Source organism: Paenibacillus sp. 01T443, assembly GCF_056398325.1.
In genome coordinates, this window is sequence record NZ_JBFTPE010000007.1 from 1 (window position 1) to 57,671 (window position 57,671).

The 57,671-nt window shown below is 49.1% G+C and carries 41 protein-coding genes and 1 riboswitch (1 of these 42 running past the window's edge); of the genes, 12 read left to right on the plus strand and 29 right to left on the minus strand.

The features are described from left to right. On the minus strand, window positions 1-486 hold a 486-nt coding region (locus AC1DLI_RS12335), incomplete at its 3' end, for an ABC transporter substrate-binding protein (RefSeq protein WP_477602926.1). Between the two features lie 409 nt (window positions 487-895). On the opposite strand from AC1DLI_RS12335, the gene AC1DLI_RS12340 reads away from it, so the two are divergent. After that, the gene (locus AC1DLI_RS12340; RefSeq protein WP_477602928.1) at window positions 896-2,941 is read left to right on the plus strand and encodes an RICIN domain-containing protein; all 2,046 of its coding nucleotides are present in this window, start codon (window positions 896-898) and stop codon (window positions 2,939-2,941) included. A gap of 95 nt (window positions 2,942-3,036) precedes the next feature. Here the strand turns inward: AC1DLI_RS12340 and AC1DLI_RS12345 are convergent, their stop codons facing one another. Beyond that, window positions 3,037-3,789, minus strand: a complete 753-nt coding sequence (locus AC1DLI_RS12345) for an SDR family NAD(P)-dependent oxidoreductase (protein ID WP_477602930.1) — start codon at window positions 3,787-3,789, stop codon at window positions 3,037-3,039. Window positions 3,790-3,937: 148 nt separating this feature from the next. Here AC1DLI_RS12345 and AC1DLI_RS12350 point away from each other — a divergent pair, with 148 nt between their 5' ends. Then, window positions 3,938-4,633 (plus strand): HAD family hydrolase, encoded by a 696-nt coding sequence (locus tag AC1DLI_RS12350; protein WP_477602932.1) that lies wholly within the window; start codon window positions 3,938-3,940, stop codon window positions 4,631-4,633. A 338-nt stretch (window positions 4,634-4,971) separates the two neighbouring features. Continuing rightward, window positions 4,972-6,300 (plus strand): FAD-dependent oxidoreductase, encoded by a 1,329-nt coding sequence (locus AC1DLI_RS12355; protein ID WP_477603402.1) that lies wholly within the window; start codon window positions 4,972-4,974, stop codon window positions 6,298-6,300. 218 nt (window positions 6,301-6,518) lie between these two features. Here AC1DLI_RS12355 and AC1DLI_RS12360 read toward each other — a convergent pair whose 3' ends face one another. Beyond that, the gene (locus tag AC1DLI_RS12360) at window positions 6,519-7,490 is read right to left on the minus strand and encodes a glycoside hydrolase family 43 protein (protein ID WP_477602934.1); all 972 of its coding nucleotides are present in this window, start codon (window positions 7,488-7,490) and stop codon (window positions 6,519-6,521) included. Window positions 7,491-7,792: 302 nt separating this feature from the next. Here AC1DLI_RS12360 and AC1DLI_RS12365 point away from each other — a divergent pair, with 302 nt between their 5' ends. Next, a complete protein-coding gene (locus AC1DLI_RS12365) occupies window positions 7,793-8,707 on the plus strand; it encodes an ArsR/SmtB family transcription factor (protein ID WP_477602936.1) in 915 nt (304 codons plus the stop codon). Window positions 8,708-9,116: 409 nt separating this feature from the next. Here the strand turns inward: AC1DLI_RS12365 and AC1DLI_RS12370 are convergent, their stop codons facing one another. From AC1DLI_RS12370 to AC1DLI_RS12430, 13 genes are all read right to left on the minus strand, one after another. Next, on the minus strand, window positions 9,117-10,097 hold the full coding sequence (locus AC1DLI_RS12370; RefSeq protein ID WP_477602938.1) for a carbohydrate ABC transporter permease: 981 nt from the start codon (window positions 10,095-10,097) through the stop codon (window positions 9,117-9,119). 5 nt (window positions 10,098-10,102) lie between these two features. Next, complete coding sequence (locus tag AC1DLI_RS12375) at window positions 10,103-10,981, minus strand: carbohydrate ABC transporter permease (protein ID WP_308996016.1); 879 nt, start codon at window positions 10,979-10,981, stop codon at window positions 10,103-10,105. Between the two features lie 2 nt (window positions 10,982-10,983). Further along, the gene (locus AC1DLI_RS12380) at window positions 10,984-13,341 is read right to left on the minus strand and encodes a DUF5696 domain-containing protein (protein WP_477602940.1); all 2,358 of its coding nucleotides are present in this window, start codon (window positions 13,339-13,341) and stop codon (window positions 10,984-10,986) included. A 9-nt stretch (window positions 13,342-13,350) separates the two neighbouring features. Beyond that, entirely contained in the window at window positions 13,351-13,968 is a 618-nt protein-coding gene (locus tag AC1DLI_RS12385; protein ID WP_364145861.1) for a YIP1 family protein, read from the minus strand. Beyond that, the gene (locus AC1DLI_RS12390; RefSeq protein WP_477602943.1) at window positions 13,952-15,451 is read right to left on the minus strand and encodes a hypothetical protein; all 1,500 of its coding nucleotides are present in this window, start codon (window positions 15,449-15,451) and stop codon (window positions 13,952-13,954) included. Before AC1DLI_RS12390 ends, AC1DLI_RS12385 begins: the two co-directional genes overlap by 17 nt. Window positions 15,452-15,464: 13 nt before the next feature. Beyond that, window positions 15,465-16,325 (minus strand): carbohydrate ABC transporter permease, encoded by an 861-nt coding sequence (locus AC1DLI_RS12395; RefSeq protein WP_364145858.1) that lies wholly within the window; start codon window positions 16,323-16,325, stop codon window positions 15,465-15,467. Between the two features lie 6 nt (window positions 16,326-16,331). Next, a complete protein-coding gene (locus AC1DLI_RS12400) occupies window positions 16,332-17,294 on the minus strand; it encodes a carbohydrate ABC transporter permease (RefSeq protein WP_308996071.1) in 963 nt (320 codons plus the stop codon). Between the two features lie 2 nt (window positions 17,295-17,296). Then, window positions 17,297-20,296 (minus strand): extracellular solute-binding protein, encoded by a 3,000-nt coding sequence (locus AC1DLI_RS12405; protein WP_477602945.1) that lies wholly within the window; start codon window positions 20,294-20,296, stop codon window positions 17,297-17,299. 167 nt (window positions 20,297-20,463) lie between these two features. Beyond that, complete coding sequence (locus AC1DLI_RS12410; protein WP_477602947.1) at window positions 20,464-21,885, minus strand: ABC transporter substrate-binding protein; 1,422 nt, start codon at window positions 21,883-21,885, stop codon at window positions 20,464-20,466. Window positions 21,886-22,531: 646 nt separating this feature from the next. Beyond that, window positions 22,532-23,479 carry a hypothetical protein gene (locus AC1DLI_RS12415; protein ID WP_477602949.1) on the minus strand — a complete coding sequence of 316 codons (948 nt, stop codon included), beginning with the start codon at window positions 23,477-23,479 and terminating at the stop codon, window positions 22,532-22,534. A gap of 6 nt (window positions 23,480-23,485) precedes the next feature. Beyond that, window positions 23,486-25,699, minus strand: coding sequence for a heavy metal translocating P-type ATPase (locus tag AC1DLI_RS12420; protein ID WP_477602951.1), 2,214 nt, complete (start codon window positions 25,697-25,699; stop codon window positions 23,486-23,488). A 110-nt stretch (window positions 25,700-25,809) separates the two neighbouring features. Then, the gene (locus tag AC1DLI_RS12425) at window positions 25,810-26,010 is read right to left on the minus strand and encodes a copper ion binding protein (protein WP_477602953.1); all 201 of its coding nucleotides are present in this window, start codon (window positions 26,008-26,010) and stop codon (window positions 25,810-25,812) included. A gap of 20 nt (window positions 26,011-26,030) precedes the next feature. Further along, window positions 26,031-26,378 (minus strand): metal-sensitive transcriptional regulator, encoded by a 348-nt coding sequence (locus AC1DLI_RS12430; RefSeq protein WP_308996044.1) that lies wholly within the window; start codon window positions 26,376-26,378, stop codon window positions 26,031-26,033. 281 nt (window positions 26,379-26,659) lie between these two features. On the opposite strand from AC1DLI_RS12430, the gene AC1DLI_RS12435 reads away from it, so the two are divergent. Genes AC1DLI_RS12435 through AC1DLI_RS12445 form a run of 3 tightly spaced genes read left to right on the plus strand, consistent with a single transcriptional unit; the run spans window position 26,660 to window position 29,575 of the window. Next, window positions 26,660-27,604 carry a DoxX family membrane protein gene (locus AC1DLI_RS12435; RefSeq protein ID WP_477602955.1) on the plus strand — a complete coding sequence of 315 codons (945 nt, stop codon included), beginning with the start codon at window positions 26,660-26,662 and terminating at the stop codon, window positions 27,602-27,604. 25 nt (window positions 27,605-27,629) lie between these two features. Next, complete coding sequence (locus tag AC1DLI_RS12440; RefSeq protein ID WP_477603405.1) at window positions 27,630-28,376, plus strand: glycerophosphodiester phosphodiesterase; 747 nt, start codon at window positions 27,630-27,632, stop codon at window positions 28,374-28,376. Continuing rightward, entirely contained in the window at window positions 28,373-29,575 is a 1,203-nt protein-coding gene (locus tag AC1DLI_RS12445) for an SLC45 family MFS transporter (protein WP_477602957.1), read from the plus strand. Before AC1DLI_RS12440 ends, AC1DLI_RS12445 begins: the two co-directional genes overlap by 4 nt. Before the next feature lie 92 nt (window positions 29,576-29,667). Here the strand turns inward: AC1DLI_RS12445 and AC1DLI_RS12450 are convergent, their stop codons facing one another. Next, window positions 29,668-30,534: a YitT family protein gene (locus tag AC1DLI_RS12450; RefSeq protein WP_477602959.1), complete on the minus strand. Its 867-nt coding sequence runs from the start codon at window positions 30,532-30,534 to the stop codon at window positions 29,668-29,670. Window positions 30,535-30,697: 163 nt separating this feature from the next. Here AC1DLI_RS12450 and AC1DLI_RS12455 point away from each other — a divergent pair, with 163 nt between their 5' ends. Continuing rightward, window positions 30,698-30,991 carry a YczF family membrane protein gene (locus AC1DLI_RS12455; RefSeq protein ID WP_477602961.1) on the plus strand — a complete coding sequence of 98 codons (294 nt, stop codon included), beginning with the start codon at window positions 30,698-30,700 and terminating at the stop codon, window positions 30,989-30,991. Here the strand turns inward: AC1DLI_RS12455 and AC1DLI_RS12460 are convergent. The 6 genes from AC1DLI_RS12460 to AC1DLI_RS12485 form a co-directional block, all read right to left on the minus strand. Then, window positions 30,897-31,997, minus strand: coding sequence for a GerAB/ArcD/ProY family transporter (locus tag AC1DLI_RS12460; RefSeq protein WP_477602963.1), 1,101 nt, complete (start codon window positions 31,995-31,997; stop codon window positions 30,897-30,899). The two genes, AC1DLI_RS12455 and AC1DLI_RS12460, sit on opposite strands and share 95 nt — an antisense overlap. Before the next feature lie 19 nt (window positions 31,998-32,016). After that, the gene (locus AC1DLI_RS12465; protein ID WP_477602965.1) at window positions 32,017-33,228 is read right to left on the minus strand and encodes a Ger(x)C family spore germination protein; all 1,212 of its coding nucleotides are present in this window, start codon (window positions 33,226-33,228) and stop codon (window positions 32,017-32,019) included. Beyond that, window positions 33,225-34,652, minus strand: a complete 1,428-nt coding sequence (locus tag AC1DLI_RS12470) for a spore germination protein (protein WP_477602967.1) — start codon at window positions 34,650-34,652, stop codon at window positions 33,225-33,227. The genes AC1DLI_RS12465 and AC1DLI_RS12470 overlap by 4 nt, the downstream gene beginning before the upstream one ends. A 176-nt stretch (window positions 34,653-34,828) precedes the next feature. Then, entirely contained in the window at window positions 34,829-35,107 is a 279-nt protein-coding gene (locus tag AC1DLI_RS12475) for a hypothetical protein (protein WP_477602969.1), read from the minus strand. A 72-nt stretch (window positions 35,108-35,179) separates the two neighbouring features. Then, complete coding sequence (locus tag AC1DLI_RS12480) at window positions 35,180-36,919, minus strand: ABC transporter ATP-binding protein (protein ID WP_477602971.1); 1,740 nt, start codon at window positions 36,917-36,919, stop codon at window positions 35,180-35,182. 4 nt (window positions 36,920-36,923) lie between these two features. Then, the gene (locus AC1DLI_RS12485) at window positions 36,924-38,630 is read right to left on the minus strand and encodes an ABC transporter ATP-binding protein (protein ID WP_477602973.1); all 1,707 of its coding nucleotides are present in this window, start codon (window positions 38,628-38,630) and stop codon (window positions 36,924-36,926) included. A 203-nt stretch (window positions 38,631-38,833) separates the two neighbouring features. Then, window positions 38,834-38,912: riboswitch (ZMP/ZTP riboswitch) on the plus strand. Between the two features lie 62 nt (window positions 38,913-38,974). Here AC1DLI_RS12485 and AC1DLI_RS12490 point away from each other — a divergent pair. Then, on the plus strand, window positions 38,975-39,820 hold the full coding sequence (locus AC1DLI_RS12490) for a bifunctional 5,10-methylenetetrahydrofolate dehydrogenase/5,10-methenyltetrahydrofolate cyclohydrolase (protein ID WP_477602975.1): 846 nt from the start codon (window positions 38,975-38,977) through the stop codon (window positions 39,818-39,820). Window positions 39,821-41,176: 1,356 nt separating this feature from the next. Here the strand turns inward: AC1DLI_RS12490 and AC1DLI_RS12495 are convergent. From AC1DLI_RS12495 to AC1DLI_RS12520, 6 genes are all read right to left on the minus strand, one after another. Then, the gene (locus AC1DLI_RS12495; RefSeq protein WP_477602977.1) at window positions 41,177-42,133 is read right to left on the minus strand and encodes a sugar-binding transcriptional regulator; all 957 of its coding nucleotides are present in this window, start codon (window positions 42,131-42,133) and stop codon (window positions 41,177-41,179) included. A gap of 165 nt (window positions 42,134-42,298) precedes the next feature. Further along, the gene (locus AC1DLI_RS12500) at window positions 42,299-47,947 is read right to left on the minus strand and encodes a 5'-nucleotidase C-terminal domain-containing protein (RefSeq protein ID WP_477602979.1); all 5,649 of its coding nucleotides are present in this window, start codon (window positions 47,945-47,947) and stop codon (window positions 42,299-42,301) included. Window positions 47,948-48,361: 414 nt separating this feature from the next. Next, window positions 48,362-50,134 carry an ABC transporter ATP-binding protein gene (locus AC1DLI_RS12505; RefSeq protein WP_477602981.1) on the minus strand — a complete coding sequence of 591 codons (1,773 nt, stop codon included), beginning with the start codon at window positions 50,132-50,134 and terminating at the stop codon, window positions 48,362-48,364. Window positions 50,135-50,146: 12 nt separating this feature from the next. Beyond that, complete coding sequence (locus AC1DLI_RS12510; RefSeq protein WP_477602983.1) at window positions 50,147-51,889, minus strand: ABC transporter ATP-binding protein; 1,743 nt, start codon at window positions 51,887-51,889, stop codon at window positions 50,147-50,149. Window positions 51,890-52,386: 497 nt separating this feature from the next. Next, window positions 52,387-53,430, minus strand: a complete 1,044-nt coding sequence (locus AC1DLI_RS12515) for an anthranilate phosphoribosyltransferase (RefSeq protein WP_477603407.1) — start codon at window positions 53,428-53,430, stop codon at window positions 52,387-52,389. A 15-nt stretch (window positions 53,431-53,445) separates the two neighbouring features. Continuing rightward, window positions 53,446-54,063 carry an ANTAR domain-containing response regulator gene (locus AC1DLI_RS12520; RefSeq protein ID WP_477602985.1) on the minus strand — a complete coding sequence of 206 codons (618 nt, stop codon included), beginning with the start codon at window positions 54,061-54,063 and terminating at the stop codon, window positions 53,446-53,448. A 320-nt stretch (window positions 54,064-54,383) separates the two neighbouring features. On the opposite strand from AC1DLI_RS12520, the gene nirB reads away from it, so the two are divergent. The 3 genes from nirB to cobA form a co-directional block, all read left to right on the plus strand. Next, complete coding sequence (nirB, locus tag AC1DLI_RS12525; RefSeq protein WP_477602987.1) at window positions 54,384-56,825, plus strand: nitrite reductase large subunit NirB; 2,442 nt, start codon at window positions 54,384-54,386, stop codon at window positions 56,823-56,825. Between the two features lie 92 nt (window positions 56,826-56,917). Then, window positions 56,918-57,232, plus strand: coding sequence for a nitrite reductase small subunit NirD (nirD, locus tag AC1DLI_RS12530; protein ID WP_477602989.1), 315 nt, complete (start codon window positions 56,918-56,920; stop codon window positions 57,230-57,232). 59 nt (window positions 57,233-57,291) lie between these two features. Continuing rightward, window positions 57,292-57,671: the start of a uroporphyrinogen-III C-methyltransferase gene (cobA, locus tag AC1DLI_RS12535; RefSeq protein ID WP_477602991.1), read on the plus strand. 397 nt of this gene lie beyond the right edge of the window; 380 of the gene's 777 nt are visible here — the first part of the coding sequence; the start codon lies at window positions 57,292-57,294; the stop codon falls past the right edge of the window.

The window sequence follows — 57,671 nt, forward strand, 5'->3', positions numbered from 1 at the left end:
GAGCTGCTTGCCGTCGTAGCGGTAACGGTCGAGCGCCTGCTTCCATACATTATCCTCTTTGAATAGCTCGGTCGTTTCTAGAAACGGCTGCAGGTTCTGAATCGTGCCTGCCTCAGCGAATTTATAAAATTGCGGCCCCGATACGTAGAATACATCCGGCGTTTTGCCTGATGCGACCAGCGTGGACAGCTTTTGGTTGTACTCTGCCGGAGGTACGCTTGTATATTCAACCTTTACGTTCGGGTATTTCGTTTCATAGGACTTAATAAGCTTCGTGAATATATCCTTCTCCTGCGGGCTGCCATGGCCCATAAACGAAATCTTCACCTGCTCCTGCGGCGTATTTTCCGCTTCTGCTTCTTTGTTGCCCGTGTTGCCGTTCGTGGCCGAGCCGCTGCCATTATTGCCGGATGAGCAAGCCGACAGCAGCATCCCAAAGCATAATAGAAAAATAAGTCCAAGCCTTGCCGATTGTTTTCTCTTCATTTCGTTTGACGCCTCCCTTTTGTAAGTGCTGCATTAAACACGGTTTCGCCATCAAGGATTCTGCAATGGAAAGCTTCATGCCATGAGCCAACCCACAGCTACTTTCGACGCCCGCCTTATTTTTGCAAGCGCTTCCTTGATGAGCTTATTCTAGTTTATATTGTTATAAGTTTAAATACTGTATTTAGTATAAAAAATAAAAGTTTTTTTCCATAACCAAACCTTCGTTCTCCAATTTTGATCATTTGCTCTCTCAATTTTGTATAGATCCACCCTTCGAACCTCATTTCCACCTGTCTACTTCATTAGAAAGGCTTTTATTATACTAATTTCAGTATATATTTAAATACTAACATGCCTTATAATCCGTTTTGAAGCGCTTACATTATCATTAAGGAGATGATTTTACTTGTACTTAGCCAAAAAAATGAGCATCACTGCAAGTTTAACCGCCTTACTGCTTGTACTCACTACCCTGTTAGCCTGCCTTCAAGCTTTTGCGGCACCAGGCTTAGCTTGGCCCTCGAACACCGCTACTGTATTTACCCCATCTAACGGAGGGGTATGGTATCCGCGTTTGCTTAAGCTAAACAATAACGATATTCTTGCTTCCTTTGATACGAATGCCGGCGGCGGCAAAACAAGAATAATGATTGCCCGAAGCAAAGACGGCGGTCATAGCTGGTCTCCTGCCATACAAGCTGCGGCTGATGCGAGCGGCGATGTTGGAAACGGACAAATGCTGCAACTTGCTAACGGCGATATTTGGTTATCCTACCGGCTTGTCGTGCAATCCGGCTCCAATTACAGCACCTATCTCAAAACAAGAAAAAGCACGGACGGCGGCAATACGTGGTCGGATCTCGCAAACGGACAGATCGGCGCAACTACTGCCAGCTCCTTCAAAGGCTTATGGGAGCCCCATCTTCAAATGTTAGGCAATACCATCGCTGTTTATTATGCGGATGACGGTCCTGCGGCAGCCGGAACAACGGGTCTTCAAAAGCTCATCATGAAAACCTGGACCGGAAACGGCTGGAGCGCCGAAACGGTTGTCAGCGACGGCGTTGCCGCGGGTTCGAGAGACGGCATGCCCGTTATCACCCAAATGGCAGACGGAAAATATATACTTGTATTCGAATCGACAGATGTTGCCGGTCATCCCTTTGTCATCAAATATAAGATTTCAACTGACGGCTATAACTGGAATGTGCCCCGTCAAACCTTATATATCCCATCAAAAGCCGGTAAAAAAGCCGGCGCTCCCTTTGTCGTAAAGCTTGGAGACGGACGTCTTCTTGCATCCTTCCAAACCGATAATGACAGCATCAACACTGGCGATGCCTACTCCTCCATGTATACAATGATCAGCGCGGATAACGGAGCAACCTGGCAGTTCCGCTCTAATATTTTCCCGGTAAGCGACTCGACCAGCTCCAATTGGAATGCTTTGCTCCCTATTGACGGAACGCATGTGCTGGCTGCAACAAGCTCGGACTATCCCAGCAGCGGTGTTTATGTTCGCTTCGGCCATGCCGTCACACCCTCCAACACGAATCTGCTTACGAATTGGAGCTTCGAGACCGCAAATGTAAGCGGCTGGACCACGTTCAACGATGATTATCCTGCTCGAATTAAGGTTCATGGCACAAATGACGGCGTAGGCGTCCCGGCCGCAGATGGCAACCATTTTATCGGATTAGCCGGAACGAGCGGGCCTGCAACGGCTTATGTCGGTCAAACCATAAGCGGACTGGATAACGGCAATTATACGATGCGAGCGTATATGCGAAGCAGCGGCGGGCAAAACGCATGCGTCATGGAAGCCACAGACTTTGGCGGTACGATGCGGCAAATAAATTGTCCGGTAACGACGGCTTGGACGCCGGTTACCCTCTCCAATATTGCGGTTACGAACGGGCAAGCAACGGTTGGTTTTTTTGCCTCAAACACGCTGGCAAGCCAATGGGCCGATATTGACCGGGTTGAATTTTATCGAAATGACGCTTATAACGGAGTCGTATCCGGCGGCGTGTATAAGCTCGTAAATTCGAACAGCGGTAAAGCGCTCGAGGTCGACGGCTGGGGGACGACAAACGGAGCCAACGTGCAAATTTGGACGGAAGGCGCGAGTCAAGCGAATCAGCTCTGGCAAATCACGCATGTGGGAGACGGAGCATACAAGCTTATTAATACGAATAGCGGAAAAGCGCTTGAGGTTAACGGCTGGGGCACGGCGAACGGAGCGAACGTGCAAATCTGGGATTATGCCGGCACCCCTAATCAGCTTTGGAAGGTCGTGGATACAGGCAGCGGATATATGAAGCTTATCGACTCAAACAGCAATAAGGCATTAGACGTAGCAGGCTCAGGCACGGCGGACGGCACCAACGTTCAAATTTGGGATGATCTGAGCAGTGGCRCTCAAAGGTGGAAAGTTGTCAGGGTGAGTTAATCGAAGTTAATCGGAGTTAATCGAAGGATTCGGGGTCTCGCGAGGGTTACACCCCTTGCGATACCCCTTCTTTCTCTGATTAACCCAAACACAAGCTATTCCTCGTAAATCATCCTTCTTGTCATTCCGCCGTCCAGCGTGATGTGAGTGCCGGTCACAAAGTCATTTAGGGGATCCGTCAAATAAAGGCATGCGCGCGCAACATCCTCCGGCTTTCCGACACGCTGCGACGGATGCTGCGTATGGTCCGCTTCACGCAGCTGGCTGTAATCGCCCGTTTCAATCCAGCCAGGACATATCGCGTTGACCGTAATTCGGTCCGGACCTAAAGATACGGCCATCGCATGCGTCAGCGACAAAATCCCTCCTTTGGAGGCGGCATAAGCCTCCGAATTCGGCTCCGACATCATCGCCCGCGTTGAGGAAATGTTCACGATTGCTCCGCCGCCAGTTGTCCGCATAAGCTTCGCTGCTTCCCGCGAACAGATAAACGTCCCGCGCAAATTCGTATTGACGACGCTGTCCCACTCCTCGATCTCCAAATCATAGGGAGATTTCCATATTCCAAAGCCGGCGTTGTTAATGACAATATCCAGACGGCCAACAAGCGTTTGGATATCCTGCAGCAGCCGCGTAATCTCCTCAGGCTTGCTCATATCAGTCGTAATGGACACGGAATGATAGCCGACCTCCTCCAGCAGCAAACCCGTTTGCTCTAGCCCTTCTTCATTTTTATCCGCAATAATAGGAAGCGCTCCTTGCTCGGCGTAAGCCAGCGCAAGCGCCCGGCCGATACCTGCTCCGGCGCCTGTTATGAGTACATTTTTATCCTCGTATGTTAATTTCATTTGAATTCCTCCTTAGGCTATTCCAGCTTTACGTTAGAGTTTAAAGCAAAATATATGAAAATGGAAATTGTTAACTCATAACATTTCTATTAAAATAGAGATTCGACCGGTCTTTCCAGCCTGCGAAATCACAAAGGAGATGATTATTGTGCGTATTCAAGCTGTGTTTTTCGATTTGTTTGAAACCTTAATCACCGAGTTTGCAGACGGTCATCGTAAAACCATTCGTTCAATTGATTATTTTGAATTATTCGGTTTGCACAATGACGACTTCAAGCGTGAATGGAGAAATCGGCAGGCTCTGAGAATGACTGGCTCATTGCCCAATTATATTTCCACAATCAAGGACATTTTAGAAAGCCGAAATCTAAAAATAGATCTTCAGCTTCTAGACCGCTTATATCAGGATCGTATTAATGAAAAAAGGGTTCCCTTTCAACAGATCCATCCCGAAATCATGCGAACCTTAGATCATCTGCGAGCCATGAATGTTAAGCTCGGAATCATCAGCAATTGCACCGAGGAAGAAGTAAGATTCTGGCATGAAAGCGAGCTTGCCGGATACTTTGACGATGTTATATTCTCATACGAGGTTGGATCAGCTAAGCCTGACAAGGAGATTTACAAGCTTGCTTGCGAGAGGCTGGGTGCATCGCCCGAGCAGTCTATTTTTGTAGGTGACGGCGGCTCTAATGAACTGGAGGGTGCAAGCAAGGCCGGCTTGCAGCCTTTTCATGCTTATTGGTTCAATACTTATTTGGATAGCGCCTATAAGAAGCTGCTTAATCCCGAACAACTGCTAGCTGAGCTTTCCGTCTTAAACAACCAAGCGAGACTAGGTTGATCAAACTGCTGACCTTCGTTTCAAATACGCGTCATTATCTTTACTAGAGCAATGCTCCTACCTCGTGTGCGCGTTTTCGACGAGCCAGCTCACGCGCACCTTCCCGATTTGAGGTTGTTACAAATCCGTGTCAAATAATCTGAAAATTTAAATTAATAGGCTAAAAATGCTGCAAAAGCCCTTGTCATCCTATTCAAAAAGGCATATGATAAAAGCAAGAAAAGGTTGTGAATGTTTTCACACAATACCCTAGATTGTGAAATAATTCACGTTGTAAAGACAGCTGCCGATGCAGCTTATCCTCTTTACATCTACTATAGGAGGCGTTCAAAATGACAATGAACATCGCAGTTATCGGTTGCACACACGCAGGTACCGCTGCTATCACCCAAATGGCAAAGCTTCACCCAGGCGCTCGCATTACGGTTTATGAACGGAACGACAACATTTCGTTTCTCTCGTGCGGAATCGCCCTTCATGTCGGCGGCATCGTGAAGGATGCGGAACAACTATTTTATGCAACGCCCGATCAGCTCGCTAAGCTCGGCGTTACGACGAATATGCGCCATGATGTGCTCGCTGTAGATACGGATGCCAAAACCATTCAGGTGCGCAATCTCGTCACGGGCAGTGAATTTACGGACAGCTACGATAAGCTCGTCGTAACGACAGGCTCGTGGCCGATCATCCCGCAAATGGACGGAATCGATCTGGAAAACATCTTGTTATGCAAAAACTACAACCATTCGCAGACCATTATCGAGAAGGCCAAAACAGCGAATCGAATCGCCGTAATCGGTGCCGGTTATATCGGGATTGAGCTTGTTGAAGCCTTTGAGCTGTTAGGCAAGCAGGTAACCTTAATCGATAACATGGAGCGCATTTTGTATAAGTATTTAGACCGGGAGTTTACCGATTTGACGGAGCAAGCGCTTATTGATAAAGGAATTACGATCGCAACCGGGCAAACCGTCACTTCGTTCAAAGGCAGCGAAGGGAAAGTAACGACCGTCATGACAACTGCAGGCGAATATGAAGCCGATCTTGTTGTACTCTGCATCGGTTTTAGGCCGAATACGGAGCTGCTCAAAGGGCAGGTCGACATGCTGCCAAACGGAGCCATTATCGTCGATGACTATATGAGAACAAGTAAACCCGATGTATTTGCCGCCGGTGACAGCTGTGCCGTGCATTACAATCCGACGGGTCAAAATGCCTACATTCCGCTTGCAACAAATGCTGTTCGCATGGGAACGCTCGTAGCCAAAAACCTTATTCAGCCCACCGTTAGATATCTCGGCACGCAAGGCACATCGGGAATCAAGATTTACGATTACAACATCGCTTCGACAGGCTTAACGGAAACCGCAGCGATTGCCGCGGGCATGAATGTGAAAAATGTCACAATCATTGATAATTATCGTCCCGAATTTATGCCTACCTATGAACAGGTTACGTTAAAAGTCGTATACGAAGCGGATAACGGCAGAATTGTCGGTGCGCAGGTGTTATCGAAGGTTGATCTGACACAATCGATCAACACGATCTCGGTATGCATCCAGAACGGCATGACGATGGATGAATTAAGCTACGTAGACTTCTTCTTTCAACCGCATTACAACAAACCATGGAACATTCTTAACCAAGCTGGCTTGCAAGCCGTATAATGTTCGAAGGAGCAGCGATGCAGCTTCACGCACAATCGCTCCTCCTTTTTCCACTGAAAATCTGCGCGAAACTTTCCTATAAAATATATCTATATCTGTTCTTACAAGCTAGCAAATCCCGTTGCTTATCTCATCAAACCTGCCTTAAAGCATACGCAGAATTAGCAAGGAGGGAGGAGCCACCTTTACCAGGATGGCTCCTCCCTCCTTGCTGCCTGCTAAACCGTATCCGCAGGAGGCTTCCCGAAGTCGGGAGTTCCGTCGCTGTTCCATGTAAACACCTTCGCGCGTGCGTGACGGTTAGGATCAAACAGCGGATCGCCTTCAATTTCTTTGTAGCTGCGTGCATGGTAAATTAAAATATCATGCGCGCCGTCTTCCGACACCGTGAAGCTGTTATGCCCTGGCCCGTATTGACTCGTCTCGGGGCAGCTGGCAAACACGGGCGATTGTGACTTCACCCATGAAGCAGGATCAAGCAGATCGCTTGTTTCCATGGCAGTAAGCAAGCCCATCGCGTAGTTATGATTCGTCGCGCTTCCGGAATACGTCAAATAGATTTTTCCGTTCCGCTTCAGCACAGCCGCTCCCTCGTTAACCATAAAGCCGATTACTTCCCATTCAAGCTCCGGCTTCGTGATAAGCACCTGCTTGCTTTTGAGCGTCCAAGGGTTACTCATAGCAGCTATGTACAAATTGGTATTGCCCTGAATGGCAGGATCCTGCTGCGCCCATACTAGATACTGCTCATCATTATGCCTGAAGGTCGTTGCATCCAGCGAAAAGGAATCCCAGTCTGTTATAATCTGGCCTCTCTCCGTCCAGCTTCCTTCAAGCGGATTGGCAGATTCATTCTCAAGAACGTACATACGATGCCGGAAGGGTGCATCTTCTCTTGCCGCGGCGAAATAGATATACCATTTATCATCGATAAAATGCAGCTCCGGCGCCCAAATATGCTTGCTCATCGGTCCTGAATCATGCTGCTCCCATACGACAACCTGAGCTGCGTCACGCAAGCCGGCAATCGTTGCCGACCTGCGCAGCTCGATGCGGTCATACTCGGGAACGGATCCCGTAAAATAATAATATCCGTCCGTATGCTTCAAAACCCAAGGATCTGCCCGCTGCTCTACCAAAGGATTTCGCAGCTGCGTCAGCGACTGTCCGGATGCTTGTGTACTTGTCATTTCTCTCAATCCTCCAGCCAATAATTCGATATGCACGGAACTCGTAAGGTCGTAATCATTAACATATTTACGAATAGCCGTTCTCTGTTAAATATTATTTGTCAAGAAATCTTTTTACATATAGAATAAATGAGTAGATATTACCTAGGTTTAAGTCGATTTTTCATCTAGAAATAACATACTCAATCGCCAAATCGCTGTTGAACTGACGTTCGGTTAATATTTTTATTAACCTCCCCCTCGATATGACCGCCTTGAATTAGAACAATTTCGTTTGTAAAAACGTGAAGCGGAGTGAAAGCATGAAAATCGATATTTCAGATACTCATTTACCCATCTATGAAGCTTTAGCCAGCGATGTGCGGCTTCGAATTATTCAACTGCTCGCCCTGCAGGAAATGAACATCAAGGATCTTGCACAAGCGCTCGAGCTCAGCAGTCCTATCATGACCATGCATGTGAAGAAGCTGGAGAAAGCCGGACTAATCAGCTCAGAGATGGTCTCAAGCAGCGGCGGCACCAAAAAAATGTGCAAGCTCATCACCGACAGCATTGAAATTGATTTCCCTTCCAAGAAGCGTCCTGCACTGCGCACCTATCACGAAAACATCGTTTCCATTGGCCATTACACGGACTTTGAAGTGGAGCCGACCTGCGGCCTCGCTACGACCGTCAAAGTAATCGGCATGTTCGACGAGCCTCGCTTTTTCCTTGATCCCGAGCGTATGAATGCCAAAATATTATGGTTCAGCAGTGGCTTTATCGAATATAAGATGGCCAATTTCCTGCTCAAAAGCGAGAAGCCTACCGAGCTTGAAATCTCGTTTGAAATCTCGTCCGAGGCGCCTTTTGCCAATGAAAACTGGCCATCCGATATTTCCTTTTACTTAAACGGCACAAAGATCGGCCTATGGACCAGTCCAGGTGACTTCGGCGGAAAACGCGGCAAGTACACGCCTGACTGGTGGTGGGACGAGATTAATCAATATGGACTGCTCAAGGTGCTGAAAATAACGCCAAACGGTACCTTTATCGATGGCCAGAAAATTTCAGACGTTACCTTAGATGAGGTTAACATCCTCAGCAAGCAGTGGAAGTTCCGCATTGCGGTCGAGGAGGATGCCGAAAATGTTGGAGGCGTCACTTTATTCGGCTCCGGCTTCGGCAATTATAATCAAGACATCGTCTTTAAGCTTTATTACGAAAGAAACGAGTAGAACCAGCGGCGCAAGCCGCTAGCTCTTCAGCCTGTAAATCGTAACCGATTACTTTGGGAGCTCTAAAGTAAATCTCTTTTTTAGCACTGCATCATATAAAACGGGATTCGTGATGGCTTTCAGCAAGTTTAGCTGGAAAAGCTCCCGGTAATTTAGAAACAGGTACGTATTCCGTGAAATTAGATKGAATTTCTCCCGTTAAACTTGTTATTCTTAGTACTAGGATGTATTTTTGTTAAGATTAACGGGAGTTTTTCCTGTTAAATGCTCCAAAACAACCAATTCAAGAAAATTAACTGGAGTTTTCCCAGTTACTTTCGTCACCAACTCCATCCCTCCTCAGCTACAATCAGCTGTTCCGACGAAAGCCTCCTGCATCTCTCGTAAGAGCAGGAGCAGCTTGTCGTTTTTATTCCCCCGCGATACCGGAACGCTCGACGCTTTCCACGAAATAACGCTGCGTGAACATATACAGGATCAGGACTGGCAGGATCGTAAGCATAACCCCCGCCATGACTTGGTTTTGCAGCGTAGGCGCCATGCCGAGCGTGCCCGCGGATACCGAGCTTGATGCCTGCTGGAGATCCAAATTCGCGTTTCCGTTGAAGAAGGCCATATTTTGCGCCAGGTTGAAATATTCCGGTACGAGCAAATACATGTTGGGTTCGAACAAGTCATTCCAGTGCCACACGACCGAGAACAAGAATACAACCAGCATCGCAGGCTTTGCGAGCGGGAACATGATCATCCAGTACGTACGGAACGCGCCTGCGCCGTCAATTCTCGCCGCTTCCTCCAGCACATTCGGGAGCGTCCGATAAAATTGGATGAAAATGAGCACGAACAACGAGCCCTTCAGCCCATGTCCGAGCAACGCCGGCACCACAAACGGCAAATGCGTATTTACCCAACCTAGGTCGAGGAAAAAGGTAAACAGCGGGACTACGATGGTTTGCGGCGGCACAAGGAACGTAAACACCACCATTGCCAGAAACAGCGATTGGCCAGGAAAGCGGTAGCGCGCGAAGCCATAGCCCACGATCGAGCAGCTGACTACCTGCAGTATCGCGCTTCCGAACGAAATAATAACGCTGTTCAGCAAGCCCGGCCAGAAATTGATCTCTTCAAGCGCGATCGAATAATTCGTCAGGCTGAACTGCTTCGGAATCCATTGAATCGTAGCATCCGCCACGTCCTCCGGCCGCATGAGCGACTTTGATACCATATACAGCAGCGGATAGACGAACACAAATGCCAAGCTAAGAATGACTAAATAGTAGAAGAACGTTCCGGCAACGCCTCGTCCGCGCTTCATCCACGTAATCTTCCAGACCGCTTCCGCTTTGCCCTGAAGGTCGGCATATTTTTCGGTCATACTAGGTGAACTCATGCCCACTACCCCCTACCTTCGGTCGCTGACAAGCTTTTGCGGAAAATGAAGAACACGACTGCCAGCACGACCGAAATCACAATAAAGTAAATCCAGCCCATTGCCGAGCCGTAAGCGTAATTATTCGTTTTGAACACGTTGTTCATAATATGGTTCATAATTTGATTGTCCGTTTTGGTGAACGAGTTCACGACGCTGTACAGTGTGTTCACGAACATCATCGGCATAATCATCGGGAAGGTGATTTTCCAGAAGCTCTCCCATTTTGTCGCTCCATCACATTTGGCCGCTTCATATAATGCAGGAGAAATCGTCTGTAAGCCAGCGATGAAAATCAAGATCTGTACGCCGGAATCCCACATGACGAGCGTCAGAGAATCCGCATACTGGAGCAGCGGCTCCAAAATACTTTCCGGAATGAAGGCGTTCAGCTTGCTGAACAGATCGTATTGATAAAAGATCGGAAGCTGGGCAGCGCCCTGCTCCAGCAGCTCCCTCAGAATCGCGCCCGACGCGATAATGACCGGCAGGAAGAAAATGCCGCGAAATAACGTACGGCCGCGAAATTGGCGATTGAGCAGCAACGCGCTGAACATCGCAAAAATAAGAATCAGCGGCACCTGCGACAGCATCGTCGTAATCGTGCTTTGCAGCAGCGGAACGAAATCAATGTCCGTCGTGAAGGCAGCCCGGTAATGGGTTAAGCCAGTATAGGAAGCTTTTAGCCCTTCCTTCGTAACCTCTAGATTATTAAGCGAGTAATAGAGAGACTTGCCGAGCGGAATGACCATAAACAACAAGAAACCGACTATCCAAATGGAAATGAACGAGTAGCCCTCAAAGATGTGACGGCCTCTCATCGAGAGTCCTAATTTTTTGCCCATGTTCATTCCCCTCCGTTCTGCATGAGATAGCCTGCCGCCGGAACAGAAAGCCCATCTACCGTCGCCGGCTTACCGCCGTAATTGACAATAACCTTCGTCCCGTTTGCGTAAGTTGTTCGATATACGTCGGTTCCCAGCTTCTCATGATCGGCAATTGCTTGATTCGAGATTGCTTTATAAATCGGCTCAAGCGCCTTGTATTCCTCGGCAGCATCATCTATCCAGGTCGTATACTGCGAGCTCCAAAGCCGATCCTCCAGCGTTCGCTGCAGCTTAGTCGTCGGCTCATAGGTCAGCTCCAGACTAGGCAGCGCGCCGTATTCTACCATCCTCAGCAGCTCGTTTTGCGCATCGTTTCGCAAATTAATCGGCTTAGCCGCATAAGGCACTAGCCCGCGCACCGCGATTTGGTAGAAAGGCACGGTCTCGTCATTGTAAATAAAATGGCTGGAATCCAGCGGAATCCCGCTAATGCCGTCTATATGTCCAAGCATGTAGGCAAAGCCGTAATCGACCGATGCTCCGCCTGTCGCTTTGCGGACGTCATCTGCGGCTTTGACCCATACGGATGCCGTTTCGCCGCGATTTGTCAGCGATTTCGAATCAATATCGGAGTAAAGCGTATCTCCCCAGTAAGCAAGATGCACGCCTGAAATGCCCAGCTTCGCATAATCCTTCAGCTCTTTATTCAAGTGCTTGCTGATGACGCGCTTCGGCTTCATCCAGTAGTAGAGCTTGCTGTCGTCATTCCATCTGCTGCCAACAAAATAATCGGTGCTTGGCGCAACCTCCCGGTCCATGCCGCGAATCGCGTCCTTCCCCTTCTTCATGCCGTCGCTTTCCGAGAAGGCGCGGGCATAATTGGCTTCCAAATAAAGCGAAACGCCATTATTAGCCGCGTAAGCTGCAAGCTCACCCAGCTCCTTCGCCCCGCCTAGCTTCTTCTCTACAGGGAAATGATCTGGCTGATCGCCATACAAGCCGTCATCGGACCATCCTGAGAAGGTAAGCTCTAAATTCGTTATCCCTTTTTGCTGGAAAGCATCGATAATTTCGCGCGCTTGCTCGAAGGACGTCATTGATATGAACGTGCTTCCGAGTACTTCATCCCGCAAAATACCACCGAGCAGCTTCACCTTCACAGGAACGGTCGTTTGCTCGGCAGGTTTAACCGCCTGCTCGTCTTGCAGGTATTTGCCGTATGCCTGCGCCATGCCGACATAATCAGCCTGCTTATCCTGCAGCAGCACGTAACGCGTTTGCCGATCGCCCTTGATCCAGTTTCCTTGGAAAAAAGGAATTTCACCCGATGTCCCAATAAAGATCACATCGCTCCAGCGGTATACGAATTCCGCAGACGTCCGGTAATAGGAGATCGCGCGAATACCTGACGGCGTACCGTTGATTTTCGCATCATACTGTCCCTTCGTTACAATACCGAGCGAGCCGACTTCATTTCGGTAGTTGCCGAAAACAGGCAGCGCCACCGCTTCCTTCGGCGCCAGCTTTTGTCTCCACAGCTGATCGATGTTTTCATGCGACTGCGTGACGTAAGCGGGATCCGCGCCGTAAATCATTTCCGAGTAGCCTGCAAAAAATTGCGGATGCTTCGCGCTGTATTTCATAAGCGCGCCCGAGCCGTCAGGCAGGAAAATCGCACCTTCCTCCGTATCGGCAGCCGCATTCCAGAACGGCAGCGGCTCAATGCTCACAAACTTTGCTTTGCCGGACTCTTTAATCGAGGATTCTGGAATCGTCAGCTCGAAGCCGTTTTTCACCAAGCGGTACTCAATAGCAAACTCAAGCTTTTCCTTTACGAATTGGAAGGTAACCTTAGCCCCGCCATCGATGGTTTCGATCTTAAGCTTGTTTTCCTTTTCCTTCGTTAAGTACGTTTGAACCGTATCAGAGCCCTCTGTGTATTTAATATGAACGGCCGCGTCCATATACTTCTTGTTATTGGGCATCGTCGTACGGGGCAGCTGCGGCGTGCCGAGCCACTCCGTACCGGTTCCTTTATCAACGAGACGAATATTGCCCGTCTTCTCGTCGATGTACATTTTGTAGCCGTCGTTTTCCGCGATCTGCTTCGTCGCCGTGACGGGATACAGCTTCACTTTGCCCGCGACAGCAGGCACCGCGGTCTCCGCAGCAGTCTCAACAGCCGGAGCTTCCTCTGCTGCCGTCGCTTCCGCTGCATCCTCGCCGGATGCGGCATCCGCCCCCGCCTCAGCCGTGCTTCCGCCAGCATCCTCCTCTGCTTGAACCTCGTTAATCCCTTCCGCGGTCCCGATTGGAGGGAATATGCTGACAACGAGCAGCAATGCCGCGATAATAAGCCATTTTCGTTGTTTCCTCATCTCGTCCACCTACCTTCGGAAGTTTATTTCTTTGAACATGTCTACTACAAAGTTAATGAGTTGATTGACTAAGCCGAACATGAGAATGCCGATAAACCAGATGATCAATATGCCTACGATGCTCAGCACCGTGATCCATATCATTTTCATCAGCTCAAAATCATGAACGATTCTGACCTTCAGCAGCAGCAGCCAGCATACCCAATAAACGGTGAAATTGATCAGGAACGAATAAATCGAGCTTTCATCCAGCGCCAAAATATTCGTAAGCAGCGTAATCGGGATAATGAAGATCGCATACGGCACCAGCGCAAACGCGCTGCCGACGAATACTTCCTTGAACTTCCCTTCTCCCTCAAGGATGGCGCTGACGCCCCAATTGGACACGGTCCAAGTTAACCAAGGCACAACGATCCAGATCAGCTCATGCACGAACGAAATCTCGTAGGTTTCCCTCGTCTCAAATGCGTAGCCCGTAATTAGAATCGCAATCATTCTCGCCAAATAAGCGAGTGCGACAATGAAGAGTGCTTGCCCCCACTTAATGCGGCCCGGCTCCTGAATGTCATGGTAGAAATCAATCGGGTGCACGAGCACCTGCCGCATCATTTTAAACGTTGCGATCATGGGGCACCCCTCCCTTCATGCCAACCGCTCTAGCAGTATTTCGAGCTGCTAAAATCGCAGCCATCTTTCTCCACAGGAAAGGAATGACATAGCGCAAAGTGATGATCAGCACAATGATGGCTAAGCAGATCCATGCAAAATGCTCTCTAATATATTCCTTCCGGTATTCCTTGAACGCGACCGAATAATCGAAGCGCGATCTTGCCAGCTCAAAGTAAGTCATGGCATCCTTATAGTTTTCTGCTTTATAGAGCGATTTGCCGATAGCCAGATAGGCGAGATCGAAGTTTGCATTCAAGTGCAGTACCTCGTTCCACATTCCCTCGGCTTCCTTATAACGTCCGTCAACGAACAGCCGCGATGCATCATGCACGAGATCAGCAAAGGGAGTCGTACGAAACAGATCGATACGGTTACGTCCTTTGTCTACTACATACACCGTGCCGTCCGCCGACTGCGCAAGGCTCGACGGCGTAATGAACAAGCCGTTCTGATCCCCAAGCCCGCCGAACACGAACAAAAAATTGCCCAGCTTATCGTATTGATACACCTTGCTGGATTGCAGATCGAGCGCCGTAATCACGCCGTCCTTATCGACAGCCAGATCAAGAAACGAAGGAACCTCAAACGGACCTGCATCGAAACGTCCGCCGTACCTTTTTGGAACGACATTGAGCGTATCGACGCCGACAGGCGACAGCCGCTTCAATTGATTCATTTCCGTTCCGAGCGTGGACGTATAAATAAAGCCTTCCGCATCCTGTACCGCATTGGAGAACTCGAGCGGCTTCACCACCGACAGCTTTGCCTTCTGCTCATCCGTTGCGACAAGCTTCACGAACAAACGGCTCCAGCTAAAGCCGACGTGGTTCGCACCGTAAAAGCCCTTAAATTGGCCGTTTGGATCAATTTGAATGAGTCCTTGCGTATTTCCGTCACTAACGACAAACATATAATTACGCTTATCGACGAGCAGCTTCGACGGAGAATAGGAGAAGGTAGCTCCTAGCAGCGGGCTTTCCGGCTTTCCGTACTGCTTTACGAATTTGCCGTTTTGATCAAAAATCGCGATTCGCTGGTTTTTGGTATCGGCAACATAAACACTGCCATCCTGCTTCACATAAACGCCCTTCGGCTCGTTCAGCATGCCGTCCCCTTCGGTGTCGCCGATGATTTTCAGCACCTCGTGATTCGCATCCAAATGCACGACGCGGCTGTTACCGGTGTCAACGACATAAATCGTTCCGTCACCCGCCAGGAAAACATCCTCGGGTGCGTTAAATGGTCCCGACGACAAGTTAAAACCGTCTATCGAGCTCTCGTACATGTAACCGTTAATCGAGTGAACGTCTTCGCCCAACTTATTCCTCGTATAGCCCTCGTAAGGCGAGGCGGCGAACGTTTGAACCGGTAGAGCTGTAACTAACATCAGTAAAGCGATAGCCGTACTGACAACGCATCGGAATATCGTAACCTGCTTCATCCCGGCTGTCCTCCTACTCTTTCAGACCTGAATGCGCCATCGTTTGCAGCACCAAGCGCTGCGTTACGATAAAGACGATAATCGTCGGCACAATCATCAGTAAACTTGCAGCCGCCAATGTGCCGACACGCGCGACCACACCGTATCCGCCGCTTAATGTCTGGATCGCAAGCGGCAAGGATTTCATATCCTGATCGGTCGTATATACCATCGCCGGATATGGATCATTCCAGGCGGATATAAAGCTGAATAAAGCAAACGTAGCAATGGCCGGCTTCAACATCGGCATTACGACAACCCAGAATACCTTCCACTCAGATGCGCCGTCCATGCGAGCCGCCTCAAGCAGCGCATCCGGAATTTGGCGCAAAAACTGCGTCATCAAAAACATCCCGATCGGAGCGGCCAAATACGGCAATATCATCGCCCAATACGTATTGATCAGGCCGATTTTGCTGATAAGCAAGTATTGCGGAATTTGAACGACCATCGGCGAGAACATGATCGCGAGTACGACCATGTTAAAAATCGCGCTGCGGAACGGCATGTTATGCTTCGCGAGCGGGTAAGCCGCCATCGCCGATACGATTATGCCGAAGCCAACGATGCAGGAGCTGATCAGCAAGCTGTTAAATATAAACCGTGAAAACGGAACGCTCGTCGTTCCCGTTATGAGCAATAGATCGCGAAAATTGATTAACGTCGGGTTATTCACGAAAAACCGCGGCGGGAACAGGAACAGCTCACTTGTTGGTTTAAAGGCGGTAGATACCATGTAAACGAGCGGTGCAAGCATCAAAAGACCGAACAACGTTAGAAATAGATAGAGGAGAAAGCCGCCCCAGTCCTTCCTGCCTTTTACTGCGCCAGTCATATCGGTTCAGTCCTTTCCTAGCCATTTGAATATGAGACGGTTCAGTCCGATCATCATGACGAACAGCACGACCGCAATGGCCGCAGCGTAGCCCATCTCAAACTTAATAAAGGCGTAATCGAATAAATGCGTCAAAATCGTATGGCCCGCGTACAGCGGACTCGGCAAGCCGACAAGCTGGACGCTGACATCGAATACGGTCAGCGAGCTAACGACCTGAAGCACCGCGCCGAACAGCAGCTGCGGCTTAACCGACGGTACCGTAATATAAATGAGCTGCTGCCATCTATATTTGATACCGTCAATCTCTCCCGCCTCATACAAATCTTTTGGTACGTTTTGAAGGCCGGCAAGGAAAGCCAAGAAGCCTACGCCCATCGACATCCACAAGGAAACGATAATGATAACGGGAACGATCGAGTTAATGTTTTGCAAAAATAAATACGGCTCGTCGATGATGCCCAGCTTCGATGCAAAATAGTTGAGCAGGCCCTTGCGGTCGCCCGCAAACAGATAGAGCCATACGACCGACATCGCCGTTGCGCTCGTTATCGACGGCGTGTAGTAACAAAGCGTATAGAAAAAGCGGTATTTTTGCGGAATTTGGCTGATGAGCCAAGCCAGCAGAAACGCCATGACATAGCCGACCGGCCCTGTAATGAACGCGAATTTCAATGTAATGCCAATCGCTTTGAGAAAGATATCGTCATCGACGAACAAAAGCCTGTAATTGGAGAGGCCGATAAATCTCGGCGCCTCCAAGATGTTGTAATACGTAAAGCTTAGAACGACCGATGTGACGACCGGAACGATCGTAAACAGCGTGAACAGAATGAGAAATGGAGCGAGAAACAGGTACGAGACCTTGTTTCTCTTCATTTCCTGCCACAGCAAGGACATTTTGCCCGGTTTGCGGAGGCGCTCCGCTTTTGGAGTGTCCACGATTACTGCCGCCGGCTCTGTGTTCATTTTCACGGACTATCGCCTCCTTTTGAAGCTGCCTGTTCGGCGGATTCATCGTTTAAGCCAAATTCCTCGCGCTTCTTGCGCAATTCCTTATCGATTTCCTTAACGCCTTCCTCCACCGCTTCACGCGGTATTTTGCCGTTTAATACAATTTGATTCCATATATTCGCGATATGTCTCGTCGTGTAATAACCGCCGATAACGACTTCGCGCTCCTTGAACCATTCCCACTGCTCCAGAATGGCCTCGATATCGGAGGACTGCCAAGGCATACGCTGCAGCGCTTCGATATTGGCCGTATTCCATCTCGCCTCTACGCCAAGCAGCGCTTCCAGCTCAGAGCCGAATCTTTCCTGCGTATCCGCGCTCGTCCACCATTTCAGGAATTCCCATGATTGTTCCTTCATGTCCGTGTCTTTGAAGATCATGCCCGTTTGCGCTAGGCCTCCGGTGGAACGGTTAATCTGTCCGTCCTCCTGCTGAATGCCCGGCATCGGCTTCATCCCCCACCAGCCCGTTAACTCCGGCGCTGCCGTCGACAGCAGTACATAGGTTGAGTAATCCGCTACCCCGATCGGCATTTCGCCGGAACGGAAGCGGTTATAGAAGTCGGCTTGCTTCGATATTTTAAAGTTCGTGAACAGCCCCGTCCACAGCTTAAACGCCTCCATCGCCTCCGGCGAATCAAGGTTTGAGAATTTACCGCCTTCACGGTAGAACTCGCTGTTCTGCTGGAATAGGAATGGCGCGAATTCATTGATTGCAAGCGCCGGATTATTCGGCGCATGCGGGTAGAAGAAGTCCATCCCGTTCTGCTGCAAAATAGGGATAAGATCCATCACTTCCTGCCAGGTGTCCGGAATTTCTTCCTCCTTTATGCCCAGCTGCTGCATAATATCCTTGCGATAGAACAGCATGTTGAAGTTTTGATTCTCCGGCAGGGCATAGCTGCCGCCGTCATATTTGTAAGGAATGAGCGCGCCTGGCCTGAAGCGTGCGGCTACCTCATCGTAATCTTCGTACTCCTCCAAGTTGACCAGCCCGTTCCGGACGGCGTAATCGATCGGAATTTCGCCCTCTACGCCAAGCGCAACATCCGGTGCCAGACCGGCCGTGCTCGCAAGCAGAAGCACTTGCATTTGCTGCGCCGGAATCACGTTAACGTTTACTTTAATGCCCGTCTCCGTCGTGAAATCCTCGTCAATCATCTGTTTGATGATATCGACCCAATCACGGCCTCTGGCTACCCATACGTCGAGCACCTGCTCGTCTTCATAAACATTGCCGATACCGCCGTAATTTTTCGTAAAGGAGCTCGTAAAGTCGTACAGCATTGTCCCCGTTCTAGCCACCCATCCGGCAGCAGGCTTCGGCCAAGCCGTATCAGGCGACTTGATAATCAGATAGTCAAGCAGCAGGCTTTGCTTGCTCAGCCCATTCACCCATGTGCCAAGGGATGCCTGCAAATCGTTAAACTGCGGCATCCTTCCCGGAATGGTAGTGGTCTCCTCCGCCATGCTGAGAAGAACATCGCGCACCTCATAAAGCGTGCTGACCTCCGAGCTGCCTTCATCTACGCCAAGCGCGTACAGCCCTTTGATCGTTTCATCGATGCTTTTTGCCATGAGCTGCAGGCGCGGCACAAGGTTCGTAATATTTTGCTCCAAGCGCCAGTCGCCGTTCGGATCCGGATTCGTCCCGGTTACTTGAATGACCTCGCGTCCCAAAAGAGACATTTTGCGTGTCGTATCCGTAACCGTCTCCAGCATCTGTCCGAGCGCACCCACCTGAACCTCCATGCGAATCGTATGCTTGCCCTTCTCCAGATAATAGAGATAAGGCTCTTTGCTTTCGCTATTGCCGCCAAATTTTGAAATTTGGAATTCAGACTTGTAAGGAAAAGAAATTTCATTCATTTCTTTAAAAGGCAGCTTGCCATCGATGGTTACCGTTCGCTGTGTCGGCATGCCATTCAGAAACCATTGCCCGTAACGGGCGCCAATCTCATACAAGCCGCTCTCCGGTACCTCGACCTCCCACTCTGCCCATTGTCCGCCCGTCCGCCAGCTCGCTCCGCCAAACGTGTTAAGTACAATCGAATCCTTCTTGAACGGCTCCGTTGCCGGCTCGCGGTCCTCGATTCGTTTAAGCGTTGGATCAGACTTCAAAGTTGAAAGCTCCGCTTGCACCTTGATGAGCTGTCCGGCGGTCTTCTTGTAGCCCTTCTGCTCATAGGTGCTTGCCACCTCTGCATAGGTCGGCACTTGTACCGGCGAGTAAATATCAATCTCCCCGATTGCCGCAGGCTCGCGTACCGCTTGTATGCGGAGCGTATGCTTGCCCTTCGTCAAATAAAAACGGAACGGCTCATACGTTTTTCCTTCCGAATCGCGGAATTCCCGGTACTGCCAGCCTGCTGTTTCTTCCCTCCGCGGATTGAATTCATTGTTTTGATTATCGAACCAGGGCTCGCCTGCTTCCTTCCACATCCTCTGGAATTCCAGCTTTTTGGCCTGGTAAAAAGGATATTTTCCGTCAATCTGCACGCTGCGAACAACCGATGAGCGCTTGCCCTCCATAGCGTAGTAGCTCATTCCCATTTGATAGTAGCCGTCCTGCGGCACCTCAAAGGCATAATCCGCCCAGCTATCTTCATCGATTAGCGCTAATGCTTGGCCGGCTTGACCGCCAAGCCCCGTTTCGATTCTCGTCCCCGATTCGCTGATCGCCAAATAATCCGCAGAAGACAGCTTCACGCTGAAATCCTTCGTATCCGCTGCGCCCTGCTCATTCCAGCTGTCCGCATATTTATTAAAAGACGGCTCCAGCTTGCTGCTGGCGTCTTCACCTTCCAAAATTGAAGATTCATCGATTCCCGCATCCAGCGCAATTCCAGCCATTGCATCATCGTTGTAGCCCCTTGAATTATTCCACCACAAAAAGAAGCAGACTAATGCGGCAATGACAACCAATGTTACCTTATACTTACTTAGCCAACGAATCACCAAGGAGCACCCCCTTGCCATACTAGCGTAAACGGCTGCCGTCATTCTCAGGCGGTTCAGCTCTCGTTTCGCGATGAAAGTTATATTTGCGGTCGAGCAGAAATGCCGAATCATCCCCCGCTCGGAAGGATGATTCGGACCTGCAAAAGCATGGATTACTGCAAGAGCTATTGTGCCAGCTCTTTCATCAATTTTTCTTTTTCAGCCTTCAGCTTGTTCTCAATGTTTTCTTGCGTTTGCTGAATCGCTGTTTTGGAATCGATGTTTTTATCAAGCGCAGCGAGCACGCCTTCTACCCATAGCGGCCATGCCAAGCCGTCAAGACGAGTGTAGCGTCTTACCGGAATCAAGCTGGCAAGCTCATTGTAGAACTTATAGTCCTCTTGGTCCCCGAGATATGGATTCGTGTGATTGATGTACCATTCTTGGCTAGTAATATGCTTGTAATCCGGTTGAACGGATTGCTCGATCCAAAGCTTCCATGCTGCTTCGGAAGTCGTAATGAATTCCACGAATGCCCATGCCGCGTCTTTGTTTCCGCTTTGCGAAGGAATAACGAATGTCGATCCGCCCATGCCTACGTTCAGGCCGAAAGGCATCGTTGTTGCTCTCCATTTGCCCTTTTGATCCGGGAAGTTGATTTCCAGGTCACGCGCGCCGAATGTTCCCGCTACGTACATTGGGGATTCACCCTTTTTCACGCGCTGCTTACCTTTGTCGCTGTAGATCCCGTCGTGAGGAGCAATTTTCAATTGGTTAACCTGCTTCGAAATATCAAGGAATTTCACGAATTCATCTGTATTCCGTACCCAGTTCATTTCGCTGTCATAGTAACCCACCGAGTCGCCCAGCCAGTGAACCGGTGAATCGCGCCATTCCATCGAGTACTTGCCGTTTGCTTTCAAGGTTTGGGCAAGAGTGAAGAAATTGTCCGGGTCTTGAATGTACTCGCCAAGCTCGGCTGGGTCGGAAGGCAGGCCCAGCTCTTCGAAAATGTCTRCGCGGTAGTAAGTTACAGCCGGTGTAACATCCCACGGCATACCGAGCAATTTGCTGCCATCGATGGATGACCAGCGGTTCCAGTTGTACTCGGACACCAGGCTTTGGTATTTGCCGGCGTCATATTGCGGTTGAAGCAAATCCTCTAGCACGTTTCCTGTGCTGTAACGCGTAAATTGGCCTTGCTCGACAAGCGCCACATCCGGCGCGCCTTTACCTGCTGCCAAAGTCGTTTGCAGCTTATCATGCAAATCTCCAAACGGCACAAAAATCGTTTTCAACTTAATGTTGGGATAAACTTCGTTAAATGCCTTTTGAAGCGCTGCATCCTTTTCTTTATTGTCGAGGAACGTCCAGAACGTTACTTCTCCGGAGATAGACGGATCAACGGTCGATTGGGCAACCGCATCCCCGGATTCCGCATTTTCTGCTGCCGGCTCATTCGTCGCCGCTTCGTTAGTGCTTCCTGCATTCGCAGGTGTATTTTCCGTGCCGTTGTTGACCGTGTTCGTCCCTGCACCGCTGGAGCAGGCCGTTATAAGCATGATAAGTGCCAACATAAAAATGAAAGTGCTTGCAATCTTTTTCATCTAAAATCCTCCTTCATTTTTTAGAAATAAAGCGTTTACATTTCATCCCTTAAACGATATAGTCATTAGTACCTGACTCGTTTATGGTGTGTGGTTGAATACCTGAGATTAACTAATTTATTAATCATTATTCAAAGCATTGCTTGAAGCAAAAATGGTTCTTATGCCTGTCATGCTGTCATGACTCCCCTTAGTAACCAGCCGTTTCAATCGCGATTGGGTCATGCAGTACCTTATCGGCAGTACTTCCCATTTGCGATAAAGATAAGCAGTGTCTGGTTTTTCGCCCCCACCTGCTTAATAAATCATTAATTTATTAACCGTAAAGCGCGGTATCGGATTAGAGAACCAAAAATCCCGCATGCTGAATCGGCTCACGCTCACCTCCAAAAGAAATAGCAATTATATTAATCGATTAACAACTTTGTTACACGATTAGTTTAACACGTATTCCCATCTTTTCAAGCCCCAAAAATGCATTTTTCAATATTTTTAGTAAGCGTTTTCTATTTTTGGCCCCTCATACCATCCACAATCCGCGTAACCATTGGGTTTTCCAAATCTACGCTTCACCCAAAAAACACAAAAAAAATCACCTGTTTCCAGGTGATTAGCATTTATATAAAGGTTTTCGGCCTTTTCTTTATTATTCAGCCTCTATCGTAAACGGAATAATAAATGTTTCCCCGTCACGTTGGAATTGGCCCCATATTTTGTATAAACCCGGCTCCGGGAAAGATGTTGAGAATTCGGCGGTTGGTCCGCTCCCATTCTCATCCTTAGGATGAACATGCAGGTAGCGGCTCAAATCCTTGTTCAAAATAACGACATGCCCAATCGCGCCTAAGTAAGGCTGCAAATCGGTAATCGGGTCCTTTGAGATCTCATCGCTAAACGTGAAGGTCAAATCCGCCTCTTGTCCCGCTTTGAATGAGGAGACCTTTAATTCGGCCATAACGCCGTCAACGGTTTTGATTAACTGCGCATCCTTCTTCAGCGTCTCTGCGGGTTCCTTCGTCCCAGCAACCTTCAGGGTTGATGCAACCGTCATCTGCGCGGAACCTGTAGGAATAAAATCCGCAAACAGCTTGTACGTTCCGCTCTTGGCGAAAGAAGCCGCAGCCTCGAATTTACCCTTGCCCGCATATTCAGGGTGAATATGCATGAACTCGGTCATATCCTCGCTTACAATGATAAGATGCATCAGCTTCTCGTGATTGACATCGTATTTCTCAATAGGCTTGCCTGCGCTGTCATAAAGAAATAGCTCAATATTCGTCTCTTCTCCAGGCTCCGGTTTCTCCGGTGAAAAACGCCATTCCAGCGACACATCCGCAGCCGTCATATCCGAGGCCTCACCATCATTGCCGTGACCGCTATGGTTATCAGCCGCGCTGTCGCCGCTTGCATTTGCATTCTCATTAGCAGTATGCCCGCTATGCTCGTTTGCCGCCGCTTGGTTGTCCGAAGCATGCTGTGCATGCTCGTCCTTGGACGCGCTGCCGCAGCCGGCAGCGAGCAAGCTTAGCACGATGACGGCCGCAGCCGTCGTACGCTTTCGATATTTCATTTTTCCCGATTCTACCTTCTTCATATTGTATTATCGCATCCTTTGCAGCCTGAGCGCGTTCAACACTACGGATACCGAGCTTAAAGCCATAGCCGCCCCCGCCAGCCATGGAGCAAGAAAACCGGCAGCAGCGATCGGTATGCCAATGACATTGTATGCCAGCGCCCAGAATAAATTTTGTTTGATATTTGCCATGGTAACTTTACTCATGCGTATGGCATCCGCGATGCTGTTCAAATCACCGCGCATCAGCGTGATATCCGCAGCCTCAATCGCCACGTCGGTCCCTCCGCCAATCGCCATCCCGATATCGGCCGCGACGAGCGCAGGCGCATCGTTCATGCCGTCGCCGACCATCGCGACTTTACGTCCCTCTGCCTGAAGCTCCTGAACAGCCTTTGCCTTTTGCTCCGGCAATACCTCGGCAAGAACTCGTTCAATGCCGACATCCCTAGCTATTGCCCGTGCCGTTCGCTCGTTATCTCCGGTCAGCATAATGACCTCGAGTCCCATCGCCTTCAAGCGGGCAACAGCAGCAGCCGACGTTTCCTTTACCGTATCCGCTACCGCAACCATGCCCGCATATTGCCCGTTTACCGCGATAAGCATGACCGTTTTGCCTTCCGATTCCAGTTCCTGCTGCTCCGCTTCTATCGACAGGATACTCACGCCGTGTTTCTCCATCAGCCGCCGGGTCCCTACCAGCAATTGTTGCCCGTTAACCTCTGCCTCAATCCCAAAACCAGGAACCGCTTCAAACCGCTCCGCCTCCGGCATCTCTATCGAGCGAGCCCTGATCCCCGTGACGAGCGCTTCTGCAACGGGATGCTCCGAATTTTTTTCGGCAGCTCCGACCCAGCTAAGCAGCTTTTCTTCCTCAACGCCTGCAGCAGCTCTTACATCGGTTAATTCCGGCTTTCCTTTCGTCACCGTACCTGTCTTATCCAGTACCACCGTATCAATATGATGCGTGCTCTCCAAATGCTCTCCGCCCTTGAATAAAACGCCGAGCTCCGCCGCTCTTCCCGATCCGGCCATAATGGAGGTCGGAGTCGCTAGGCCAAGCGCGCAAGGGCAAGCAATAACGAGTACCGCAATCGCCTTCTCCAGCGCATTTCCAAGCTCGCCAGGCTCAAGGATGAAGTACCAAACCACAAATGCAGCAGCCGCCAAAAGAGTCACGATAGGCACGAATATGCCTGAAATCCGGTCGGCAACCCGTTGGATAGGTGCCTTAGAGCCCTGCGCTTCCTCCACGACTCTAATAATCTGCGCAAGCGCCGTCTCCTTGCCGACCTTTGTGGCTTGCATTCGCAGCGCGCCGTTTTTGTTGATCGTCGCCCCAATTACTTCATCGCCTTGCCGTTTCTCGACAGGCATGCTCTCACCGGTCAGCATCGATTCGTCGACCGTAGACGTACCATCCAGCACGAAGCCGTCAACGGGGATTTTCTCGCCAGGCTTCACCAGCAGTACATCGCCGGCTATAACGTCATGTGTGGCAATCCGCTGCTCTACTCCTTCTCGAATCACGAGAGCCGTAGCGGCTTGCAATCCCATAAGCGTCTTAATCGCTTCGGACGATCTGCCTTTCGCCAAAGCTTCAAGGAGCTTGCCGAGCACGATCAAGGTAATGAGCACCGCGCTTGTTTCGTAATAAAGCTCCGCCTCATGAGCGCCATGCCCAGACGGATTTAACGTCTGGAGCGTCTCGTATAAGCTGTAGAAGAACGCTGCCGATGTTCCGAGAGCGACAAGCACATCCATATTGGCACTGCCGTTTCGAAGCGCTTTGTAAGCACCTACGTAAAACGGCCAGCCGATAATGAACTGAACCGGCGCAGCCAGCCCCAGCTGAAACCAAGCATTCATAAACAGCATCGGCACCGGCAGGAAGCTGGTGAATGCGAAATGTCCCGCCATCGCCCACAGCAGCGGCAAGGAAAGCACAACCGCAGCAGTAAGCCGCAGCTGCTGCCTTCTAATTTCTTGCTTCTTGTAATCACTTGCGCTCTTGTTTGTATCTTCCGTTTGCTTAATCGTTCCGTAACCCAAGTCGATAATTTTTTGCTCCAGCTTAGCGTCATCCATCACGAGCGGATCATAACGAACAGACGCCCGCTCCAGCGCCAAATTCACATTAGCTTCGACACCCTCCATCCGATTGAGACCCTTCTCAATCCGATTGGCGCAGGCCGCGCAGGTCATCCCTGTGATTTGAATGGTCGTTTGCGCTTTTTCCATGCATGCTCACCTACCGGTACTATACCCTCATGGGGTATATAATTTTGTAAAAAAAGAGAGGCTTAGCTCAGCCTCTGCTTACTTCTTCTTCGTTAAGCTTTGCCAAAACCTTAAACAACATCGTAGCCTTGATCCTCGATGGCTGCTTTGACGGCTTCTAGCGTTACTTTGCTTTCGTCAAACTCGACCGATACCTTCTTACCCGCCAAATCAACCTTACCTACAGCACCCGTATTGCCGACTGCTTTCTCAACTGCACTTACGCAGTGCCCGCAAGTCATACCCTCTACTTTCAATACTGCATTTGCCATTTTATTATTCCCCTCTCCGACTATTTCATTAATTTGTTAACCGTAACCAGCAATTCATCAATCACTTCGCTCTCGCCGGCTTGAATACGTTCAACGACGCAGCTTTTCATATGTCCCTCAAGCAGCAGCTTCCCTACGCTATTCAGAGCAGATTGCGCAGCAGCGATCTGATTAAGCACATCATCGCAATACGTATCCTTCTCGATCATGGCCTTTACGCCTCGAATTTGCCCTTCAATCCGATTAAGGCGTTTCGTTAAATTATCCTTCATCTGATCGGAGTGATGGCTCTTGCGAGGAGCAGCTGAATCACAGCATTCTTCGGAAGAATGCTCGTGCTCCCCTTTGTTTATTGCGCTTTTGTTCATTCGACATACCTCCATGGGGTATATGTTTCTGAAATCAGAATATCATACCCCCACGGGGTATGTAAATACCTTTTTTTAAAATATAAGAATTTATAAGTTTCACATTTATAAATAAGCTTATATTTCACCGCGAAACGATCTTTTGCCGCCAAGGACGGCAACAGCCGTTTACACTTGTTTTGTGTTTTTATTCCATTCCTGACACTTTTATTATGGAGGGCAATATGCTACGATCCTCGTAAACAACTGTAAATAACATCTAATCGGAGGAATAGCAGCTTATGGATTATTATGCACATGTCAAATGGTTCACAGACGTCGTTGCAGAGAAAGTACCGATTGCCGCTGTGCTCTCTCCTTTTTTCATGACACTGGCTGTGTTCGTCGCGGTTCTGCTGGCGGTCTTGACCCAGCTGCTGCCCGCGCTCTCCAAATCGAAGCTCTCTACCCGAATTGACAGCGAGCTTGATAAGCTTAGAAAATATTCCATGCCGATCCTCAAATACGGTACTGCCGCATCGCTGCTTATTCAAGCAGCTACGGGAACGCGCTTCGCGCTTGAGTTCGAGCTTACAAGCGGCTGGCAAACCATCCTCATGTGGACGGCAATCGTTCTTCTGCTTATTCCGCAGCATTATGCGACTAAGATAGGTGCGCTAGCCATGCTCGTCTTGTTTATTGACACGAGCATCGAAGCCGGACTGTTCCATATGCTCGATTACGGCTTTTATCTAGCCATCATCGGCGTTCTTCTCCTTGAGAGGACCAAGGAATCCAAATGGGGCTTCCCGCTTCTCTACTTAGGAACCGGACTTTCGCTTTGCTGGGTGGCCGTTGAGAAATGGATCTATCCCACGATGGCCGAGGATATAATCGCGAACCATAACGTGCCAACGTTCGGCTTCGAGCCGGCGTTGTTCATTGTCATGGCAGGCTTCATCGAATTTGTTGTCGGTTATTTGCTTGTCGTCGGCATATTAAACCGACTGCTTTCCGTTGTGTTGACGCTCATTTTCATATCCACCACGATGCTGTTTGGCATGAGTGAGCTTACGGGGCATTTTATGATCCACATCGTGCTGATCCTATTCATTATCGAAGGCGCCAGTTTCTATAAGCCGCCTGTCTCGATGCACCGCACGGTGATTGACCAGATGATATTCGTGTCACTCAACTTTATATTTGTGCTAGCCACCTTCGTGCTCATTTATTATCGCTTCGCTTAACTTGAAAAAGAGAGGAGTGACCCTTATCAAAAACGTGATCAATTTCGCTCACCGCGGCGCAAGCGGCTGCTGCCCGGAAAATACACTGGCTGCATTTCAGAAAGCGCTTGAGCTGGGCGCTACAGGTATCGAGACCGATGTTCAATTAACCAAGGACGGGCGAATTATCGTCATTCATGATGAATCCTTGGCAAGAACCGCAGGCTTAAACAAGCTTGTAAAGGATACGGATTATGATGAGCTCGCTGCCCTAGACGCTGGAAGCTGGTTCGCTCCAGACTTCCATGCTCAGCGGATACCAACGCTTGAGCAGCTGCTGGAGCTGCTCAAGCCTACCGGGATTGTTCTCAATATTGAGCTCAAAAACGGTGTTTTCCCCTACCCTGGGATCGAGGAGAAGGTCATCCAAATGGTTCGTACCTACCACATGACGGAACGCGTAATTTTATCGAGCTTTAATCATTACTCGCTTGCGCTTTGCAAGCAGCTTGCGCCTGAAATTCGTACAGGGGTTTTGTACATGGAAGGACTGTATCGTCCTTGGGACTATGCGGCATCTCTTCAAGCCGATGCGCTGCATGCCTATAAATTAGCGGTAACGCCGGAATGGGTCGCAGAGGCGTCCGCGCACGGCATTGCCTATCATCCTTTTACCGTAAATGATACGGCCGAGATGGAGAGACTAATCGAGGCCGGCGTGGGCGGTATCATTACCGATTATCCTGATCGCCTGGCGGAGATGCTGGCAAAGAGAGGAGCAATCTTAGAGTGAAAAAAACATGGCTGCTCGGGTTCGGTTTTTTCAGCATCAGCATCACATGGGCGCTGTATAACGCATTTGTCCCTTTTTTCCTCGATAATTTTTTGAAAAGCACCGCGCTTATCGGGTTTATGATGACGATCGACAATTACTTTGCATTATTCTTACAGCCATGGATCGGCAGCCGCAGCGACCGCACGAACAGCCGTTTTGGCAAAAGAATGCCCTACCTGTTTATCGGCATGCCTCTCGCCGCACTGTTTGGCGCTTTAATCCCGTGGCATATCAGCTTGCTTACTTTAGTCTTGTTCATGGTCTTGATGAACCTGTCGATGAGCCTGTACCGTTCACCAGCCGTCGCTCTTATGCCGGATATCACGCCTGACAGCAAACGGACGCAAGCAAACGGTATCATCAATTTCATGGGCGGTATCGGCTCCATCATTGCTTTTGCCGGGGGCTCGTTTCTTTACGAGAAGCATGCTTCACTGCCCTTCCTTACCGCATCCGTATTAACGCTGGTCTGTCTAGTCATACTATTCGTTACGATTAAGGAAAAACGCGATTCTATTGGCTACAATGTAACCGAGGAGAAGACCAAAATATCCTTTAAGGGTCAGCTGACCCGTCCAACGATGTTTCTGCTTGGAGCGATTTTTTTCTGGTTCCTTTCCTATCAAGGCGTTGAAGCCTTCTTTACCTTATACGGAAAAAATCATTTACAGCTGACCGAAGGGCAGTCATCCTTCTCGCTTGCCTTCTTCTCGCTCGCCTTTGTGCTTGCCGCCATCCCAAGCGGCCTGCTTGGCAACCGCTTCGGCAAGAAGCTTATCATCACTCTTGGCGTCATCGGTCTCGTCGTGATTTTCGCCGCGATTTCGTTTGTTGACGCGCTGCTCCCGCTCCGGGCACTGCTCCTAGCCGGCGGAATATGCTGGGCCATGATTAATATCAATTCCTACCCCTTCATTGTTTCACTCGGAAAAGAGCAAAGCATCGGTACGCGCACCGGAATCTATTATCTAATATCCTCGCTCGCCGCTATTGCTTCGCCGCCGCTTATGGGCTCCTTGATTGATCTGTTCGGCTACTCGGTATTATTTTATTTCTCATCGGGCGGTATGGTTATCGCACTGCTCTTTCTGCTTGGGGTTAAGGATAAAGGCTTAGCACGGTCAGCCGACGAAGCGGCAGCAACGACAAGCCTTTAAATAAACAGCTGCCGCCGTCCTCCTTGGCAAAAGCACAAAAAAAATCCGGCTTCGCGTCGTTTAAGACGCTGCCGGATTTTTTTGATAAGTAATTAGTGAATGCTGCCCTTGCTGAAGCCGCCGCCCATGACGTCGGATACATGCTCGATGGCAATAAAAGCATTCTCATCGATGGATTGCACAATAGATTTTAGCTTAGCCAGCTCCAGACGGGATACCACGCAATAGATCATTTGCGTCTCATCCTTCGAGTATCCGCCTCGGGCTTGAATCAACGTTGTGGTGCGGCCAAGCCGATCAATGATCGCTTGCGATACCTCTTCGTATTCGGATGAAATAATCGTAACCGATTTGGATTCATCGAGACCTTCCACGACGATGTCGATCAATTTAATGGCGATATAGTATGTAAACATCGAATACATAGCCGAATCCCACTCAAAGACGAAACCGGCGACTACAAAAATAACCACGTTAAAAATCATAATAATCTGTCCGACCGGCATGCGCAGCTTCTTCGAAATGAGAATCGATACAATCTCCACGCCATCCAGCGATCCGCCGAATCGAATCGCAAGACCGACGCCCACTCCCAGAATAAGTCCGCCGAACAATACAGCCAGCAGCTTCTCCTCCGTGAATGCTTCAACATGATGGAGCAGCGACGTTGTAACGGACATGACAATAATGCCATACAGCGTAGAGATCGCGAAGGTTTTCCCTATTTGCTTATAACCGAGAATTAGAAACGGTACGTTTACTACGAACAAGAACACGCCTAGGGGAAGCGAAGTTAAATGCGCCAGCATAATCGAGATTCCGGCAATGCCTCCGTCGATCACGTTATTGGGCACTAGAAACAATTCCAAGGCAACGCCCATTAGAACCGAGCCGATCGTAATGAATATAAACCGTTTGAAAATTTCTATAGATGATAACCCCTTATGTACCTTTGCCAACAGTTCAACCTCCGTTTTTTCTTATTCTATCCTTTAACCTTAGCACAAAATTGGAATTTTCTCAAAAATGCATGTACCCCGTTTAGAACATATGCCGCATACTCCCGTCCATATTCCGCCACAATAACGACAAGCAGTTCCCATCAAAAAAAGGAGAGTTGCCATGAAGGTGCCACTTATTATTATCGGTTATGCCATAGCAAATTTGATTTATGATTACGTCATGAACCTATTTGACGGTATGACTTATCTTGAAGCATGGCTCAGTCTGGGCACGTATTTCATCATGCTTACGACCGCGGAATACGTGATGATTATCTTCAGCCTATTGGTGCTGATTTTTAGCATGTGTCCCCCCGCCATCAAGCAGCGCTTTGCTTCTTTTTTCGCAACAAAGCAACGATTAACAGCACAACCGGGATCGCAGTCTGAAAAGGGAACGCAACGTAAGGGTTAATGATATAGCCCTCGATATAATTTTCCACCGAATTTTCAGCAACCATAATCGAGGAAAATAAAATGAGAATGCCAAGCGGAATCGCAATGACCTGAACTCCCTTCAGCTTCCATAAATCAGTCACGGCCATGACAGCCACGTAAAAATAGATAACCGCCTTAAAAAAATAACTGATGACCAGTGTAGAGATTGAAATGCCATCCATCTTCTGAATAAAATCCCCAATATTAATCTTCGAAGTGGTTGCCATAAGCGGTATCGTCGATCGGCTAAGCAGATCCGGTCCAAGCACCGAAGCGTTAAGCGCCATCGTATAACTTAGCACCAGACCCGAGAAAATGGCAGCCATGACGCCAATTCGCACAACCGAGCCCGTTTTTCTTGTATCGACATACGGAAAAAACATCATGATAACGACCAGCTCGGCATAGGGCAGGAAATAAGTAAGCGGAATCGAGTTAATAACCGTTTTCCACCCATTTTCGAGTAAGGGCAGCATGTTGTTCACATCAATGATATCCGAGAAAATGACGAATAAATTACCGATCACCCCCAGAACCACCATGACGATAAAAAAAGTAACGATTGTCCGCGTCATGGCTTCTATCCCTTGATAGACAATATAGATCAATGCAATCGCCATTAAACATAACAGCGCAATGAGCGGGGTTTCATCATAAACAGCAATTGACATGACATTGCCGATACCGCGAAAGTTGCGTACCGATTGATACATAAAGTGGACGCTGTAGATGAATACAAGCGGTTTTCCAATATAGGGCCCGACGATTTTGGGTACATACGTTGTAAAGGGGTCTTTTGGATAGAGCATATAGAGCTTCCCATATACAAGCAGGATACACAGCCCCGGAATAAGTCCGAACAAGATAGCGATCCATGTATCCTGCTTTGCGGTACCGCCAACGCCAAGGGCTATCACTCCGCCTAGCTCAAACATGACGATCACGATAAAAAATTGAAGCCCGCTGATTTTTCCCGATTCCATAGCAATCACCTTTAGCCTATTATTTCGATATATTGCTCAAATAGGATTTATTCCGCAAGCCTTGATGACGAATTTCGGTATGCACGGTTACCGTCACTTCACTATCCGCAAAAGCGCTGCTCCAATCGTTCTTCAGCTTGCGCCACTGCTTTGGATGCTCCCGCCTGAACATCTGGCCCAGCCCCAATATGTCCCGTTTGTCTGACTGCGCCTGCTTAACCGCCGACATCACTTCCTCGCGAATCGCTTCCGCCCATTGCTTCTCAAGCTTGTCGATGGCTTCCGGCTTGCTCAGATCCAGCGGCACCTGCAGCTCGCTTACGGAGCCCTCTGCGTTAATGGTATAGCGGAAGCTAAGCTTGTTACCGGCGAGCTGCGACTTCACCTTCGTTTTGCCCCGCGATACCTCTATGCTGACCGCTTTCGGTTTCCCCATAGCGTCAATCGTCATGACGGAGCTATCCATCTTATTACGGGCCCAGATGACTCCTCTGGCCAGCTTGCCGTCCAGCCATCTCTTTAATTTTCCATCCTGCATGACAGCCATTCCGCTAATATTGATGCTCGCAGCCGGACTTGTTTGCTCCACGTTGAATTTCCGAGCCGACTGGCTCAAATCACCAACCAGCCTAACGCCGCTTACGAGAAGTACATTCTCTTCAGAGACCATCATTCTGATTACATCATCGATGTACACAGTCAGGTTCTCCGACCAAAGCCTTGTGCTGTATTCCATCTTGCCCATCACCGCATTCGCAGGGATTTTCTCCAGCGGCGTTAACGTTTGAACGACCTTTTCTGCCTCTCTGCCCCGCGCGACAAGAACGATGGCCGTAAGCCTCGTCTCCCGTGATCGGTCAAAGAAATCGAACAATTCCTGCATACCTGCTTTCGCGAGCGATTCGCCAATAACGACAAGCCGAATATGAGCAAAAAACAGCTGCCGCGGCACTTTGCGGGAGGTTTGGCGTATCGCCTCATAGATCGAGCTTCCGGTTCCAGAATAAACCGTAGCCGGCGCTCCATATGCGCTGCCTCCGGCGACGATCCCCGGTGCCACCTGACCGGAGTTCGCTACCTGGAACGTAACCTTGTATTTATTTCCCGGCGCTTTGTCTATGCCAAGAGCCATTACGATGGCCAGCTGCTTCGGCTCGCGGCTGTTCCAGCAGCCCGTCAAAGTCGTCGCTGCAATCAGCAAAAGCAGCACATACACGAGTCGTTTCTTCATCCTTTTCCCTGTCCCCGCTTCAGATTAAACGCGAAATAAGGTAAACCCATCGACTTCAAGCTGGATAAATGCGCAACCAAAATAAACAATCCGATCAGAATGCCGAATAATCCGAATACACCGGCCAAGATCATTAACACAAAACGTAATATCCGCACCGAAATCGCTATATTAAACGCTGGGGCCGTAAAGCTCGCAATGCCTGTTGCCGCAACAATAATGACCATAGCCGCAGAAACGATGCCCGCCTGTACTGCTGCTTGTCCTAATATCAATGCGCCGACTATGGATACGGCTTGTCCGACCGCCCTCGGCATTCGAACTCCCGCTTCCCGCATCAGCTCAAAGCTCAGCTCCATTAGCAGCGCTTCGACAATGACAGGAAAAGGCACGCCTTCCCTCTGGGCGACCAGACTAATGAGAAGCGGAGTCGGAATCATCTCTTGGTGAAACGTAATCGCGGCAATATACAAAGCAGGCAGCATAAGCGAGATTAGATAACCCACGTATCGCAAGAGCCGAATAAGAACACCGATATCGGACAGCTGATAAAAATCTTCCACCGATTGAAAAAACTGAAAAAAAGTAATCGGAAAAATAAGTACAAAAGGGGTTCCGTCAACGATAACGGCAATTCGCCCGTCCATTAAATGTCCGACGACGCCATCGGGCCGTTCCGTATCATAGATCGTCGGAAACGGCGTAAACTTCGTATCCATAAGATGTTTCTCAATCGTTCCGGATTCTAGAACCCCGTCCTCCCGAATGGCGTTAAGCCGCTTCCGCAGCTCCTGAATAATTTTCTCGTCGGCAAGCCCGTTTATATACATCACCGCGACATCCGTTTCGGTCAAATCTCCGATCGTAAACATTTCAAGCCATAGGTTCTCATTTTTAACACGGCGGCGTATTAAGGAAATGTTCGTGCTGAACGATTCCGTAAAGCTGTCCTTAGGCCCGCGAATGGTCACCTGGGTCGTCGGCTCTGTAATCGCTCGCCATTCCATCCCTTGCGTAAATACAATGACAGCCTCGCTGCTGCCTTCTACAAAAATAATCAGGTCACCCGTCACGACGGCCCGAATGACCGTTCTCCAGTCCATTGATTTGGCTGCGCTTCCGATCAGTGATGCCTGGGCCATCACCCAGTGCAGCGGATTAAGATGATCGCCCCGCTCTTGCTCGCAGGGCCTGTTCTCATCGAATAAATTCGTAATCACATCATCGATGGCTTGCCGATTAGAGAGATTGGCATTGTAGACGACTGCCGCAGTCAAGCTCGGCTCGACGCTTCGTGTGTAATGCCGAATCACATAATCAGGGCTTTGACCAACCATTTTATAGAGATGTTCGATATTCAGTTTTATTTGCTTGACCAGCAAGGTCTCGATTCCGGCTGTGGATTGAACATCCGCTTGCGCCATTCCATCACCCCATACCCCAGTATTCCCGGGAATAAATGGGAGTATGCGCCATATCTGCTCTCCCGCATATTATCTGACTGATTCGTTAAAAGAGTAGCGCAAAAAAGGGACCGCCTCCGCAAGCCGCAGCTTGGAAGCAGTCCCTTTGACAGTCTGTATTTATTACATTCATTCAACTAATCGACGTAGCCGGCAAGTCCCTTATCCATCAAATAATCCATCTCAGCGTCCAAGATCGATTCAACGACCAGCTCGTTCGACTTCACGTCGGGGCGGCTCAGCACATAATCAACCAAATCATCGCCGTCAATGTCTACCTCACCGTTTTTGTCTTCCTTTGCACTGTTAATATAAGCCTGCTCATGCTTCAATACCAGCTTTATAAGCTGCTCGTCCGCATTGGTTTCGCTTGCTATATACTGCACTAGCTCTTGCTCGTTTAATTGTTCACTCATCGTTTGTCATCTCCTAATCGTAGCGCTTGTCTCATTGTACCACATTCATTCCGCCCGCATGGGCTGGACAAGCTAAGCGTTTTGTAAAAATTGATTGCCGTGCAGCTCATAATAAAGCCCTCTATCTGCAAGCAGCTCCTCATGGCTGCCGCTCTCCGCGATTTGGCCGTCTTTAATGAACAGGATCTTATCTGCATGACGGATCGTACTCAATCGATGGGCAATCACGAAGCTGGTTCTGCCGCTGAGCAGTTTTTTCATCGCCTCTTGGATTTGAAGCTCGGCAAGCGTATCGACGCTGCTTGTCGCTTCATCCAATATGAGCAGCGCGGGATCTCCAAGGATTGCGCGCGCAATGGTGATAAGCTGGCGCTGTCCATGGCTGACGTTGCCGCCTTCGGCTGTCAGCTCCGTGTCATAGCCGTCAGGCAGCTTGGCAATAAAGCTGCTTGCATTTGCCTGGACCGCCGCGGCTTCCACTTCTTCGTCCGTCGCATCCAGCCTGCCATAGCGTATATTTTCGCGAATGGTTCCCGAGAACAAGTGGGCATCCTGCAGCACGATGCCGAGCTGTCTCCTAAGACTGTTTTTGTCCAAGGAGCGAATATCCTCGTCATCGATTAAAATTTGACCGTCTTTGATCTCGAAAAACCTGCCGATTAAATTAATAATAGTCGTCTTGCCTGCCCSGGTAGGCCCAACTAGCGCAATCGTCTCCCCCGGCTTGGCTGTAAAGCTGATGTTGTTCAGCGCTGCCGTTCCATCCTTATACTCAAAACGCACATCGCGGAATTCCACTTTGCCGGCAATCGAATCGATCTGCTTGACCTTTCCTTCTTCTTCATATTCGGATGGAACCTCCATCATTTCGAATACCCGCTCCGCTCCCGCAACGCCGGACTGGATCATGTTATATTGGTTAGCGACTTCATTTAACGGACCACTGAATTGCCTCGAATAACCGAGAAAACTAATAATTACGCCTACGGTTGCTTGGTCATGCACAGCAAGCCAGCCGCCGACGCCTGCAATGATTAAATAGCTGATATGGCCGAACATATTCATGAACGGCCCCATGGTGCCGGAGTAGATCTGGGCCTTGATGCCGACTTTCTTCAGCTTTGCGTTTGCAGCGCTGAACTGCTCAGCCATCCGCTCTTCCTGATGGAATAAGGCTACAACCTTTTGACCGGATATTGTCTCCTCGATAAAGCCATTCAGCCCTCCCAGCTCCTGCTGCTGGCCTTTGAATTGCCGCTGTGTCGCCTTCGCGATTCGTTTTGACACGAATACGATCAGCGGGATGACTACAAGCGCAACCAAAGTGAGCCACACATTTAGAAGCAGCATCATCGTGAAGGAGCCGATAAGCATAATCACGCTCGATATAATTTGAATCAAGCTTTGGTTTAACGTATTCGTAACGTTGTCGATATCGTTTGTTGTACGGCTCATCAGCTCGCCATGGTTTTTACTGGCAAAAAAGGGGATAGGGAGCTTTTGCAAATGATGAAACAAATCCTTGCGTAAGCTCCAAACCGTGCGCTGCGATACCTCAGCTAAGAAAAAAGCCTGCAGCCAACCGACCACGCTGCCCGCCGCGTATACCCCGAGCATAAGCAAGCAAATTTGAAGCAGGCCGTCATATTGCTTGGCAACGATATAATCATCGAGTGCGGTTCCGAGCAGATAAGGGCCTGCAAGCGTAAGCCCCGCAGCAGCGAGCGTAAGTAACATGACCGTCAGAAGACTAGCTTTTTGATGAAATAAATAATAGCCAATTTTTTTTAATGTCGCCAAAGTATGATTCATCTGGTTATGCTCCTTGCTGGGATATGGCTATTTGCTGGTAAAGCTTGCTCCCTTGAAGCAGCTCGCCATGCGTGCCGATCGCTGTGATTTGACCGTCCTCAAGCACGATAATCCGATCCGCTTGCTGCACGGATGCGATCCGTTGTCCGATAATGAGGCAGGTGCTGCTCTTCATGATCGTTTGCAGCGATTGCCGGATGAGCAGATCCGTATTCAGATCAACCGCGCTTGTGCAGTCGTCGAGTATGACGATCTTCGGCTTAAGCAGCAAAGTGCGGGCTATCGATAAACGCTGCTTTTGCCCGCCGGATAAATTGACGCCCCGCTGTCCAAGTACGGTATCATAGCCGTTTTCCAGCTTCATAATGAAAGAATGAGCTTCGGCCGCTTTAGCCGCTGCTTCAACTTCTTGCTGCGTTGCATCCGGCTTGCCGAAGCTGATATTATCCCGAATCGTGCCGCTGAACAAATGAGCCTGCTGGAGCACCATGCCGATTTGGCTGTGAAGCTCATAGGGATCCATCTCGTTAATAGGCACGGAATCAATGCTCAACCGGCCCTCGGTAGCTTCATAAAAAGCCGGGATAAGGCTAACGAGCGTCGATTTCCCCGCTCCGTTCACACCGACGATCCCTATCGTCTCTCCTGGCTCAGCAGTGAAATCAATATCGCGCAACACAGCTTTCTCCATATTCCCGTCATAGCTAAAGCTCACTTGCTCAAAAGAAATTCGGCCTTCTCGAATGGGCTTCGGCTGCGGACGGGATTGCCGATCATCCTTCTGCTGATCGACAGGGATTTCCAAAATCTCATTAATGCGGTCCGCGGAAGCTTTCGCCCTGGAAATGGCCATCAATTGATTGCCGAGCCCTAAGGTGGAGAACAACAGCTGCGTAATATAAGTTAGAAACGCTGCAAGGCTGCCTACAGAAAGTACTCCTCGTTCAGAGAGCATGCCCCCATACCATAACGCAGCTACGATGCTAAAATTCAGTATGATCGACATAAGCGGCGTATTAAGCGCAACGATTTTTGCTGCTCGCAGACTAGCATGCAGTAAATTCGAATTCGTTTCATTAAAGCGCTCTTCCTCGTAATCCGCGCGAACAAATGCTTTAACCACGCGAATACCTGACAAATTTTCCTGCATAACGGTATTTACTTGATCAAGCCGCTGCTGCATTCTAGCGAATAACGGAACCGTTATCCGGGTGGTAATGACGAGAAAAACAGCCAGCAATGGAATCATCGCCAGTAAAATAATAGATAGGCGCGGACTGATCATGAATGCCATGACCAAGCTTCCGATAATAATGAACGTATCCCGTGCAAAAACACGGAGAATTAACAGCACCAAGCCCTGTATTTGCGTGACGTCTCCCGTCAAACGGGTCACGATGGACCCCGAACCGAAGCGGTCAAGCGACTGAAGCGACAATCCCTGTATCTTTTGAAACAGCTCCTGCCTCAAATCCGCTCCAAAGCTTTGCGAAGCTATCGTCGCGAACACGGTGCAGCCAACGCCGGCAACTAAACCGACAAGCGCCGCCAGCAGCATTTTCGGCGCGGTTGCCGCAATTGTACCCAGCTCGCCGGCGATAATTCCATCGTTCACGATGCTTGCCATAAAGCGCGGCTGCAGCAGGTCCATGCATACCTCCAGCAGCATGAATAACGGTGCCAGCACGGCCGGCAGCTTGTATTTCTTCAAGAATCTACCCAGCTTTAACACGTATGCACCTCGATCTCCTATCATTTTGCGAAACTGAAAATAAAGAGGGCAGCGGCTCTGCACCCTCCAGGTAGAGTAATTATAGCATCCCTCGAATCGTTTCCCCACTCCTAAATCCAGAAACCCTATGCGAATGGACTCGTTTTTTCACGCAGGAACTGTTAAAATGAAGCTAACATCAAAAAGCTGTGCGTAACTGGCGGAGCATGGGGAACCATGAGGAAGCGCGCAGATCATTAGCCGTACGCCTGGGCAAAGGTAAGGGGACATTCCCCTTGCCTTTTTATGTTTTTCGATAACCATTCGAAGGAGCTGGGTAAAGGATGACGGACAAATTGATTTTAGACGGCGCACGTGTGGCAGATGCAATTAAAGAGCAGTTGAAAACTAGAGTGGAAGAACTCGAGGCCTCAGGCATTGTGCCCTGCTTGGCGACGATACTGGTCGGAGATGATCCTGCTTCCGAGACTTACGTTCGCATGAAAGGAAATGCCTGCAGAAGGCTTGGCATCGAGTCGAAGCGCATCCATTTGGATAGGTCCATTTCGACCGAGGATTTGATAGCTGTCATCACGCAGCTGAACCGTGATCCGCTCGTTCACGGTATCTTATTGCAGCATCCTGTGCCGCATCAGATTGATGAGCGGGCAGCTTTTGAAGCGATAAGCATTCAAAAAGACGTGGATGGCGTGACCGCACTCGGCTTCGCTCAAAATGCTTTTGGCTATGCAGACTACCCGTCCTGCACGCCTGCCGCCATCATGGCTATTCTGGATTATTATCAAATCCCGATTGAGGGCAAGCATGCCGTTGTCGTCGGGCGCAGCCCGATTCTGGGCAAGCCTGTTTCGCTGATGCTGCTTAACCGCAATGCAACCGTGACAACCTGCCATTCCAAAACACAAAATCTGGCGGATATGCTGAAGCTCGCAGATATCGTCGTCGCCGCGGTCGGCAAACCGTCTTTCATCCAAGGAGAGTGGATTCGCGAAGGGGCAGTCGTGCTTGATGCCGGCTACAACCCGGGGAACGTCGGGGATGTCGATTATGAAGCTTGCCTAGAGAGAGCCAGCGCCATCACCCCTGTCCCAGCAGGTGTCGGACCCGTCACAATCGCTATGCTGCTGAAGCATACGGTTGATGCCACGGAGAAGCTGGCTCCAATGTAGCTTGGTAGTTTTATAGTTTGTGCAGTAGAATGTCTCGCAGCAGCTAAATAGTTTGGTTCGTGCAGCAGAACCCCGCTCAACTGGAATGTTTCCTGGCTACGCTGCAGTTTTTACAACAGAAACAGCCTCAGATGAGCTGTTTCCTGGCTACGCTGCAGTTTATACAACAGAAACAGCCTATCTAGACCCATTGAGGTCTTCATAGGCTGTTTCTGCTGTATTTTCTACACTGTAGCGCCCCATCATGCTCGCAGGACCCGGTTTCTATTGCACAAAGTACAATGTAGTAACTAGTAACAACCGGATTCAGCTCGACCTATAAGCAAATCATAGGTGAGCAAATGAGAGTTGAATTGTTTATTGGTGGAGTCTGCCCTCAACTGCGGAGCTATTTGGTTATGTTGGATTTTGTGCATCAGAACCCCGCTAATGTGAGAGGTTTCTTGGCTACGCTGCAGTTTATACAACAGCCCCCCTCAAACGAGGTGTTTCCTGGCTACGCTGCAGTTTATACAACAGAACCACTCTCAGATGAGCTGTTTCTTGGCTACGCTGCAGTTAATACAACAGAAATAGCCTATCTAGACCATTGAGGTCTTCATAGGCTATTTCTGCTGTATTTTCTACACTGTAGCGCCCCATCATGCTCGCAGGACCCGGTTTCTATTGCACAAAGTACTATGTAGTAACTAGTAACAACCGGAGGCAGCTCGACATATAAGCAAATCATAGGTGTGCAAATGAGAGTTGAATTGTTTATTGGTGGAGTCTGCCCTCAACTGCGAGCTATTTGGTTATGTTGGATTTTGTGCAGCAGAACCCCGTTCATGTGGATTGTTTCTTGGCCAAGCTGCAGTTTATACAACAGAACCACTCTCAGATGAGCTGTTTCTTGACTACGCTCCAGTTTCTACAACAGAACCACCCTCAAACGAGGTGATCCTGGCTACGCTGCAGTTTTCACAACAGAAACAGCCTATCTAGACTCATCGAGGTCTTCATAGGCTGTTTCTGCTGTATTTTCTACACTGTAGCTTCCACCATGCTCGCAGAATCCTGTTTCTATTGCACAGAGTGCAATGTAGCTGACGTCTACGTCTAGCACGTTGTTTCGCAGCAGTGCAGCTGCGTCTAGCTCATTACAGCTACTGTCTATCACGTTGACTCGTATCAGCGTAGCTGCCGTCTACGTCCAGCACGTTGTTTCGCAGCAGTGCAACTGCGTCTAGCTCATTGCAGCTACTGTCTATCACGTTGATTTGTATCTACTTAGCTGCCGACTAACCTATTGTTTCGCAGCATCTAAATAGTTTGGTTACGTTGCAGCAAGCGGATTCCTTCCCCTATCAACGTACTCTACATATCCCGCTCCAGCAAATACCTCCCCGTAAACTGATCGGTAATCAGTACGTTCGTATACCCCCCGCGCAGCGCACCATATATACCGTTCACCTTCTTCACTCCGCCCGCTACCAGAATCGACTGTTCTTTGCGCTTCAACTCATCGAGGCTGATGCCGATTGTGCGCTCATTAAGCTCCTCGGAGCAAATGGCCCCCGTCATATCAATGTAACGCGAGCAAATATCGCCTGCAGCCTTTGAGCGGATGATGTCCAGGTCCGAATCCGTGAAATAGTTCGCTCTAATTAATACCGAATCCTCAGTCGGCGCTCCTACGGTTACAACCGCGATGTTGGACAGCTTGCCAAGCTCCAAAATATTACGAATATGCCGGTCCGACTCTATTGTCCGTTTGACAATCTCATGGTCGACTAGCGCAGGAAGCGGAATAAAGTAAGGAATCGTGTGGAATGCTTTGCCGAATAAATGAACGATTTCATACGCATAGGTATTCGTTTCCGAATGGCTGACCCCTCCGTTTAACTGCACGACCTTCACATCGCGAACAGGCTTATCCTTAAGCTGGGTGGCCATTTGAAAAAGTGTCGTTCCCCAAGTCGTCGCAATAATGTCGCCGTCTCTCACCGTATCATATAAATAGGCTGCCGCTGCTTCGCCGATGTATCGTTTCACAATGCTGTCCTCGTATTGGGGCACGGAGACGATGACTGCTTTTTTCAGCCCAAACTTGGACTGCAGCCGGCCGGCAAGCGCAAAATTGTTCTCATTAGGATGAACGATTTTGATCTGAACGTAACCCTCATCCTTTGCCTGCTGAAGAAATCTGGATATCGTAGGGCGAGATACACCCAGCTTCTGCGCTATTTCCTCCTGATTATAGTTCAGTTCATAATACAGCCTTGCCACATCGATCATTTTGCTCAGCTTATCATCCATTCGATCATCCGCCATCCGAACTCAACTCTTTCTATGTAAGACTACCGCTCTCTATATTTCCACAAAACTATAGCAAAGCAGCAATAAAAATACAATAACGGCTGCTAGTGTTCCCTTTTGCAAAATAAAACGTCCCACCCCACTCGTTGCAAAGTGGAATGGAACGTTTCTGCTAAATTGTTATGAACTGCTCTTCACATACTCTATTGCCGTCAATATTAGTGTAACAATCTCTGCTCTTGTTGCATTTGCCTGCGGTGCAAAACGGTTGCCGCCTGTTCCTTCAACCAGGCCTGCTGCTTCTGCTGCAGCGATGGATGGGCGCGCCCATACTGGAATATCGCTAACATCCGCAAAGGTTGGTTTCGCATTCGGATTGACCTCAAGACCAAGCGCGCGAACCAGAATAACGGTCATTTCCGTTCTTGTTAAGGCGCTTGACGGTCTTAATGTATGATCCTCGTACCCGCTTATAATTTTATCCTCGATGAGCTGAGCAAAGAAGGAACGTGCCCATGCAGGAACCTCACCCGCATCCGCAAAATCCAGCTTCCCATCTGAAGAATCCAGCTTGAATGCTCTGCCGACCATCGTAATGAATTGTGCTCTTGTTGCTTGCTCACTTGGGTGGAACGTACCGTCACCATACCCTTTTACAAACCCAATTTTCACGGCTTCTTCAATAGCCTTCGCTGCCCAATGGCTGCCTACGTCACTGAACTCGATTTCAGTGTCACCTCCGCCTGGCGTTGGCGTTGGTGTCGGTGTCGGAGTTGGTGTCGGATTCTCTCCGCCGTCACCCGGAAGCGGTTGGCCCAGCAAATCTGTAATTCGGCCTTCCGTTCCAATATTGATCGTACCTAAATTCGTCAAATGCTCCCAGAACACCTCATAGTCTACGATATTCAGCTCATGCTGGCGTCCAGTATCCTTCGCCTGCTTCATCGATCGGTAGAAGTCGCCGCCATTCGCCATAAAGGAGTTTGTTGCCACAAAATAATAGCCATTCACATCAATTGGACTGTAGCTGCCGTCAGCATTTTTAATTTCCACTTTTACGATGCGGCTGCCCGCTTGCGTCAATTGCCCATTCGCATCAAGCACCTCCGGCTGCTTTTTGGAATCGTAATAATAACGCAGGCCGGACACTTGAGGAAAGCGACCTTGTCCCGTTTCGATTCCGCTCACGCCGTTTTCCAGCGCCGCAATGATCTCTTGCCCCGTCATGCGAAGCGCAGTAAGGTTATTACCAAATGGCATGACCGTAAGCAATTCGCCGAGCGTAATGTCGCCATCCGTTTTGCCATCCGCGGTTTTCTTAATGGATGCGCGAATGCCGCCTCCGTTTTGAATCGCAACAAAGCCTTTTACTTCATACTGCTGCAAATCCGGATTGCCGCTGACAAGGCTTTTCACTTTAGCGACCATGCCGTCTGCCATCAAATTGCCAAGATTCGTTTCCTTGGCACGAACGTTGTTGCGTTCACCTTCCAGCAGCACATTCGTTTTACCGATTACTTGACGCTCAATTTCGGCGATTCCTGCTTGATAAGGTTTCAGCATCTCTGTCGCAACCGGGTCTGCCGCAAAGGTTGCAATGTCCAGCAGCTTGCCGTTCCATTTGGTAAGCACGCCTGCATCGTTAAATTTCAAATCCAATCTGCCTAAATATTTGTTGTACTCCTCTGCTTGCACGACCAGTGTAGGCTCGCCATCAGCATGGAATACCTTTGGCGCATCAACCTTCGTGTGGCTGTGTCCGCCAACGATGACGTCAATGCCAGTTACCTGCTCAGCCATTACTAGATCAAACTCATGGCCAAGATGCGTTAATGCTACAATTTTGTTAATGCCCATGTCCTGCAGCTTTTTGACCGTTTCCTTCGCCTTCGCGATATGATCCTCAAAAACAATATTATCGCCTGGCGATGCAAGAAACTTCGTATCCTCGGTTGTTAAGCCGAATACCCCTATTTTCTCTTCGCCCTCTTCCAAAATAACCGCGTCATAAATTTTCCCTGCTTCCGCCGATTCACCGATTGCTTGTTCGGATACTAACCCGCTTATCTCGGGTTCCTTACTGAAATCAATGTTCGAGCTCACGAACGGGAATTTTGCTTTTTCCACAAAATCAGCCAGTACCGAAGGCCCTTTATCGAATTCATGATTACCGAATACCATGGCATCGTATCCGAGTTTATTCATAAACTCCAAATCCGCTTGGCCTAAGTATTTATTGAAGAACAGCGTACCCGAGAATACATCTCCCGCATCGAGAAGGATTGAATGAGCCGTTTCTTGGCGTATCTGTTTAACCGCTGTAAATCTTTTTGCAACATTCGCCAAGTTGGCATGCGAATCATTCACATGCATAATCGTCATTGCAAACTCCGCATCCTTCTTCGCTGAGAGGTCAAGCTGCGCAAGCAGCGGATCATGGTCACTTACTCTGCCCTGCTCGGTTGAGAAGTCCGCATTAACATGAACGACATCAATTTCAGCTTTTTCTTCCATCCCTTTATCCACTAGAATGTGATCCAGCGTTTGCGAATTCCCGTCATAGATGTAAGAGTAGCGTTCCGAAACAGGCAGCTTATCTACCAGGTTAGCTAGCTCTCCACCCTTCAGCTTGTTCAGCGTACCGGAGAATTGGAAATCATTAAAGTCTCCCAGTACAACAACGCTTGCGTCAGGATCCTTTATCGTAAGCTCCTTGACGAAGCTGTTTACAGCTTCCGCTTGCTTCGCGCGCTGCACTTCACTGCTGCGAACAACCGGCTGGATATCTCCCCACGGTTTGCCGTCCCCGCCTTTAGAATTCAAGTGATTGGCAATAGCCACTACGCGTTTTCCTTCAAAGAGGAACTCTGCAACCAACGGTTTGCGGGAAGATGCAAAGGTTGCGGCATCCGTGGAACCGATTCGTCCTGGATTTTGCGTCAATCCGCCCATTGCGTCCACCTTCACCGATGTTGCAAAACTTCCCTTCCTGTCCGATGCCAGAGTTACACGATCGGCATTATACAAGAAGCCAACGCGGATATTGCCGCCAGGCGCCCCGCCGTCTTTATTATTCTCCGGAGCTACGTCGGTGTAAGCATACGCAGGTCCGCCCTTCAATTTAATGGCATCGATTAACACTTGGAAGCTTTGGGAAGCGTCCGTAACGGCTGTATCATTCTCGCCGTCATTATCTTGAACCTCCATCAAGCCGATAATATCCGGCTGCTTCATGTTCGTCACGATAATAGATGCGATTTTTGCCGCCTTTGCCGTTTCAGCCGCATTGAAGTTTTCCACATTAAACGTACCAATGGTCAGCTTGTCCGAATCCGTTACAATACTCGTCACCTTCTGCGTATTGCCGCTGCGGATAATAGCAGGCAAAGGCTGTGTCGGCATCAGCTTGTAAAGATCGCTTGCGTAATTAATGACGCCGACAATGCTGCCGTCAAAAGCATCGCCTGTTTTGATCTCTGCTCCCGCTGGTTTGGAACCGCCGATAAATAGCTTTTGAGGATTCAGACTGCTGTCTGTCGGATCTAACCCGTTGCCTTGCAGCACAATGCCGCCTACTGCCGTTTTCACTGGATTATTAGCGCCGTTATCAACCGTAACCGGAGTTACAGAATTGGCATACGGTCCCGTAATCGTCGGTTGTTTGAGCTCGACAAGCATACTTTCCAAACTTTCAAAGAAATCAATCGCATCAACGTCTGGATTAAACACGCCGAAGCTGTCTGTATCGATTAGATTCGGAATGATACGTCCGCCTGTCCCGATCAAGGTTGCAACTGGCAGCTCATTAGCGCTTGATAGCTTATTGATCGATGCGGCATTGATCTGAGTAACCGTCAGCGATGGACTGTTGCCGAATTCCTGAACCGTACCCGAGACGGAAACAGCGTCTTTCACTACAAAGCCATGCGCTGGCTTATAGACCTGAATGGCTTCCGACGTATTAGGTTTGTTATCCTTCTGCGCATCAGGCGCTTGCATATAAAAGGAATTCGTAGTTACCGAAGTTATGATACCCGTGACATTGGAAACCTGTACATTATTGTAAAACGACTTATGTGACTCGCCTTGAATTTTGTTGATCGTTATGCCATCTGTATTTTCCAGCACCTTATAAGTAAAGGTTGCTGCTTCGCTTGTCTGTCCTCCAGCAGTGACAACCGCTTTAATAACGGTATCCGCGTTAACGACAATCGAGCCTGTATAAATGGTGCCCACCGATGCCGTCGGTACGGTTCCATCGGTTGTATAACGAATGACGCCGCCCTCAGCCAGCGTGCTTAGCGCAACCGATCCGCCGGCGTTAATGCCGCCAGAAGGAATACTAGCTTGTACTGCCAAACGCTTCTCTACAATGTCCAGCGGAAAGCGGGGAAGAAGCTCCAGCCCGACGCTGGAATGATACGTCATAACGCCAGTAACCTGCTCAAAGGTTTTCCCAGCGATAAAGGAAGCATCGGAGGAATAGATAATGATTTTACCGCCGCTGGCCGCATCCGTTGCTGTAACTACGCCGCTCGCGACACTTTCAACGGTCAAGTTATTCACTTGAACCAGACGACCTTCGAACTTATTGCGGTTGTCGATCGTTTTGCCAAAGCTAGTCGAATCTACTAGGATAGGCGAAGGGACAGGAACTGAACCCGTTACCTTCGTATTTTGTGCAGTCGCTTCCAATTGAAGCAATCCCGAAAATTCGGTCAGCTTGCCGTAAGCCTCAATCTGATCGCCCGGCTCCGCAGAGACGCTGTTCGGTACTCTAACGATGATGCCGTTATTCGCATCCTGAACGAAAAGATTTACAAAACCGCCGGAGTCTGCCCTGTGGGTAACGACGCCGCTGAGGGTAACGCTTGTACCGATCGCTGCAGCACGGGCCTCTGCGATTGTACCCAACTCTGAGATGCTGTAAGAAAATTCACGCAGCGCGCTATTCGTTAAGCCTTCTTTCTTCGCATACGCATGTACCGTCGTCGGTCCCGTTATGACGATGGATGAAGTTCCCGGCTGATACCAAGTGAAGTCTTCGGGTGCGACTTGCGCATCGCCTGCGCCGTAGACGCTGTAGTAAACGCTGGCGCCAACCGTTGGCGTTGAGAGCTTGATAATCGTGCCCGATTGCACAGCTCCAGGGCTTACATCCGGTTCGACCGCTTCTACTCCTTCTGCAATAACGCCATAAGAAGAATTGCGAGGATCTGGCGTCCCGATGGTAAAGTCCGTGCTGTTGTTATCCGTATCGAGTGCTCTCTCTCCTAAAACACTTGCTTTTCGAATTGCAGCTGTCGTATTCGATAATGCCCCGACTGGTGCTGCTTCAAACTCGGTGGCGTCTGATCCGAAACTGACTAAATCTACCCGCACATCTGTATCCTTTACCACTCCGACCAATTCTACCTTACCTTTTGTACCGCTCATCGCGATCGTTCCGGTTACATTCGGAGTGGGTAAACTCATCGTTCCGTTAGAACCGGCTGCTTCTTGAATCAGAAAGTAACCTTTGGATTTAATAATGCCGCTTAAAAGGGTCGTGTTGGAAAAAGCGCCTGTTTCACTAGCGTAGCGAACCTTCCAACCAGTCAAATTCACATCCGAACCCGTAGGGTTGTACAATTCGATAAAATCATTTTTGAATACAGCCCCGCTGTTGCCGCCTCCGCCATACACCTGCGAAATCACTACTTTGTCATTTTCAGGCGCTGCATGTACCGGGCTCCCGATGCTACCGAGCGTGCTGCCAGCAACCAGAAGAGCCGCAAGCAGCATGCAGGCTTTTCTTTGTGTTCGTCTAATCAAATTCTGCATTCCCATGTTCCCCTCTCCACAACTATAAATAGTATTACTCGCCTTTTCTAGCTTAGTAAAAATTTGTAATCCCAATATCAAAATGAAATAAAGTTCTAGTAAACATGCACATTTGTTCACCCGCGGCAATAAAAAATCCCTTTGCTTCAATACATGCATGCCATCCGAAAGAAGACTATTTGCATAAATGAAGGAAAGGGATCATAGCTTTGGGCCCAAAGCTAAGGGCCGCGTGAATCAAATGTAATGTAAACTGACATTAAACTTATTGAAGAGTATACATTGGAACAAATATCCTGTCAATTGGTAGAAAGTATTAGAAAAACAGAGTTAAAAACAGCCCTATTCGAACAAAAAAAGCTCCGTACACATGACTGTTTATGTCATATATACGGAACCTTAGGCCCTGTTTTGTTCGATTTATGCTTCTTTCGGCACACCTGCCCGTTCCACGGTGCCCTTCTCGCCCTTCTGAAGCTGATACATCTTGAAGTACCTGCCTTCAAGGGCCATTAATGCATCATGGTTTCCGCGCTCCACGATCTCACCGCGATGCAGCACCAGAATTTGATCCGCCTCGCGAATGGTAGACAAACGATGCGCGATAACCAGCGTCGTTCGGCCTTGGCTGACCACTCGGAGCGCCTGTTGAATAAGTCCCTCTGTCTCGCTATCAATGCTCGCAGTCGCCTCATCCAAGATGAGAATCGACGGATCGAACGCCAGCGCTCTGGCGAAGGAGATAAGCTGCCGCTGCCCCGATGACAGCGTACTGCCGCGCTCAACTACCAATTCATCGTAGCCGTTTGGCAGCTGTTCAATGAACGGAGCTGCGCCGACGTCCTTTAGCACGCTTTTCACACGGTCGAGTGAAATGTCCTTATTGTACAGACTGACATTAAATTTAATGTCCCCCGCAAACAGATACGGATCCTGCAGCACAATTCCCATATGCTTGCGCAGCTCCTGCTTCGAATACGTCGCAATGTTACGTCCGTCAATCGTAATTGCCCCTTTATCCGGCTCATAAAAGCCGAGCAGAAGGTTCATAATCGAGCTCTTGCCCGATCCGGTATGCCCGACCAAAGCGACCGTCTCACCCTTTCGCGCTTCGAACGATATTTGCTTCAGCACATCCTCGCCTTGTTTATAAGCAAAGGTAACATTTTCGAATTTCACGACGCCATCCGGTCTTTTCACCTGATTAACCTCTTCAACCTCCATGCCTTCCATGTCCAGTATTGCGAACACCTTCTCCGCGGAAACAAACGCACGCTGCGCATTTGTCAGCTGATCGAAGATACCGATAATCGGTTGAAAAATGCGTCCTAAATAGTCAATAAAAGCATAAAACACACCGTACATAATAGCCGTCTCGAGAGAAGCGCGGCCAAAATACCAAATGACCATTGCCGTAACCAAGCTTCCGATCGTGCCTACGATATTCCTCGAAGATAGAGAAAATACCCGAAACTGTTTGATTTGATTCACATAACGATCCTCATTGAGAACTTCAAACTCCTCAAGCGTCACCTTCTCGCGGCGAAAAGCTTGAATAATTGGCATGACGACGATCGATTCATTGATCATGGCATTCATATCACTGAGTCTAGCGCGCATGACAGTAATGTATTTCTTCGAATATTTCAAATGCACGACCATAATGAGCGCAAAGAGCGGCGGCAGCAGCAGGCAAAACAACGCCAAGCGCACATCTAAGATAAACAGCGCCGTAAAAATGCCGATGAGCTGCACGAAGCTGACAACGAAGGTCGCCATGAAACTCATGAACAGATCACGCACCGCCTCCGTGTCGTTTGCGATTCTCGATACGGTCTGACCAATCGGCGTATTGTCAAAATAGCGCAGCGGAATTCGCTGGATATGCCGCATGAGATCCATGCGCATGTTCTGTATAATTTGCAATGCGGTCGATTGCAAAATATACGACTGCGAGAAATTCCCGACACTTGCTACAAGCAGCAATCCCATATATAAGGCAAGAAGCCATAGTACAGGCACTAACTCGCCGCCTCCGGCTGCTAAGTGCTTATCAATAATCGTTTTTATAATAAAAGGACCGCCAAGCTCAGCCCCGACTGCGCTGCAAAGAATAAGCAGGGCGCCGATAATTCTAAACTTATAAACGAGAGCATATGCGAATAGTCTTCTCGCCGTCGATTGCTTTGGCATTCTAGAGCCTCCTCATTCTTCCAAGCTAGCTTCCATTTGCTGCCGTTCCCACTGTTCCTTATACCAGCCACCGAACAGCATTAGCTCCTCATGCGTGCCTTCTTCAATGATGCGCCCTTCGTTCAGCACGATAATCCAGTCCGCATGACTAACCGCTGAGAGACGGTGTGTCGAAATAAAAGTGGTTTTCCCCTCGCGAGCAAGCCTGATATGGTGAAGAATACGGCTTTCAGTCCGCGCATCCACCGCCGATAACGAATCATCCAGCAGCAAAATTTCAGAATCAATAAGCAGGGCACGCGCTATAGCCAGGCGCTGCTTCTGACCGCCCGAGAGCATCACCCCGTTTTCGCCGACGACAGTTTCAAGCCCTTCAGGCATTTGCGCTATATCCTCCGTAAAGGAAGCCATTTGAACAGCATGCGCGATTTCTGCCGAAGTCGCATTCGGCTTGCCTAATGCGATATTGTCGCGAATCGTTTTGGATAACAGCAGATGCTCCTGCGGAACATAGGCGATCCAGCGCCGCATTTGATCGATCGCGATCTCCTCCACGGGTACGCCGGCAATAAACAGCTGCTTCTGATCTAGGGGATATTGGCGAAGCAGCTGCTTGAGCAGCGTACTTTTCCCGCTCCCCGTTTTGCCTACGATACCAAGCGTCTGGCCGCGTTCAAGCTGAAAGGAAACGTCAGCTAGGCTAGGCTGGCTGGCAGTAGGATAAGTAAAGGTAAGCCGCTTCATCTCGATGCGGGTAGGAACTTTAATCGCAACGGGTTTATCTGAATCTTTAAGATCCGGCTTTTGCGTCAGCGCCGTATCCAGACGGTCAGCCGAAGCGCTTCCGCGCTGCAGGACATTGATAAACTCGCCAAAAGAAATCATAGGCCAAATGAGCATGCCTAAATAAATATTAAATGAAATGAGCTGCCCGAGCGAAATCTCATCCTGGAAGACCAGATAAGAGCCATAGCCGATCCCAATGGAATAGCTGACCCCGACAATTAACGAAATGATCGGCTGGAACAGCGCATTCAAAATGGAAACCCGCTTATTTTTGAGCATCACATCTGTCGTCACCTTATTGAAAGCATATAGGTCATCGTTCTCCTGTACATAAGAGCGGATAACGCGTATGCCTGAGATAGACTCCAGCGCGTGATCATTCATTTTTCCGAAAGAAGCCTGCGCGTCAAGAAAGCGTGTTCTCACTTTTTTGCCCAGTTTACTGATTACGACCGCGAGCAGCGGAAGCGGAATAAGAGCCGCAATCATTAATTTATAGCTTACGAGTGAAATCATCATAATAACGACTACCGAAGCGCCGACAAGCGTGTTCACGAGCGTCATAACGCCATAGCCGGCCGTTTGTCCGATCGCGAGCACATCATTTGTAGCTAAAGCCATAAGCTGGCCCGTGCTGTTGCGCTGGAAAAAAGCAGGCGTCATCCTCGTCAAATTCGCAAGCAGCCGTCCTCTCAGCACCTTCTCGACTAGAGCCGAATTTCCAAACAGCGTCGTAATCCATATGTATACCATGATGTATAAAAATAGGGAAAGACCGATTAAAAGCAGCACCGTCTGCGTCAAGCCAGACGAAGTCAGCTCTCCTTCGCGGATGTGATCTACCGTTTTGCCAATGAGAATGGGCGGTACCGTTGATAACAAGCTGACTAATGCCATAATGCTGACAGCAAGCACATAGCTTCCCCATCTATCCTTAAAAAACCATCGCAATCGATTTACAAAAGACATGATATCCCCCTTTTCACCTTATCCATCTTACGACTTGCTTTATTGAGGCTACTAACATAAAACCCTTACATTGGGATCTTCAAAGCTGTGGCTTATCCAACTAGCTGCCACTTTTCAGTATAGCAGTTACTACGATCTAATTTCACCTTATTGTGTAACAAAAACCTTCATTTGGGCAAAAATATGATTCTGCCTTGTCAGACTCATTACCCTCGAGATGTTTACGGATAGCACGAAGACTTTGGGTCTCACTTACAAATGCAGCAATACAAAAGAGTATATACTACCTGGCACTCAAATTCAGGCTCTCTGCCTGTCTCTACTACTGGGAATTCAGCAAGAAATCCTTCCTTTCCTTCAAGCTGCACGGAAGAGGCAAGCGGCTTATTACAGAGACTTTATGAATAAACAAGCGGTAATTGCAGCATCCGTTTGCTTACAGAACTAAATAAAAAGAGCCTGTGCGCAATTGCGCACAGGCCTTTCTATTTCTCCTATTAGCTGTTGCAGGGCTGAGCGCTCTCACTCCGCATAACATTCTGCCATCTGCGGTAAAGCTCCCAAGCTGCGCCGTTATCCAGCAAATCCTTGCAGACGTAAAGGCCTTCCTCGATTGAATCAACCTTCTCCGCCAGCTTGAGCCTCACGGCTGCATTAAGCATGACTTGATTGGCGAACGCGATGTGTCCGCATCCTTGCAACACAGCTTCCGTTTCCTGCACCTGCTCCAAAGGCGTCCATTTGATTTCCGGTACAGAGGTTTCCAGGCCGTAAGCGTCTGGATCAATAATATGAAGCTGCGATTGTCCATCCTCTACAAAATAAGTGCGGGTCGGCCGCTCGATGAACAAATCCTCCGAGCCTTCCACCCCTTGAACGATGAGCGCCTTCTTATAGGCCAAGTTGTTCGCTAATTTGGCCATACGCTCAAATACGGTATTATGATAAACCCCGAATATTAAATAAGGGGAATGAGAATAATCGATTAGCTTCTCCGCCGTATTCAGCACCGTTCGCATGTCTAGCTCAATCCGGATCGAACGCAGCGCTTTAAGCGGAGGACACCATTCCTCCGCGGGCACGTACAGCACACCCGTTTCCGATGCGGCATGGATAATACGATCCCGGGAAAGCAGATCGGCATCGATATCTGATTGCTTCAACAGATCATGCAGCGTGATGCCCCATTTTGGCGGCAAGGAGGCCGCTCCGTGAAGCGTAACCGGCAATCCTGCAGCCGCAAGAACAAACGCGGTAGAAAATGTCGCAAAAAATGTTTTTTTTCTGCCGTCATACGGACCTGCACAATCAATCCCCCGTTGGATAGGCGCACGCTGCGCATGCTTGCGGCATACGTTTACGAAAGCTTCAATTTCTTCAACGTTTTCCATTTTTATACGTTCAGCAATGAAAAAGGCGCCTATTTGCGCCGGGGTTGCCTTTAAATCAAGGATAGCGTTAGCCGCAAGCAATGCTTCATCATAGGTGAGATCCCGCGCCCCCCTTTTTCCCCGGGCTACTTCCTTTRATAGGTTGATCATCATCGCAAAGCCCCCTTATTTTTGATCCTGAAGGATTTGATAGACCTTAACGATCGATGTCGCCACATCCACCATGCGTTTACGCTCGTTCATAGCCTGCTTCCGCAGCACATCGTAAGCTTCCGCTTCAGAAATATTTTTAATTTTGCACAAAATCCCTTTTGCCATATCAATCCATTTCCGCTCCTCAAGCCTTCCTTCCAGCTGCTTCCGTTCATTTATCCATTGCAGCCTCTCGAAACATTGCTTGGAGCCAAAATGAAGAGCCCAGTGAAGTTCTTGTTCACTCATCGAAGGCKTTAGAATGCCATCCACTTGAATGTCATCCTCGCAAAATGCTGCCGAATGAGACGCCGAAGCCGCGCTGCACCACCATAGCAACGGAACGGTTTTTTGCTTCAACAGCTTTGCTCTCCATAACTTCACTTCATTAAGAGGCACATGAAGCACGACTGCGTCTGCGTTGTTCATTTGCAACTCAGCCTTCTTCTCGTCACCTGCACGAAGCACCTGATAACCATAGTCTTCTAATAAATACTTTGGCGTTTGTTTCTTGGAAAGCTGATCCGACTGAGGGTCCGCCATTGCCACCTCGTTTGCCGCACGATGTTCGACCACTAACAAAGAACGCATTTCGAAGCGCCCCCTCCTATTCGACTTTTTGTGAACACAGCACAAGCCGATACCTTTGTGATTATATATAACATACAAAAGTGTGAATTGTCACTAACCAAGTTTTTTCAACGTTTTTCATGTCAACTTTCTTGACATGAACTCTGAATTCATTGTATATTTACGTTATCATATTCATAACATTCACGAGTACAACGGTGTACTCGTTTAAAGCGGCAAAGAAGCCTGCTTTCGTTTTCCTAGGGGACGTACGTTCTCCTGAGAGCGAAGCAGGCTTTTCTTATTCCCGCTTAGGCTGAGATTGAGAGGAGAGAAATACAATGACTACGACTAAGAAGAAATTAGTATTGATCGGCAACGGCATGGCGGGTGTTCGAGCGATCGAGCATTTACTCAAACTTTCTCCTGATAGCTACGACGTTACGATCTTCGGTGCTGAACCTCATCCCAACTATAATCGCATCATGCTGTCTTCCGTCCTAGCTGGCGGCGCCGATATGCAAGAAATCGTCATTAACGACTGGGATTGGTATAAAGATAACAACATTACCCTTCATACAGGCCACAAGGTAACGAAAATTGATACGGAACTTAAGAAGGTTACCTCCCATTTAGGCGTTGAAGTAGACTACGATAACATCATTATTGCAACCGGCTCTAATCCATTTATGCTACCTCTTCCAGGCGCAGACAAAGAAGGCGTTATCGCATTCCGTGATATTCACGATTGTGAAGTGATGATCGACGCTTCTAAAAAATACAAGAAAGCCGTAGTAATCGGCGGCGGCTTGCTCGGGCTTGAAGCAGCACGCGGTTTGCTCCATCTGGGAATGGAAGTAAATGTCGTCCACATTTTTAACTATTTGATGGAGCGCCAGTTGGACGAGGCGGCGGCCAAAATGCTGCAGCGCGAGCTAGAAGCGCAAGGCATGCAATTTTTGCTGCAAAAAAGCACGGCTTCCATTAAAGGCAAACACCGTGCAACCGGGTTAGTTTTCGCTGACGGCAGCGAGGTAGACGGCGATTTGGTCGTTATGGCCGTCGGAATTAAACCTAACGTGGATTTGGCACGAGCTACGGGCATCGAAGTAAACCGCGGGATTGTCATCGATGATTTCATGCAAACAAGCGTACCTGGCATCTACGCCGTAGGCGAATGCGCCGAACACAGAGGTATCGCCTACGGCCTTGTGGCTCCGCTTTATGAGCAAGGCGCCGTTCTAGCCAAGCATCTAGCTGGAGTAGAAACGGCAGGTTATGCCGGCTCGGTTACTTCGACCAAACTTAAAGTATCCGGCGTTGACGTATTCTCGGCTGGCCGCTTTGATGAAGCGCCTGGCACCCGCTCTCTCAAGATTCAAGATGATATGGCAAACACCTACAAAAAGATTGTCGTTCAAGACGGCAAGCTCATTGGCGCAGTGCTATTCGGAGATACGTCTGACGGTGCTGAATTATTCGCTTCTATTAAGAAAGGCGAATCGATTGCCGGACGCGAGAAAGAAATTCTGCTCGGTATTTCATCCGATTTATTAAGCCAATCTTCCGGCGGCAACAGACTTGAGGCGATGGCCGATGATGAAATCATTTGCGGCTGTAACGGGGTCTCAAAAGGAACGATAGCGGATGCCATCGCGAACAAAGGCTGCAACACCGTTGGTGCGATCAAATCCTGCACGAAAGCATCCGCTTCCTGCGGCGGCTGTAAACCGCTAGTGGAAGGACTGCTTCACCTATATGCCGGCGATGCGGTCGGCGAGCCGGTAAAAGAAGGCATTTGCGGCTGTACCACGCATAGCAGAGATGAGATCGTTGCGGAAATTACGCGCATGAATCTCAACTCAACTAATGAAGTCATGAACGTTCTTGGCTGGAGCAATCCGGAGGGCTGCTCCAAATGCCGCCCGGCGCTCAACTACTACCTCGGCATGGTTAATCCAGAGGAATACGTGGATGAGAATGAATCCCGGATTACCAACGAACGCTATCATGCAAATATTCAAAAGGATGGCACGTACTCCGTTGTTCCGCGTATCTACGGCGGCGTAACCTCCCCAGCTGATTTGAAAAAAATTGCGGAAGTCGCTGAAAAATTCGATGTTCCGATGGTGAAATTCACGGGCGGACAACGGCTTGACTTACTCGGCGTTAAAAAAGAGGATCTTCCAAAAATTTGGGAAGAGCTTGATATGCCATCCGGTCATGCATACGGTAAAACGCTTAGAACCGTTAAAACTTGCGTTGGATCAACCTTCTGCCGGTTCGGTACGCAGGATTCAATCGGTATGGGTATCAAACTGGAGAAGGCATTCGAACGTCTCAATACACCAGCTAAGGTTAAGCTTGCCGTTTCCGGCTGCCCGCGAAATTGCGCGGAAGCTACAATTAAGGATTTTGGCGTAGTCGCCATTGACGGAGGCTGGGAGCTTCATATCGGCGGCAACGGCGGCGTAAAAGTCCGGGCTACCGATCTTCTCTGCATCGTCAAAACAGAAGATGAGGTGATGGAATGGTCCTCCGCATTCTTGCAGCTCTACCGGGAAAATGCACAATGGAACGAGCGTACCGCTCAGTGGATCGAACGCGTTGGTCTGGATCATGTCAAGAAAGGCCTTGAAAATCGCGAAGAGCGTCTTGCCCTTAAATCGCGTATCGAGAAAACACTCAGCCTGACAACTGACCCGTGGAAGCAAATTGTCGAAACGGACGAACTCCGTAAAAACTTCGAGCAATTGAACAGCGCTCAGCCCGTGCAGCTATAGTATTCACGCTTAGCCTGCGTGTTTCACATGACATATAGCGAAATTCTTAGCATCGAGCTTTGCTAAACAATATTTTTCAGGGGGAGTTACCTATGACAACAAAGCTGTTAGTTGCCAACCTTTCGGATATAGATGTAAAAGGATCACGACGCATACAAGTAAAAGACATTGAAATTGCCGTATTCCGGTTAACGGACGGCAGCGTGCTTGCCGTTGAGAATAAATGCCCGCATAAGGGCGGCCTGCTTTCGGAAGGGATGGTGTGCGGCACAGCCGTACACTGCCCGCTTCATGACTGGAAGGTTGATCTGCGCAGCGGACGCGTGCATGAGCCTGACGATGGCTGCGTAACGACCTTTGAGACCGAAATCGATAGTGAGAGCGGATCGATCTACGTAACGGTCTAAGAAGAGAAGGAATTAAATTCAGATACTAAAACGGCATAATCAGCCGAAGGGAGCAGCCTATGAGAAACATAAAGACAGGTACGGTATATATAGTCGGCGCTGGTCCAGGCGATCCAGAGCTTATTTCGGTAAAAGCCATGCGACGTATTCAGCAGGCAGACGTTATCCTCTATGATCGKCTTATCAGCAAAGAATTATTAGCCTATGCTAGTTCCCATACGGAGCTGGTTTACTGTGGTAAGGCTCCCGGCTCGCATGCGATGCCTCAGCAACTGATTAACGAAGCACTCGTCAAATACGCGCAACAAGGTAAAACGGTTGTCCGCCTTAAGGGCGGCGATCCACTAGTATTCGGAAGAGGCGCCGAGGAAGCTTTAGAGCTCGCCTCTTGGGGCATTCCATACGAGATCGTGCCCGGGATCACCTCAGCTATCGGCGC

What these genes read in the sequence shown, in the direction of transcription:
- AC1DLI_RS12345 (WP_477602930.1), bottom strand. Translation starts at nt 3,789, where the DNA reads ATGAAATTAACATACGAGGATAAAAATGTACTCATAACAGGCGCCGGA.
- AC1DLI_RS12355 (WP_477603402.1), top strand. Translation starts at nt 4,972, where the DNA reads ATGAACATCGCAGTTATCGGTTGCACACACGCAGGTACCGCTGCTATC.
- AC1DLI_RS12360 (WP_477602934.1), bottom strand. Translation starts at nt 7,490, where the DNA reads ATGACAAGTACACAAGCATCCGGACAGTCGCTGACGCAGCTGCGAAAT.
- AC1DLI_RS12365 (WP_477602936.1), top strand. Translation starts at nt 7,793, where the DNA reads ATGAAAATCGATATTTCAGATACTCATTTACCCATCTATGAAGCTTTA.
- AC1DLI_RS12370 (WP_477602938.1), bottom strand. Translation starts at nt 10,097, where the DNA reads ATGAGTTCACCTAGTATGACCGAAAAATATGCCGACCTTCAGGGCAAA.
- AC1DLI_RS12375 (WP_308996016.1), bottom strand. Translation starts at nt 10,981, where the DNA reads ATGGGCAAAAAATTAGGACTCTCGATGAGAGGCCGTCACATCTTTGAG.
- AC1DLI_RS12380 (WP_477602940.1), bottom strand. Translation starts at nt 13,341, where the DNA reads ATGAGGAAACAACGAAAATGGCTTATTATCGCGGCATTGCTGCTCGTT.
- AC1DLI_RS12385 (WP_364145861.1), bottom strand. Translation starts at nt 13,968, where the DNA reads ATGATCGCAACGTTTAAAATGATGCGGCAGGTGCTCGTGCACCCGATT.
- AC1DLI_RS12390 (WP_477602943.1), bottom strand. Translation starts at nt 15,451, where the DNA reads ATGAAGCAGGTTACGATATTCCGATGCGTTGTCAGTACGGCTATCGCT.
- AC1DLI_RS12395 (WP_364145858.1), bottom strand. Translation starts at nt 16,325, where the DNA reads ATGACTGGCGCAGTAAAAGGCAGGAAGGACTGGGGCGGCTTTCTCCTC.
- AC1DLI_RS12400 (WP_308996071.1), bottom strand. Translation starts at nt 17,294, where the DNA reads ATGAACACAGAGCCGGCGGCAGTAATCGTGGACACTCCAAAAGCGGAG.
- AC1DLI_RS12415 (WP_477602949.1), bottom strand. Translation starts at nt 23,479, where the DNA reads ATGAAGAAGGTAGAATCGGGAAAAATGAAATATCGAAAGCGTACGACG.
- AC1DLI_RS12420 (WP_477602951.1), bottom strand. Translation starts at nt 25,699, where the DNA reads ATGGAAAAAGCGCAAACGACCATTCAAATCACAGGGATGACCTGCGCG.
- AC1DLI_RS12425 (WP_477602953.1), bottom strand. Translation starts at nt 26,010, where the DNA reads ATGGCAAATGCAGTATTGAAAGTAGAGGGTATGACTTGCGGGCACTGC.
- AC1DLI_RS12430 (WP_308996044.1), bottom strand. Translation starts at nt 26,378, where the DNA reads ATGAACAAAAGCGCAATAAACAAAGGGGAGCACGAGCATTCTTCCGAA.
- AC1DLI_RS12435 (WP_477602955.1), top strand. Translation starts at nt 26,660, where the DNA reads ATGGATTATTATGCACATGTCAAATGGTTCACAGACGTCGTTGCAGAG.
- AC1DLI_RS12455 (WP_477602961.1), top strand. Translation starts at nt 30,698, where the DNA reads ATGAAGGTGCCACTTATTATTATCGGTTATGCCATAGCAAATTTGATT.
- AC1DLI_RS12460 (WP_477602963.1), bottom strand. Translation starts at nt 31,997, where the DNA reads ATGGAATCGGGAAAAATCAGCGGGCTTCAATTTTTTATCGTGATCGTC.
- AC1DLI_RS12465 (WP_477602965.1), bottom strand. Translation starts at nt 33,228, where the DNA reads ATGAAGAAACGACTCGTGTATGTGCTGCTTTTGCTGATTGCAGCGACG.
- AC1DLI_RS12470 (WP_477602967.1), bottom strand. Translation starts at nt 34,652, where the DNA reads ATGGCGCAAGCGGATGTTCAATCCACAGCCGGAATCGAGACCTTGCTG.
- AC1DLI_RS12475 (WP_477602969.1), bottom strand. Translation starts at nt 35,107, where the DNA reads ATGAGTGAACAATTAAACGAGCAAGAGCTAGTGCAGTATATAGCAAGC.
- AC1DLI_RS12490 (WP_477602975.1), top strand. Translation starts at nt 38,975, where the DNA reads ATGACGGACAAATTGATTTTAGACGGCGCACGTGTGGCAGATGCAATT.
- AC1DLI_RS12495 (WP_477602977.1), bottom strand. Translation starts at nt 42,133, where the DNA reads ATGGCGGATGATCGAATGGATGATAAGCTGAGCAAAATGATCGATGTG.
- AC1DLI_RS12500 (WP_477602979.1), bottom strand. Translation starts at nt 47,947, where the DNA reads ATGGGAATGCAGAATTTGATTAGACGAACACAAAGAAAAGCCTGCATG.
- AC1DLI_RS12505 (WP_477602981.1), bottom strand. Translation starts at nt 50,134, where the DNA reads ATGCCAAAGCAATCGACGGCGAGAAGACTATTCGCATATGCTCTCGTT.
- AC1DLI_RS12510 (WP_477602983.1), bottom strand. Translation starts at nt 51,889, where the DNA reads ATGTCTTTTGTAAATCGATTGCGATGGTTTTTTAAGGATAGATGGGGA.
- nirB (WP_477602987.1), top strand. Translation starts at nt 54,384, where the DNA reads ATGACTACGACTAAGAAGAAATTAGTATTGATCGGCAACGGCATGGCG.
- nirD (WP_477602989.1), top strand. Translation starts at nt 56,918, where the DNA reads ATGACAACAAAGCTGTTAGTTGCCAACCTTTCGGATATAGATGTAAAA.